The organism is Gluconobacter japonicus (assembly GCF_002723975.1).
Classification (GTDB): domain Bacteria; phylum Pseudomonadota; class Alphaproteobacteria; order Acetobacterales; family Acetobacteraceae; genus Gluconobacter; species Gluconobacter japonicus.
In genome coordinates this window covers 1-57,123 of the sequence record NZ_BEWO01000015.1, presented here as the reverse complement: position 1 = coordinate 57,123, position 57,123 = coordinate 1, and the positions used below count along the sequence as shown (strand labels likewise).

Annotated in this window: 56 protein-coding genes, 2 tRNA genes and 1 pseudogene (1 of these 59 only partly in view); 27 read left to right on the top strand and 32 right to left on the bottom strand. The window is 55.1% G+C overall.

The window, feature by feature from the left end; genetic code table 11:
• Positions 1–881, bottom strand: the 5' portion of a protein-coding gene (locus GJA01_RS10815) for a YihY/virulence factor BrkB family protein (RefSeq protein ID WP_026017465.1). Its footprint begins 241 nt before the window's first position; the window shows 881 of its 1,122 coding nt (coding positions 1–881); its start codon is at positions 879–881; the stop codon falls past the left edge of the window.
• Positions 882–1,261: 380 nt separating this feature from the next.
• Here GJA01_RS10815 and GJA01_RS10810 point away from each other — a divergent pair, with 380 nt between their 5' ends.
• Together GJA01_RS10810 and GJA01_RS10805 are read left to right on the top strand one after the other, a co-directional pair.
• Positions 1,262–2,401: a type III PLP-dependent enzyme gene (locus tag GJA01_RS10810; protein WP_062503242.1), complete on the top strand. Its 1,140-nt coding sequence runs from the start codon at positions 1,262–1,264 to the stop codon at positions 2,399–2,401.
• Positions 2,402–2,506: 105 nt separating this feature from the next.
• The gene (locus GJA01_RS10805) at positions 2,507–2,713 is read left to right on the top strand and encodes a TOBE domain-containing protein (RefSeq protein ID WP_023943315.1); all 207 of its coding nucleotides are present in this window, start codon (positions 2,507–2,509) and stop codon (positions 2,711–2,713) included.
• A gap of 4 nt (positions 2,714–2,717) precedes the next feature.
• Here the strand turns inward: GJA01_RS10805 and GJA01_RS10800 are convergent, their stop codons facing one another.
• From GJA01_RS10800 to GJA01_RS10770, 7 genes are all read right to left on the bottom strand, one after another.
• On the bottom strand, positions 2,718–2,897 hold the full coding sequence (locus GJA01_RS10800; RefSeq protein WP_062023331.1) for a hypothetical protein: 180 nt from the start codon (positions 2,895–2,897) through the stop codon (positions 2,718–2,720).
• A gap of 16 nt (positions 2,898–2,913) precedes the next feature.
• Positions 2,914–3,474: a hypothetical protein gene (locus GJA01_RS10795; protein WP_172794454.1), complete on the bottom strand. Its 561-nt coding sequence runs from the start codon at positions 3,472–3,474 to the stop codon at positions 2,914–2,916.
• A gap of 176 nt (positions 3,475–3,650) precedes the next feature.
• Positions 3,651–4,151, bottom strand: coding sequence for a molybdenum cofactor biosynthesis protein MoaE (locus tag GJA01_RS10790; RefSeq protein ID WP_061932246.1), 501 nt, complete (start codon positions 4,149–4,151; stop codon positions 3,651–3,653).
• On the bottom strand, positions 4,148–4,975 hold the full coding sequence (locus GJA01_RS10785; protein ID WP_062503218.1) for an NTP transferase domain-containing protein: 828 nt from the start codon (positions 4,973–4,975) through the stop codon (positions 4,148–4,150). Before GJA01_RS10785 ends, GJA01_RS10790 begins: the two co-directional genes overlap by 4 nt.
• On the bottom strand, positions 4,972–5,454 hold the full coding sequence (moaC, locus tag GJA01_RS10780) for a cyclic pyranopterin monophosphate synthase MoaC (protein WP_061932241.1): 483 nt from the start codon (positions 5,452–5,454) through the stop codon (positions 4,972–4,974). Before moaC ends, GJA01_RS10785 begins: the two co-directional genes overlap by 4 nt.
• Positions 5,455–5,472: 18 nt before the next feature.
• Complete coding sequence (gene moaA, locus GJA01_RS10775; protein ID WP_082785245.1) at positions 5,473–6,510, bottom strand: GTP 3',8-cyclase MoaA; 1,038 nt, start codon at positions 6,508–6,510, stop codon at positions 5,473–5,475.
• Positions 6,500–7,708 (bottom strand): molybdopterin molybdotransferase MoeA, encoded by a 1,209-nt coding sequence (locus GJA01_RS10770; RefSeq protein WP_062503215.1) that lies wholly within the window; start codon positions 7,706–7,708, stop codon positions 6,500–6,502. Before GJA01_RS10770 ends, moaA begins: the two co-directional genes overlap by 11 nt.
• 117 nt (positions 7,709–7,825) lie before the next feature.
• On the opposite strand from GJA01_RS10770, the gene GJA01_RS10765 reads away from it, so the two are divergent.
• Together GJA01_RS10765 and GJA01_RS10760 are read left to right on the top strand one after the other, a co-directional pair.
• Positions 7,826–8,794 (top strand): XdhC family protein, encoded by a 969-nt coding sequence (locus tag GJA01_RS10765; protein ID WP_062503213.1) that lies wholly within the window; start codon positions 7,826–7,828, stop codon positions 8,792–8,794.
• Positions 8,794–9,381 (top strand): nucleotidyltransferase family protein, encoded by a 588-nt coding sequence (locus GJA01_RS10760; protein WP_062503211.1) that lies wholly within the window; start codon positions 8,794–8,796, stop codon positions 9,379–9,381. Before GJA01_RS10765 ends, GJA01_RS10760 begins: the two co-directional genes overlap by 1 nt.
• Before the next feature lie 12 nt (positions 9,382–9,393).
• Here GJA01_RS10760 and GJA01_RS10755 read toward each other — a convergent pair whose 3' ends face one another.
• The 4 genes from GJA01_RS10755 to rplM form a co-directional block, all read right to left on the bottom strand.
• Positions 9,394–10,815 carry a mannose-1-phosphate guanylyltransferase/mannose-6-phosphate isomerase gene (locus tag GJA01_RS10755; protein WP_062023347.1) on the bottom strand — a complete coding sequence of 474 codons (1,422 nt, stop codon included), beginning with the start codon at positions 10,813–10,815 and terminating at the stop codon, positions 9,394–9,396.
• A 231-nt stretch (positions 10,816–11,046) separates the two neighbouring features.
• Positions 11,047–12,126, bottom strand: a complete 1,080-nt coding sequence (locus GJA01_RS10750) for a branched-chain amino acid aminotransferase (RefSeq protein WP_062503238.1) — start codon at positions 12,124–12,126, stop codon at positions 11,047–11,049.
• Positions 12,127–12,315: 189 nt separating this feature from the next.
• Entirely contained in the window at positions 12,316–12,807 is a 492-nt protein-coding gene (gene rpsI / locus GJA01_RS10745; RefSeq protein WP_010502298.1) for a 30S ribosomal protein S9, read from the bottom strand.
• Between the two features lie 9 nt (positions 12,808–12,816).
• Positions 12,817–13,290: a 50S ribosomal protein L13 gene (rplM, locus tag GJA01_RS10740; RefSeq protein WP_010502300.1), complete on the bottom strand. Its 474-nt coding sequence runs from the start codon at positions 13,288–13,290 to the stop codon at positions 12,817–12,819.
• A 326-nt stretch (positions 13,291–13,616) separates the two neighbouring features.
• On the opposite strand from rplM, the gene GJA01_RS10735 reads away from it, so the two are divergent.
• The 3 genes from GJA01_RS10735 to GJA01_RS10725 all read left to right on the top strand — a co-directional run bounded on the left by GJA01_RS10735 (position 13,617) and on the right by GJA01_RS10725 (position 16,960).
• Positions 13,617–15,032 carry a hypothetical protein gene (locus GJA01_RS10735; RefSeq protein WP_062503209.1) on the top strand — a complete coding sequence of 472 codons (1,416 nt, stop codon included), beginning with the start codon at positions 13,617–13,619 and terminating at the stop codon, positions 15,030–15,032.
• Positions 15,029–15,928, top strand: coding sequence for an SDR family oxidoreductase (locus GJA01_RS10730; protein ID WP_062503208.1), 900 nt, complete (start codon positions 15,029–15,031; stop codon positions 15,926–15,928). Before GJA01_RS10735 ends, GJA01_RS10730 begins: the two co-directional genes overlap by 4 nt.
• Before the next feature lie 99 nt (positions 15,929–16,027).
• Complete coding sequence (locus tag GJA01_RS10725; RefSeq protein WP_062503206.1) at positions 16,028–16,960, top strand: DMT family transporter; 933 nt, start codon at positions 16,028–16,030, stop codon at positions 16,958–16,960.
• Between the two features lie 30 nt (positions 16,961–16,990).
• Here GJA01_RS10725 and GJA01_RS10720 read toward each other — a convergent pair whose 3' ends face one another.
• The 3 genes from GJA01_RS10720 to GJA01_RS10710 all read right to left on the bottom strand — a co-directional run bounded on the left by GJA01_RS10720 (position 16,991) and on the right by GJA01_RS10710 (position 18,988).
• A complete protein-coding gene (locus GJA01_RS10720; RefSeq protein ID WP_062503204.1) occupies positions 16,991–17,242 on the bottom strand; it encodes a hypothetical protein in 252 nt (83 codons plus the stop codon).
• 728 nt (positions 17,243–17,970) lie between these two features.
• Positions 17,971–18,046 (bottom strand) — tRNA-His (locus tag GJA01_RS10715).
• A 78-nt stretch (positions 18,047–18,124) separates the two neighbouring features.
• Positions 18,125–18,988 (bottom strand): SDR family oxidoreductase, encoded by an 864-nt coding sequence (locus tag GJA01_RS10710; protein ID WP_062503202.1) that lies wholly within the window; start codon positions 18,986–18,988, stop codon positions 18,125–18,127.
• Positions 18,989–19,174: 186 nt separating this feature from the next.
• On the opposite strand from GJA01_RS10710, the gene GJA01_RS10705 reads away from it, so the two are divergent.
• The 4 genes from GJA01_RS10705 (at position 19,175) to GJA01_RS10690 (ending at position 23,112) form a co-directional block, all read left to right on the top strand.
• Positions 19,175–20,629, top strand: a complete 1,455-nt coding sequence (locus GJA01_RS10705; RefSeq protein WP_062503200.1) for a SulP family inorganic anion transporter — start codon at positions 19,175–19,177, stop codon at positions 20,627–20,629.
• 85 nt (positions 20,630–20,714) lie between these two features.
• Entirely contained in the window at positions 20,715–21,341 is a 627-nt protein-coding gene (locus GJA01_RS10700; protein WP_062503198.1) for a cupin domain-containing protein, read from the top strand.
• Positions 21,338–21,763, top strand: a complete 426-nt coding sequence (locus tag GJA01_RS10695; RefSeq protein WP_062503196.1) for a cupin domain-containing protein — start codon at positions 21,338–21,340, stop codon at positions 21,761–21,763. The genes GJA01_RS10700 and GJA01_RS10695 overlap by 4 nt, the downstream gene beginning before the upstream one ends.
• A gap of 182 nt (positions 21,764–21,945) precedes the next feature.
• Positions 21,946–23,112 carry an OpgC family protein gene (locus GJA01_RS10690; RefSeq protein ID WP_062503193.1) on the top strand — a complete coding sequence of 389 codons (1,167 nt, stop codon included), beginning with the start codon at positions 21,946–21,948 and terminating at the stop codon, positions 23,110–23,112.
• Here the strand turns inward: GJA01_RS10690 and hflX are convergent.
• The 6 genes from hflX to dusB are packed head-to-tail and all read right to left on the bottom strand — an operon-like array spanning position 23,085 to position 30,325.
• Positions 23,085–24,392, bottom strand: coding sequence for a GTPase HflX (hflX, locus tag GJA01_RS10685; RefSeq protein WP_010502313.1), 1,308 nt, complete (start codon positions 24,390–24,392; stop codon positions 23,085–23,087). The two genes, GJA01_RS10690 and hflX, sit on opposite strands and share 28 nt — an antisense overlap.
• Positions 24,389–24,646, bottom strand: coding sequence for an RNA chaperone Hfq (gene hfq / locus GJA01_RS10680; protein ID WP_010502314.1), 258 nt, complete (start codon positions 24,644–24,646; stop codon positions 24,389–24,391). The genes hflX and hfq overlap by 4 nt, the downstream gene beginning before the upstream one ends.
• A 54-nt stretch (positions 24,647–24,700) precedes the next feature.
• The gene (gene ntrX, locus GJA01_RS10675) at positions 24,701–26,107 is read right to left on the bottom strand and encodes a nitrogen assimilation response regulator NtrX (RefSeq protein WP_010502315.1); all 1,407 of its coding nucleotides are present in this window, start codon (positions 26,105–26,107) and stop codon (positions 24,701–24,703) included.
• Positions 26,097–28,463, bottom strand: coding sequence for a sensor histidine kinase NtrY-like (locus tag GJA01_RS10670; protein ID WP_062503192.1), 2,367 nt, complete (start codon positions 28,461–28,463; stop codon positions 26,097–26,099). Before GJA01_RS10670 ends, ntrX begins: the two co-directional genes overlap by 11 nt.
• Entirely contained in the window at positions 28,460–29,188 is a 729-nt protein-coding gene (locus GJA01_RS10665; RefSeq protein WP_062503190.1) for a sigma 54-interacting transcriptional regulator, read from the bottom strand. The genes GJA01_RS10670 and GJA01_RS10665 overlap by 4 nt, the downstream gene beginning before the upstream one ends.
• A gap of 45 nt (positions 29,189–29,233) precedes the next feature.
• Positions 29,234–30,325, bottom strand: coding sequence for a tRNA dihydrouridine synthase DusB (gene dusB / locus GJA01_RS10660; RefSeq protein WP_010502322.1), 1,092 nt, complete (start codon positions 30,323–30,325; stop codon positions 29,234–29,236).
• 128 nt (positions 30,326–30,453) lie between these two features.
• Here dusB and GJA01_RS10655 point away from each other — a divergent pair, with 128 nt between their 5' ends.
• Positions 30,454–31,263, top strand: coding sequence for an alpha/beta fold hydrolase (locus GJA01_RS10655; RefSeq protein ID WP_062503188.1), 810 nt, complete (start codon positions 30,454–30,456; stop codon positions 31,261–31,263).
• 4 nt (positions 31,264–31,267) lie between these two features.
• Positions 31,268–32,116 (top strand): sugar phosphate isomerase/epimerase family protein, encoded by an 849-nt coding sequence (locus GJA01_RS10650; RefSeq protein WP_062503186.1) that lies wholly within the window; start codon positions 31,268–31,270, stop codon positions 32,114–32,116.
• A 2-nt stretch (positions 32,117–32,118) separates the two neighbouring features.
• Here the strand turns inward: GJA01_RS10650 and GJA01_RS10645 are convergent, their stop codons facing one another.
• A complete protein-coding gene (locus tag GJA01_RS10645; RefSeq protein WP_062503236.1) occupies positions 32,119–32,334 on the bottom strand; it encodes a hypothetical protein in 216 nt (71 codons plus the stop codon).
• 103 nt (positions 32,335–32,437) lie between these two features.
• Here GJA01_RS10645 and GJA01_RS10640 point away from each other — a divergent pair, with 103 nt between their 5' ends.
• The 3 genes from GJA01_RS10640 to GJA01_RS10630 all read left to right on the top strand — a co-directional run bounded on the left by GJA01_RS10640 (position 32,438) and on the right by GJA01_RS10630 (position 36,637).
• Positions 32,438–33,511 (top strand): quinone-dependent dihydroorotate dehydrogenase, encoded by a 1,074-nt coding sequence (locus GJA01_RS10640; protein ID WP_062503184.1) that lies wholly within the window; start codon positions 32,438–32,440, stop codon positions 33,509–33,511.
• A gap of 175 nt (positions 33,512–33,686) precedes the next feature.
• The gene (locus GJA01_RS10635; RefSeq protein ID WP_172794453.1) at positions 33,687–36,065 is read left to right on the top strand and encodes a DUF3772 domain-containing protein; all 2,379 of its coding nucleotides are present in this window, start codon (positions 33,687–33,689) and stop codon (positions 36,063–36,065) included.
• An 86-nt stretch (positions 36,066–36,151) separates the two neighbouring features.
• Entirely contained in the window at positions 36,152–36,637 is a 486-nt protein-coding gene (locus GJA01_RS10630) for a hypothetical protein (protein WP_062503182.1), read from the top strand.
• 56 nt (positions 36,638–36,693) lie between these two features.
• Here GJA01_RS10630 and GJA01_RS10625 read toward each other — a convergent pair whose 3' ends face one another.
• Genes GJA01_RS10625 through GJA01_RS10615 form a run of 3 tightly spaced genes read right to left on the bottom strand, consistent with a single transcriptional unit; the run spans position 36,694 to position 39,615 of the window.
• Positions 36,694–37,704 (bottom strand): zinc-binding alcohol dehydrogenase family protein, encoded by a 1,011-nt coding sequence (locus GJA01_RS10625; RefSeq protein ID WP_062503180.1) that lies wholly within the window; start codon positions 37,702–37,704, stop codon positions 36,694–36,696.
• A gap of 19 nt (positions 37,705–37,723) precedes the next feature.
• Positions 37,724–38,908 (bottom strand): 5-demethoxyubiquinol-8 5-hydroxylase UbiM, encoded by a 1,185-nt coding sequence (ubiM, locus tag GJA01_RS10620; protein WP_062503178.1) that lies wholly within the window; start codon positions 38,906–38,908, stop codon positions 37,724–37,726.
• A 5-nt stretch (positions 38,909–38,913) separates the two neighbouring features.
• On the bottom strand, positions 38,914–39,615 hold the full coding sequence (locus tag GJA01_RS10615; RefSeq protein ID WP_062503232.1) for a nitroreductase family protein: 702 nt from the start codon (positions 39,613–39,615) through the stop codon (positions 38,914–38,916).
• Positions 39,616–39,692: 77 nt separating this feature from the next.
• On the opposite strand from GJA01_RS10615, the gene hisB reads away from it, so the two are divergent.
• The 9 genes from hisB to GJA01_RS15410 all read left to right on the top strand — a co-directional run bounded on the left by hisB (position 39,693) and on the right by GJA01_RS15410 (position 44,785).
• Complete coding sequence (gene hisB / locus GJA01_RS10610) at positions 39,693–40,289, top strand: imidazoleglycerol-phosphate dehydratase HisB (RefSeq protein WP_007284035.1); 597 nt, start codon at positions 39,693–39,695, stop codon at positions 40,287–40,289.
• Entirely contained in the window at positions 40,286–40,678 is a 393-nt protein-coding gene (locus GJA01_RS10605) for a hypothetical protein (RefSeq protein WP_062503176.1), read from the top strand. Before hisB ends, GJA01_RS10605 begins: the two co-directional genes overlap by 4 nt.
• Complete coding sequence (hisH, locus tag GJA01_RS10600; protein WP_062503174.1) at positions 40,663–41,301, top strand: imidazole glycerol phosphate synthase subunit HisH; 639 nt, start codon at positions 40,663–40,665, stop codon at positions 41,299–41,301. Before GJA01_RS10605 ends, hisH begins: the two co-directional genes overlap by 16 nt.
• Complete coding sequence (hisA, locus tag GJA01_RS10595; RefSeq protein WP_062503230.1) at positions 41,298–42,647, top strand: 1-(5-phosphoribosyl)-5-[(5-phosphoribosylamino)methylideneamino]imidazole-4-carboxamide isomerase; 1,350 nt, start codon at positions 41,298–41,300, stop codon at positions 42,645–42,647. Before hisH ends, hisA begins: the two co-directional genes overlap by 4 nt.
• Complete coding sequence (gene hisF / locus GJA01_RS10590; RefSeq protein WP_061932192.1) at positions 42,641–43,402, top strand: imidazole glycerol phosphate synthase subunit HisF; 762 nt, start codon at positions 42,641–42,643, stop codon at positions 43,400–43,402. Before hisA ends, hisF begins: the two co-directional genes overlap by 7 nt.
• 4 nt (positions 43,403–43,406) lie before the next feature.
• Positions 43,407–43,781, top strand: coding sequence for a phosphoribosyl-ATP diphosphatase (locus GJA01_RS10585; RefSeq protein WP_062503172.1), 375 nt, complete (start codon positions 43,407–43,409; stop codon positions 43,779–43,781).
• A 13-nt stretch (positions 43,782–43,794) separates the two neighbouring features.
• Complete coding sequence (locus GJA01_RS10580) at positions 43,795–44,160, top strand: histidine triad nucleotide-binding protein (RefSeq protein ID WP_061932188.1); 366 nt, start codon at positions 43,795–43,797, stop codon at positions 44,158–44,160.
• A gap of 50 nt (positions 44,161–44,210) precedes the next feature.
• Positions 44,211–44,286, top strand: a tRNA-Glu gene (locus GJA01_RS10575).
• 241 nt (positions 44,287–44,527) lie between these two features.
• Positions 44,528–44,785 carry a hypothetical protein gene (locus GJA01_RS15410; RefSeq protein ID WP_218017417.1) on the top strand — a complete coding sequence of 86 codons (258 nt, stop codon included), beginning with the start codon at positions 44,528–44,530 and terminating at the stop codon, positions 44,783–44,785.
• Here GJA01_RS15410 and GJA01_RS15555 read toward each other — a convergent pair.
• Positions 44,696–45,277, bottom strand: a pseudogene (locus tag GJA01_RS15555) (transposase); the annotation flags it as partial. The gene GJA01_RS15410 and the pseudogene GJA01_RS15555 sit on opposite strands and share 90 nt — an antisense overlap.
• A gap of 516 nt (positions 45,278–45,793) precedes the next feature.
• On the opposite strand from GJA01_RS15555, the gene GJA01_RS10565 reads away from it, so the two are divergent.
• On the top strand, positions 45,794–48,193 hold the full coding sequence (locus GJA01_RS10565; RefSeq protein ID WP_255312275.1) for a TonB-dependent siderophore receptor: 2,400 nt from the start codon (positions 45,794–45,796) through the stop codon (positions 48,191–48,193).
• A gap of 199 nt (positions 48,194–48,392) precedes the next feature.
• On the opposite strand, the gene fdhD is transcribed toward GJA01_RS10565, so the two are convergent.
• The 6 genes from fdhD to GJA01_RS10535 form a co-directional block, all read right to left on the bottom strand.
• Positions 48,393–49,199: a formate dehydrogenase accessory sulfurtransferase FdhD gene (gene fdhD / locus GJA01_RS10560; RefSeq protein WP_062502546.1), complete on the bottom strand. Its 807-nt coding sequence runs from the start codon at positions 49,197–49,199 to the stop codon at positions 48,393–48,395.
• Between the two features lie 106 nt (positions 49,200–49,305).
• A complete protein-coding gene (locus tag GJA01_RS10555; protein WP_062502545.1) occupies positions 49,306–51,609 on the bottom strand; it encodes an FdhF/YdeP family oxidoreductase in 2,304 nt (767 codons plus the stop codon).
• 4 nt (positions 51,610–51,613) lie between these two features.
• Positions 51,614–52,075, bottom strand: coding sequence for a nitrate reductase associated protein (locus tag GJA01_RS10550; RefSeq protein ID WP_062502547.1), 462 nt, complete (start codon positions 52,073–52,075; stop codon positions 51,614–51,616).
• A gap of 252 nt (positions 52,076–52,327) precedes the next feature.
• Positions 52,328–52,570 (bottom strand): acyl carrier protein, encoded by a 243-nt coding sequence (locus tag GJA01_RS10545; RefSeq protein ID WP_010505482.1) that lies wholly within the window; start codon positions 52,568–52,570, stop codon positions 52,328–52,330.
• Between the two features lie 3 nt (positions 52,571–52,573).
• Complete coding sequence (locus GJA01_RS10540; RefSeq protein ID WP_062502544.1) at positions 52,574–54,487, bottom strand: HAD-IIIC family phosphatase; 1,914 nt, start codon at positions 54,485–54,487, stop codon at positions 52,574–52,576.
• A complete protein-coding gene (locus GJA01_RS10535) occupies positions 54,487–56,196 on the bottom strand; it encodes a hypothetical protein (RefSeq protein WP_062502543.1) in 1,710 nt (569 codons plus the stop codon). Before GJA01_RS10535 ends, GJA01_RS10540 begins: the two co-directional genes overlap by 1 nt.
• 440 nt (positions 56,197–56,636) lie before the next feature.
• On the opposite strand from GJA01_RS10535, the gene GJA01_RS10530 reads away from it, so the two are divergent.
• On the top strand, positions 56,637–57,047 hold the full coding sequence (locus GJA01_RS10530) for an ATP-binding cassette domain-containing protein (protein WP_216634286.1): 411 nt from the start codon (positions 56,637–56,639) through the stop codon (positions 57,045–57,047).
• Positions 57,048–57,123: the final 76 nt, after the last annotated feature.

The following is a 57,123-nucleotide window of genomic DNA, read 5'->3' as shown; positions in this document are numbered from 1 at the left end:
AGCAGAACCCACAGGACTGTCGCAATCGCAGAACCGGGCACGATCCAACGCCATTTCACAGCATCACGACACGGTGCAAAACGGTAGAGCATCGTCACAGCCACAAACACGAACAGCAACATCAGAAGCGGCGCGAGCGTATGCACCACCAGCGGTGCCCCATAGGAAACCAGCAGGTCAAAGGGTGGTGGTGGTTTCCGGAAACCCAAAATGCGCGGCAGATAATCAACAAGCGCAGGAGCCGCAACCATCAGAGCCAGTGTAAGCGCTGCGCCAAACACAGCCATGAATGTCGTCGCCAGTGCTGTTGCCTGAAAGCGCAGGAAACTCCGGGTCTCGGTCGCATTATAAGCCATGTTCAGAGCAGACAGAATCGACTTTGTACTGGCCGACGCAGACCAGAGCGCCACAGACAGGGAAAAAATCAGTCCTATCGTCAGAGAGGTATGCGGCTGAGAAACCAGTTCATGAATGCGGTTCCCAATCAACGAATAAGCCGTTGGTGGCAGCAGATGACGCAACACTTCAAGCTGTGGCTCAACAGTCTGAAGGTCAAACGCCAACCCATAAAGCGAAATCAGACTGGAGATGGCCGGGAAAAGCGACAACGTCGCGTAAAAAGCGCAGCCTGCTGCTGACAGGGAGGTCTGGGAAGACCCCACTTCAGAAAAGACCTGGCGAAAGACAATCTTCCAGCCCGCTTTTGGCATAGCGAGAGGAGACGCAGCTCCGGTTCCCGGCGCATCTGGCCCAAGTTTGCGAGCCTGACGAATATCCTCCTCATCCGGCTCCGGCGTCAGTTGTCTGACACGCTCCATATCGTTCTGGATTGTTTTCCGGTCAGGTTCCGAAGATGATGCAGAATCGGGGAATAGGCTCACGCAGGGGTCCTCGGCAGTTCCTGTTATGGGCAGACTGTAAAGTGAGCTGCTCTTCAAACTTAAAGATCAGCCCTGCTCATACGCAGAAATAGCCTTCTACGTTCCGAATTTGCCCTGATTTCGCAGCCATCATTATTTCCTAAATGCAGATAATGCAAAAATACCCCTTGCAACGATAAGGCTTTGGTCTCATACGCCCCGTCACGCAGCAACGCACGTGCCACTGGCCCTCTCGAGGTTACGCAACGACGTCAAGCGTTCTGGCCTTCCGGGTCCCGCTTGTTTGGGTCCCCGCTATTCGCTGGTCCGTTCGACCGTTTCGCAACACACTCGCAGGGTGTCATTCTTCCCTGACGAGTCCGGTTCTGGGAATGAGTGTCATGACTCCCAAAATCACCCGTTTTCTTGCCGAGCAGCAGCCGGCAACTCCTTGCCTCGTCGTTGATCTCGATGTTGTAGAAAACAACTATCGTGCTCTTCATGACGCGCTGCCGTCGGGCAAGATCTATTACGCCATCAAGGCCAATCCGGCCCCGGATATTCTGAAGCGCTTGGTCGCACTTGGTTCCTCTTTCGACGCCGCCTCCCTAGAAGAGATCCGTATGTGCCTCGATGCAGGCGCAACGGCGGACCGCATTTCCTACGGCAATACGCTGAAGAAGGTCAGTGCGATCCGCGAGGCCCGTGCGATGGGCATTGATCTCTTCGTGCTGGACAGCATGGAAGAGCTTGAGAAAATCGCCGCTAATGCGCCCGGAGCCCGTGTCTTCTGCCGTCTGGCCGTTGAAAACGAAGGTGCTGACTGGCCTCTCTCACGTAAATTCGGCACGACAATCGCCCATGCTGGCGATCTCATGCGACGCGCGAAAAAGCTTGGCCTGCACCCTTACGGCCTATCCTTTCATGTCGGCAGCCAGCAGACGGGCATCGCAGCCTATCAGCACGCCATCGCCAAAGCCGCAGCACTTTATCATGAGCTGCGCGCGGAGGGTCTCGATCTTCAGATGATCAATCTGGGCGGTGGCTTCCCAACGCATTATCGGGAAAACATTCCGTCCGTGCAGGAGTTCGGTACGGCTATCCGCGGTGCACTCGCCGAACACTTTCCGGATGGAGAGCCAGAGGTTCTGCTTGAGCCAGGCCGTTATATGGTAGGTCAGGCTGGCGTGGTCTCCAGCGAAGTCATTCTCGTCAGCCGCCGCGGTGGTGCCGAGAAAGATCCACGCTGGGTCTATCTGGATATTGGTCGTTTTGGTGGACTTGCAGAAACAGAAGGCGAAGCCATTCGCTACACGTTCCGCACCCCCCATGACGAAACGGACAGTTCGCGCTCCCCTTGCGTCGTAGCCGGACCAAGCTGCGATGGTGTGGATATTCTTTATGAGAAGAACCGCATTCCACTGCCCAACAGTCTGAAGTCGGGTGACCGGATCGAGATTCTGGCAACGGGAGCCTATGTCTCGACTTATTGCTCCGTTGGGTTCAACGGCTTTCCACCACTGAGTGAACATTACATCTGAAAGATTCCGCACCGAGAGACCTGGCTTTGCCAACTCTCGGGCCAATCTTGTGCCTGACTGGATCGTTATCCACCTTGAGGAAACCCCATCAGCAAGGACAGACCCATGAAACTCAGTGCACGTAATCAGCTCAAAGGCCGCATCACCAGTATTGTGAAAGGTGCAACCACCTCTCACATCACGATCGACGTGAATGGCACGATCATTACAAGCGCCATCACAAACGAAGCCGTTGATGAACTTGGTCTTGCCGTTGGTAAAGATGCCTATGCCGTGATCAAGGCCTCCAGCGTGATGGTCGGGGTAGACTGATCCCCTACTCCCTGAACATCGACCAGACCTGCCCCTGTCCCCAGAAAGCATTCAGAATTTCTTCCAGGGTCAGGTCAAAACCTATCCATGCAATCCAACTGAAACTCAGAATCCCAAGACTGAGAAGCAAAAGCGAAACCGCTGCTGTTTCAAGCTCTCCGCGTGTGTAAGAAGTGTTTCTCATCTTCACACCTGCCAGTTTAATGCAGCGTTCTTCCCGCCCATGACGGAGGCACATCACGCGGCCAGAGAACGCGCATGTCTGCGGGATGAATCTTCTTCCAGCGGGCCAGAGACGACAATGCGCCTGCCCCAGCCGTTTTCCGTTCATGCCGTGGAAGCCAGTGGCCAATCCCAGCCATACAATCCGAAATCAGCGCAAGGGCTGTCACGACGTAGCCCTGCATGAGGCGTTCGGGAAACAGATCAGCCAAAAGAGCAAAAACTTCTTTCTGCCCTTCGTTCTGAACAGTCTGAATGCCTTGAAGAAAACGCTCTTCCATAGCGCTCAAGCCCTGCGATCCTGGCGGATTGATATCGAGAGGTGGTACGCCCATCGCTTTCAGATGCTGACTGGCATCCTCAAACGCCCGCTCTGCCGCATCCAGCACAGGCCGAAATGACGCTGGGAACATGCCATCCGTCGTGCGCGTCTCATGGCAGTAAGGCAGTCGATAACGACTGACCAGACACCGGATACTCCAAAGCGCCAAGCGCTCGCAGCAGCACAGGTCAGACAGGAAAAGTGGTGTCCGTGTCATGATCAATCTCCGAATCAGCAGAACCGGAGACACATTAGTTGAGAATGATTTGCAATATCAATCTAAAAATACAATCTGTCCTGCCCATTCCTCAGTAGAGAGGGCGCACATTCATCTCCGAAGAAAGAGCACAACAGTGCCCGATGACGTTTGAGAAATTGTCATCGGGCAAACACTCAATGCTGATGACCGCAGGAACCGTGATCGTGATGATGTCCATGATCATGCGATTCATCACTGGCCCGAGGAGCCGTCTGACAGTGATGGCAGGCAACCCATTCGGCATCACCATCAAGGTAATGCTCTTTCTTCCAAACCGGAACGCGATGCTTGATCTCATCAATAATGTACCGACAGGCCCGGAAAGCCGCATCCCGGTGCGGCGCAGATACACCGATCCAGACAGCCACATCCCCGATCCGAAGTGTTCCCGTGCGATGCATCGCCACAGCGTGGCTGATCTCGAAACGGGCCAAAGCTTCCTCGATGATCCGTTCGCCTTCCTTTACGGCCAGCGCGGCATAAGCCTCATATTCAAGACCATCCACAGCGCGGCCCTCATTGCTGTTCCGCACCCATCCCTCAAACGTGCAGAACCCTCCGGCTTCCGCCAGATGCAAACCATCCCGCAACGCATTCAGATCGACTGGCGCATCCGCCATCAGAAAGTGCGTCATCCGCCCGTCACCGGGGGAATGAACACAACATGATCTCCGGTCATCAAGGGTTGTGTCCAAGATGCAAAATCCCCGTTCAGAGCAACCCGGAGGCGAGAAGCCTCAAAGGGAAAGCCATATTTTTCCTTCAGCTGCTCATAGAGCGGCCCAACAGTCCCAAAAGCGGTCTCTACCGTTTCGGTCTTCTGCCCCGCTAACTCTCTCATCTGAGCAAAATATTCCACTTCGAGGCGGATCATCTGGCCTCCCAACCGTCGGGTCACGCTTTCGCGTTCCTCAGGGGTGTTAATGTTATCCAATGCCCCCTGCGTCTGCGGAGACAGAAGCAGGGTATCGCTATTGATCAGAAGTTTTCGCGGACAGTTCCGACCGCCCGCCACCTGCCGCACCAAAGCCTCCAGAGCCGCAGGCTCCCAGATTGCACAGAGCGGCTCAGGCAAACCATCATGCTCACTGCGATAAGCCACCGCCGTATGCTGATGCTGACAAGCACCGATCAGGGTCTCCAACGTGACACGATCCAGTAAGGGCAGGTCACAGGCCAAAACCAGCCATGCGGCCTCAGGGTAGGCCTGATGGGCAGATAGAAGACCCGCAGCCGGACCATCTATATCGACCGCATCAACGATCTGAGGAAACCCCGCACGAAGAGGCTCGTTTTTCTGTGCAGGCCGAACCGATACGAAACACCGCTCGACCATCGGGGATAATACTTCAAAAGCATACCGAAGCTGCGGCTCCCCATGATAGGTCAGCGCAGCCTTGTCCTGCCCCATGCGGGAACTGACCCCGCCAGCCAGAACCAGCCCGTAAAGCGGTCTCATGCTTCGATCCGCTGGAAATCGCGTTTTCCTCCGGCCTTTCCCATCAGTCGAACATCCCGGATGACCATATCGTGCGAAAGTGCCTTGCACATGTCATAGATCGTCAGTGCAGCGACAGAGGCCCCGGTCAGGGCTTCCATCTCCACGCCGGTCTTCCCCTGGCAGGAGACACGACAATCAATCACGGCTTCGTCCCCTTCCATTGTAATCTCAACGCGACATCCATTGAGAGACAGCGGGTGGCAAAGCGGGATCAACTGGGACGTCGCCTTCACGCCCATCACGCCCGCAATCTGCGCGACAGTCAGAACAGCGCCCTTCTTTGTCATGAACCCCGCATCGCTCAGGGTCTTCGCCACATCCGTCGGAAACAGAACACGCGCCTGCGCATGAGCCGTGCGCTCCGTCACGGTCTTGCCGCTGACGTCCACCATCCGCGGATCTTCTCCACGCTCATTGACATGGGTAAGCGTTTTCATCTGTCCCGGCCTCCCGATCTAACCACCGATATAATTCATCTCGATCCGGCGTGACGCCGAATTGGTCTCACCTGCAACACGTTCTTCACTATATCTGTCCGTCCGCGCCCGCCACACGGACGCCAACCGCTCCCGGAGTGCCTCATCCCTAACATCGCTCCGCAAAAGACTGCGCAGATCCGTACCTTCAGAGGCAAACAGACACGTATAGATTTTCCCATCCGAAGACAGACGGGCACGGGAACAGTCCCCACAGAAGGGCGCCGTCACAGATGAAATAAACCCGATTTCGCCACCACCATCCTGATAACGGTAGCGACGGGCCACCTCACCCTGATACTGGGCGCCCAGCGGCTCCAGGGGCCACAATTTATTCAATCGCGTCACAAGGTCACGGGAAGGAACAACTTCTTTCAGTTCCCAATGATTACGCGTTCCAACGTCCATATATTCGATGAAACGCACGATAACGCCAGTATGCCGAAATCGGGCAGCAAGATCCTCTACGCCCGTATCGTTCATACCGCGTTGCACAACAGTATTCACTTTCACGCCCCCCGGGAACGAAAGTGCATTTGCCTGTTCAATCGCAGCCAGCACCGGCTCAAGCTGCGCGCGTCCACCGCTCATGCGGGAAAAGATTGCAGGATCCAGGCTATCGAGACTGACTGTAACCCGCCCTAACCCTGCATTTTTGAGAGCGGCAGCATGACGATCCAGAAGAACGCCATTCGTCGTCAGAGCCACATCCTCAACGCCAGGAATCTCTACCAGACGACGGACCAGAAACGGCAGGTCAGGACGCAGCAGCGGCTCACCACCCGTCAGACGCAACTTTGTCACGCCCAACGAAACCGCCGCCTGAGCGACCCGCACGATTTCGTCGAAACTCAGCCTTTCCTTAGGCTCAAGAAAGCGAAAATGCTCATGATACGTTGCTTCCGGCATGCAGTACGGACACCGGAAATTACACCGGTCCATGACGGAGATCCGAAGATCATGCAAAGGCCGCTGGAAACGATCCCGAACAGATGTCAAAGGCGTGCTACCAGCCATGAAAAACAGCGTGGGATCCAGCAGGAGCCAAGCCTTCGCCGGGCGCCAACTCTACAAAGCCATCAGTTGCAGCCAGAAAACTGAAATCGCCTGAAGTCGACATCGGATGCGGCATCGCCATCGCGCGCCCGGATTCATCATGCGTTACCCGAACAGGCAGATACCGGGTCAACGTTGGAACGCGGGAGGCTTGTGCCGCCAGTTGTACGGAATATGTCTCAGGACGCACAACGCCCTGCCCCGCCAGAAGCATGGGAATGACATAGCGCGTCGCACAGCATGTCGCGGAAACGGGATTACCGGGCAGCCCGAAAACACGTTGACCTTCAGGGCCAACACCGAACCAGAGTGGCTTACCGGGGCGCTGCGCGACCTTATGAAAAACACGCTCCACCCCGAGTTTCATCAAGGCTTTCGGCACATGATCGAACTGTCCCATGGAAACACCCCCACTGAGGACAAGAACGTCGTGCCTGGCGAGTTGTTTTTCCAGTGCCAGAATCGTCCTGGCAAGATCATCAGGCACAACCGATCGTTCAAGACAGGTGAACCCTCGAGACACTAGAGCCCCTGTCAAAGCGTATTCATTCGAACGCCGGATTTCCCAGTCTCGCACCGAAGCATCGACGTCAACCAGTTCATCGCCCGTCGCGATGATTCCGATGGAGGGACGAGCAGCTACTTCAACAGTCGCATGTCCATTCCCGGCCAGAACGGCCAAGGCCGGCCCATTCAGCCGTAGCCCCCGGGATAGCAGCTCATGCCCCGCCGCACAGTCAGAGCCTTTACGATGAATAAACTGGCCCTTCTCGGGAGTGTAGCCCTCTTCGAACTGAACCTGCTTTCCATTCCGAAGCAGACGCTCAACCGGAACAACAGTATCTGCCCCTTGAGGCAAAACTGCACCTGTCATGACGTCGAGGCAGACAGCCCCTTCCGCAAGCTCCTGCCCCGGCACGCCAGCACGCTGAACACCCCGGCACTCAAGAACAGAACCAGTTCCATAGCGATAGGCAATGCCATCCATCATGACACGATCATAAGGAGGTTGGGCACGCTCCGCACTGATGGTCTGCTGGAGAATACGCCCTGAGGCCTCAGCCAGAGGAACCTGTTCAGTCCCAAAGTGACCTGCATACCCCAGAACCAGATCCACCGCCTGTGCGACACTCAGGAGTTCGACCAATTTCTGCTCCAATGATTATCCCTGCCGATATAAACCTACTACGGGGCGGATCAACTCCTGTTCATGACAGGCTATGTCATAATCGTATTTGGGATTAGTCTCTCGCGCTCGTAAAGGAAAGGATATTTCATGATGGGGCCGGACAGGCTTGCACCCCTTCCCCAATGGCCGGAATACGGCCTGACAGATGATCTCCTTCCCATACTGGAAACATGGCTTGCACAGGGCAAGCAGGCTGCCCTCGCCACACTCGTGTCCATTACCGGATCTTCACCCCGCCCCCTCGGCAGTGAAATGGCCATCTCCAGCAGCGGAGACGTTCAGGGATATGTTTCTGGGGGCTGTGTTGAAGCCGCAGTTGCGGCCGAAGCCCTGCAATGCCTGCAAGACCGTATCCCTCGCCTTCTGGATTATGGCGCAGGCAGTCCTGTGCTGGATATCCAACTCACCTGCGGAGGACGGATCAGTATTTTTGTGCGGCCAATTGCAAACTTGGCAACGCATGTCGAAGCCTTACGGAACGCCCGCGCTGGCCGTCAGGCCATCGCCCTCGTAACGGACCTGCAAACAGGAATAATGCATTTCGCGCACACCCAGCCCTTATCCGAAGAGGGAAAAATATTTGTGCGGCATTATTCCCCACCACTGAGGATTGTCGTAGCCGGGGGAGACCCCGTTACGCTTGCACTTCTGAAACTGGCCCCACAGTTCAATATCGAGACTGTCCTGCTCCGTCCGCTGGGACCCGCCGTCCCTCCCAGCATGGTCGATGCAGAGCATTATGATCGCAGACGCCTGACAGAGGCTCTCTCCGATCTCACCCTTGATCGCTGGACAGCCGTTTATACTCTGACCCACGATGCCCATACCGATCTGACCATTGCCACCAACGCTCTGAACTCCGATGCTTTCTGCGTCGGTATTCTCGGAAGCCGCCGCAAAATAGCTGGCCGCCTTGCCACTCTCAAAGCTGCGGGCATTGCGACTGACACTCTTGAAAAACTTCACTTACCTGCTGGTCTGGACATCAATGCTCGCAACCCGATGGAAATTGCCCTGTCCATTCTCTCTCAAGTCACAGCATATCGACCGTCGTGATGTCTCATAATGCCGTTCTTCTGGCCGCAGGCGGCAGCAGACGCCTTGGGCAACCCAAACAACTGCTTCTCAAACACCGCGTGCCGCTTGTGCGCTATATCGCTGATCTACTGCTACAGACCCGCCCCAATCGTCTGATCATTGTCACTGGCGGAAGCGCTGAAGCTGTTGAAACGACACTCACTGATCTACCTATAGACATCTGCCGCAATCCAGATTGGGAAACCGGCCTCGCCAGTTCCCTTCAAGTGGCAGCGCAAGCATTGCGAGGACACCCCGAGCCTGTCCTGATCGCAGGAACAGATCAGCCGTGCCTGACGCTTGTACACCTGAAGCAACTGCTTGCGAATGACGCACGCAATAATATCGTCTCACAATATCGGCCAGGCGCATTGGGTATTCCTGTACGCCTGACGGCGGACACACTTGCAAAAGCATCAGAACTTCAGGGAGACAAGGGGTTTCGGGATCTCTGGAAGAACAATCCCCCTTTGAAAATAACTGCTCCAGAACTTCTGGACGATCTCGATACACCCGAGCAACTGACAGAAGCGATCAGAGCGGGCTGGATAGACCAACCTACCTGATCGCAAGACCACTCAGCTCCGGGCGTAGACGTCCTCGATACGCACAATATCGTCTTCCCCAAGATACGGGCCAGACTGCACCTCAATCAGCGTCAACGGAATTTTCCCAGGATTTTCCAGACGGTGAACGCACCCAAGAGGCAAATAAACGCTCTCGTTTTCCCGTACCAGAACCAGATCATCATCACGGGTCACAAGCGCCGTGCCACCGACAACAACCCAATGCTCTGCCCGATGAAAATGTTTCTGAAGGGAAAGCTTCGCTCCGGACTCCACCACAATCCGTTTGACCTGAAAACGATCCGCCTGAATGAGACTTTCGTAGAAACCCCACGGACGATAACAGCGGTTATGAGAGGTCGCTTCCTTACGCCCGGCCTGCGTCAGACGGGACACCATGTGCTTGATGTCCTGTGCCCGGTCCCGATGTGAGACCATGACCGCATCCGGCGTAACAACCACGATCAGATTCTCGACACCCGTCACTGTAGCGACAATTCCGTCAGATCGAACGTAGCAGTTCTTTGCCCCGTCCAGAAAGACATCACCAATAGCCGCATTACCATCTGCGTCCTTGATACTCAGATCCCAGAGCGCATCCCAGCTTCCAATGTCAGACCATCCGAAACTACCCGGCACAACAGCTGCAAGTTCAGTCCGTTCAGCAATCGCGTAATCAACCGAGATATCCGGTGCCGCAGCGAAGCTCTTTTCTTCAAGTCGCTCGAAATCCATGTCCGTGTGACGGCTGCGAACTGCCTGACCAACGGCTTCATAAATGCGCGGCTCGTAGCGCTCGGTCTCCTGGAGAAAGACACGGGCCTTCACGACAAACATACCAGAATTCCAGAGATACTTCTCGGAGCTGCAAAGCGTAAGAGCCTTCTCGGCATCTGGCTTCTCAACAAACCGGGAAACATCGTAGACCCCCCGAACAGTTTTCAGTTCAGCACCGACTTCAATATAACCGTAACCGGTTTCGGGTCGCGTCGGCGTCATGCCAAATGTGACAATCCGCCCGCTCTCTGCTGCATCAATCGCTTTTACAAGCGCACCACGCAGCGCGCCTTCATCCGTAATCGCCGCATCGGCTGCCATGATCCAGAGGATCGCTTCCGGGTCCTGCTCCGCAACCATGAAGGCTGCCGCTGCAATAGCAGGTGCAGAGTTCCGCCCGACAGGCTCCAGAACGATCCGGCTTTTCTGGATTCCAGCATCCCGCAACTGTTCAGCCACGATAAAACGGTGTTCTGAATTACAGATAATAATCGGGTCTGAAAAACCAGCGCCCTGCCCCCGTAGCGCAGTTTCCTGAATGAGTGTTTTTTCATTCAAAAGAGGCCAGAACTGCTTGGGATAGCTCTTGCGCGAAACAGGCCAGAGACGGCTTCCTGATCCACCTGACAGGATTACCGGGACGACATGCTGAACCATAGAGCAGATATTCTTTCAACCGCACGAAAGGATTTCACGGGAACGTCGAAACCATTTCCGGGTCTTGTGGTCACAAAGTATCGGTAGGATGTGCCAGCTTACACTTACGCAAGGCAAGTCGGATCTGTGCAGAAATACGAAGCGAAAAGAGCCGGGCAAACTCTGTCACATTCCGCGACATGCCCGGCCCCTCAAGTTAAAACCTCGCCAAAAGCAGGATCTTGCTACCCCTTAGACGATACGATGCACCCAACCATGCACATCGTTTGTCCGCCCCCCCTGAATATCAGTCAGAAGCGTTTTGAGCTTCATCGCAACAGGGCCTGGCGTCTTGCCATCACCGAAAACCGCTTCCCCTGAAGGACGGATCAGCTTGCCAATAGGCGACAGGACTGCGGCCGTCCCGCAGGCAAATGCCTCCGTATACTTTCCAGACGCCGCTCCAGCGAACAGTTCATCAATTTCCACTGGCTCCTGAAGAACTTCAATGCCGTGGTCCGAAGCAAGCTTGATCAGACTGTCCCGGGTAATGCCACGAAGAATAGTGCCACCCAGCGGAGGCGTAACAATCTTGCCGTCATTTCGGACGAACATGACGTTCATGCCACCCATTTCCTCGACAAAGCGACGCTCACGGGCATCAAGAAACAGAACCTGATCGCAGCCCTTTTCCTTGGCTTCAGCCTGAGCCACCAGACTACCGGCATAATTACCACCACACTTGGCTTCGCCCGTACCGCCAATCGCAGCGCGCGTGTAGAATTCGGAGACCCAGACAGACACACAACCGGAACTGAAATACGCACCGACCGGACAGGCAATGACAATGAACAGATATTCCGTCGCGGGCTTCACACCGAGGAAGACTTCATTCGAAATCATGAATGGGCGCAGGTAGAGGCTTTGCCCATCGCCAGAGGGGACCCAATCCTGATCCACACGAACCAGTTCATCCACAGCCTGAATGAACAGATCTTCCGGCAGAACAGCCATGCCCATTCGTTTTGCGGATGCAGCAAAGCGCGATGCATTGGCCTGCGGACGGAAGGTCGCCACATGCCCATCAGCTTCCCGATAGGCTTTCATGCCCTCGAAGATTTCCTGACCATAATGCAGCACCGTAGAAGCCGGGTCGATACTAAGCGGGCGACGTGCCGTCACCTTGGCATCATGCCAGCCTCTTTCTTCAGTATAGCGAATGACCGCCATGTGATCGGTGAAGACACGACCGAACGCAGGGTTGGCCAGCAGTTCCGCACGGCGAGCGGGATCGGTGGGCGTATCGGTTTTTTCAATGGTAAAGGTCGTCATGGAAAAGAACTTCCGCAAGCTGGTCTGATAAACGTGCGGGCACTCTGCCACAGGAGTTCCGGAGTGGCGATAGGGAAATATTATTTCTGAAACGAGGTATTTTTAGACACTAAATTCAGTCTCCAGATGTGAAAAAACCCCGGCCACAAAATGACCGGGGTTTCTCCGAAGCTTCGAAAAGCTGAAAAATCAGCGCTTCGAGAACTGGAAGGAACGACGTGCCTTCGCACGGCCGTACTTCTTACGCTCGACAATACGGCTGTCACGCGTCAGGAAGCCAGCAGCCTTCAGAATGCCACGCAGGCTCGGCTCGTAATGCGTCAGTGCACGGGAGATACCGTGACGAACTGCACCAGCCTGACCGGACAGACCGCCACCAGCAACCGTGCAATACACGTCGAACTGGTTGTAACGATCAGCGATCAGGAACGGCTGCGTGAGGAGCATACGCAGAACCGGACGGGCAAAATACGTCGTGACCGGCCGGCCGTTGACGATGATGTCGCCCTTGCCAGGCTTGATCCATACGCGGGCCACGGCGTCCTTACGACGACCGGTTGCGTAGGAACGGCCCTGTGCATCACGCTTTACTTCGTGAACCGGGGCGGCATTGGTGGCAACTGCAGGAGCAACGCTCGCAAGGTCCTGCAGCGTGCCGGTGCGCTCTTGGGTCTCGGACATGGTCAGGCCTTACGACTCGTGTGAGATGGTGTTCTTGCGGTTCAGGGCAGCCACGTCCAGCTTGACAGGCTTCTGGCCGTCATGCGGGTGCTCGGAACCAGCGTAAACATAAAGGTGCTTCATCTGAGCGCGCTGCAGCGGACCACGTGTGATCATGCGCTCGACAGCCTTCTCGACAACGTGACCCGGGTTCTTGCCCGTGAGACGCTGCGTGATGGTGCGCTCCTTGATGCCACCCGGATGACCCGTGTGGTAATGGAACAGCTTCTGGCCAACCTTGTTACCCGTCAGCACGACCTTTTCTGCGTTGATGACAACAATGTTGTCACCGCAGTCGACGTGCGGGGTGAACTGTGGCTTGTGCTTGCCGCGGAGACGGGTAGCGATGATGGTGGCGAGACGGCCGAGAACGAGCCCTTCGGCGTCGATCAGCACCCAGTTCTTCGTCACCTCCGCCGGCTTCAGCGAACGTGTGGTCTTCATCAGTGACATTCCAGCTTGGGGCGCGGCAGAACCGCGCCGTGGATGGCGCTCCCAGCAGCGATGGCTTGTCCCGAAGGAAGACCATTGCCCCTGAAAGCGGATCAGGTGCGGCCTTATTGCGGTCCTGCGCCTTTCCGTCAAGTCATCTTTTCGAATCATGATGGATGATTCGGCGCAGTTTCCCGCCATTTTTATCAATGAGGTATTATGATACCACATTTTTTCTAACCCTGATTTGCCCCTGACGTCTGGAGTGGTATCGTGCGGCCACCTTTTGGGACCATGACGTCCGGTCCCTGTGCTGACGAAAAACGGGATCAAAGAACGTGAAACGCCCCTGGCTCACAGCGAGCCTGCTCGCGGTCATCGCAGGAATGAGCGCCATTGGCATCAATCATGCCGCCACCGTCGCGCTAGACCGCGGAATTTCGCGGTTTCGTGCCGCCCTCCCTGCTGGCGCCACCTTGACTTACGCCTCTGCTCGCCCTGCGATCCTGGCTCGTGGCGCACTCCTGACAGATGTTGTTCTACAGAATGGAAATCTGACGTTCCGGGCTCATACCATGCGTCTCGGTCATCCCATTCCGACTCCTGATGGCGGCCTGATCCTGTCTCATCTGGACATGGAAGATCCCACTTTTCAGACCCCCAACAGCATCATTCGCGCTCACAGCGCTCACATGACACATCTTGTCACACCGCCCCCTACCGCCGGGAAAAGCGGCCTTGAGGCTGTGAATTTCGGCCACATCACACTGGATCGCGGGACCGTCGATCATCTGTCTGTCCAGAATCTCTCACAAGTCCTTCAACCGAACGGAACACATTTCAACAGCCTGACCAGTGACAGCATTCAGATCGAAGGGTATGGGCCAGATCAGACGGCAACTGTTACCATTCAGAATGTCATGGGAATTGTGTCTCGCACGACACTTCAGGCAGACCGAACCTCGCACATGATCTCCCTGCAAATGTCGCTTCGGGATTTCAAAATCAAACAGCCTGAATTTTCTGCCTGGGTCGCGGCCCAGCAAACAGGCAATACCGCCTTATCCTATGCCATTCCGCCCGTTGAGAGCCTCAAACTCTCCAATGCCCAGATCATTTCTTCAGACCGATCTTTCAGACTGGATACGCTGACCGGGAAGGGGACAAGGAAAAACGGCAGGGACAACAGTACTTTCGAAGGTCAGGGATTCCATTTCCATTCCACTCAAGCGAAAACACCGGTTCATATCGATGGCCTCCACTCCACATTGACTTATACACAGGAGCGCGTAGCCGAAACCGGTGCAATCCATGCACAAGCCCTTCTGGCAGTCCCAGACTTGGCGCAGCTTCATTTCACCATGGATCTGACAGGGCCATCCGATCAGCAACTCAAACTCTCTTCGTCCCAGCCCCTTCAGGATGCGGTTCGACTGGTTCAGACAACCCTGACCATCCATGGTGATCGCCTGATACAGCTTCTCTCATCCCTCAACGCGGGCCGCCCGCTGAACGGCACCGAACAGGATCAGGCCAAAACAGTTATGGCGCAGGGGCTGGAAATGGCGCTCTCACCCTACCCTTCTCTCGCCGCCCTCCCCAACTACGTCGCCAATCCCAACAACCGGACGCTCTCCATCGTCTTTGCCCCCAAGCCTCCAATGGCTCTCACCGCCCTTTCTACGCTGGCTTCGACACCTGTTGGCGCTCTGTCCCTTCTCTCCCCTGAAGCCTTGACGGTCACTGCTCAATGACCCTGCCATCCAGCTCAATAGCGAAAATCTGCGTTATCGGAGCCAGTGGCCGCTCCGGTGCAGCTCTTTGTCGGGCACTGATTAAAAGCGGACATCAGGTCATTGCCGTTGTCCGTAATCGTGGCAAACTGGCCCCTGACCTTGCAGAAGCTTGCATCGCGGTTCGCCAAGCAGACCTGACTGACCCTGTTGCACTGCCGGTCGCGCTCGAAAATGCAGCGGTTGTCGTCAACACAGCACATGCAAGACATCTACCCGCCATTCTTGCCGCAACGAACGCCCCCATCGTTGCTCTGGGCAGTACACGCAAGTTTACCCGCTGGCTCGATGATCATGGCCGAGGCGTACTGGCTGGGGAAGCTGCATTACAAACGGATGGACGTCCTTCCATTCTGCTGCATCCAACCATGATTTACGGCGCCCAAGGCGAAGACAACGTGCAGCGCCTAGCTCTTCTTCTGGAACGGCTGCCGGTCATTCCCTTACCAGGCGGCGGCCGCTCACTGGTTCAGCCCATCAATCAGCAGGACGTCACCAGGAGCATCATTGTGGCAATCAACCTGCTTCTTGAGGGGAAAGTCAGTGAACCAGAGAGCCTCGTTATCGCTGGACCGAATGCCGTTTCATACCGAACATTCGTACGGATGATCCTGTATTTCTCAGGTCTCGGAGGTCGCCCGATCATCCCGTTACCCGGATGGTTTCTGGTGGCAGCATCTCATGTGACGCGACACCTCCCGAAACTGCCAAAAGTGGCTCCCGAGGAAGTCCGCCGACTACTGGAAGACAAGAATTTCGACATCACTCCCATGCGGACACGACTTGGCATCGATCCAATACCGCTTGAGGCCGGCTTGCAGAAGCTTTTATCAGAACCTCCTGCACACCTGACCTGAGCAGAACAGAGCTTTTCATCTTCTGAAACATTGACGGTTTGACCCATGAGGTTTTCATAGTCCCCACCTGGGCCACGCCCGAAAAGGGGGACACCTCACATGAAAGCAACGTTTCTATCATCGGGCATGATGCTGTCCTTTGTCGGCTTTGCGCTCTTCTCAATCAGCGATGCCTGCTCCAAAGGACTGGCAGGACACCTCGATCCTTTTGAAGTGGCTTTTTCTGGAGGTGTGCTGGGATTTCTCATCCTCCCCTTCATTCGGAAACCTCACGAACCCTATTCCGACATTTTTGCAACTGACCGGCCATCCATGTGGCTGCTGCGCGCGGTTTCCACTTTTGTTTCAACAGCAGCCAGCGTCATGGCCTTCATGCTTCTGCCAATGCCTGAAGCCCTGGCACTCATGTTCCTGATGCCGTTCTTCGTCACCCTGATTTCTGTTGGGCTTCTCAAAGAAAAAGTCTCAGGCTGGACATGGCTTTCCGTCGCAGTTGGATTTCTGGGCGTTCTGATTGTGCTGCGCCCCGGCGTCCGGGCTTTTCATCTTGGCCATTTATGCGCCGTTATTGCAGCCGCAGCCAATGCTACCAGCGTCATTGCCTACCGACTGGCGGGTAATAACAGCGCCCGACTTTCCCTGTTCGGATCAAGTCTTTTCGGCCCCTTGGTAGGCGATGGACTTCTGATGCTGACACACGCCAGCTGGCCACATGGCCTTGCAACCTGGGCGCTTCTGTTCGGATACGGTTTTCTGGCAGCTTTGGGCCAACTTTTCATGATGATGGCAACGGCACTCGCTCCCGCCAATCGCGTGGCCCTACCCCAGTATAGCCAGATGCTCTGGGCCGTAGCCTTCAGCTATGTGCTCTTTCATCAACCGCTGGATAGCTGGACTTTTGTAGGAATTGTTGTCGTCACGCTCTCTGGAATGCTGCACTGGATCCGGCAAAAGCTGCGCTACGAACGTATGGCCCTGGAAGAGCACTGGCGCCGCCATCATACGCCTGAACCACATCCGACGAAGCCATAAAACCCTTGGCAGAGCAAAAAGAGCGTTCGCCTAATCATCGCCCCAGCGCCATTTCCACCCGCCTTCTGTTTTCACAGAACAGATCCAAAGCAGCACAATAACGGTCACAAGATCAATAACGCAGGAAAGAACCATGATCGGGATACTCTTGGCCCACATCATGAACAGATTAGTCAAAACAATAATTCCCATGGACACGATAATCGTGACGCGCCCCTCCCAGGTAATGGCGCGCCCGGTCCCGTAGCCATATCGTTTCGCTGCGAACCACGGTCTTTCCATAACAATGCTCCGTTCCTGAACTTCCCATCCTAAACGTTACAATTTCGATATAATTTCATCAAGAATTTTCGCTTCTTTCCGGAGCTTGTAAATGCATTTCCAAACAACGCTTTAGCGTTTTGAGCTTGTACTGTTGCAGGTTCTTACTTCAACCAAGAGCCTTCAGTGACTTCGTCCGCGAGGTCAGGCAATCCGCAACCTGCTCATCCAGCTCCCTATACCCTCGTGACAGGAGAAGCCCTCAAAGGGTCGCCAGGTGCCTAACGACGCACTTTATATCTGACGACTTGCAATCTTCTCGAAGACGCATTTCGCAAAAACCAAGAAGCCATAGATGGAAACTCGAAAATACCAGTGTTGACCTGTGCCCAAGAAAGCTTCCAACCACCTTCTAAAAGGTACCGCTCCATCTCTCAAAGAACTTGAACCTGTGAACGGAGCCACATCCCGACACCTAACAGCTTCACGACTGCCTCTTGTGCCCAGCGTCCGCATATCTTCCCTGCACAAGCCACTGGAAGAGCCTTGAACTGTCCCAACGTCTGCCCAGCGATCCTTCGGATTGTGGACCTAACAACGTAACTTTGACGCCTCAGAAGCAGCTGGTACACGTCTTCAAACACCCTCGGAGTGATCCAAAAGGTGTAACGGTGAACGTGTAACGCAGCGTTAGAGTCCAGAAAAACTCTGAAGAACTAACTCATTGATTTTATTTTGGAAAAGAATGCTGGGGCGAATGACGGGGATCGAACCCGCGACAACCGGTACCACAAACCGGCGCTCTACCGACTGAGCTACATCCGCCACACAGCGATGCGTTCTTTAGAGAAAGCCGAAGCAGGCGTCTAGCCCTTTCTCAAATTTTTCTACAAATTTTTCAGTTCAGATCACAGGCACACCACCAGTCACAGCTATATTCGCCCCTGAGACATAACTTGCCTCATCACTGGCCAGAAAAACGTAAGCTGCAGCTAGTTCTGCTGGCTGGCCAGGACGCTTCATGGGACTATCCGCACCAAAGTTCCGAACATGCTCGCCATCCATTGTCGCCGGGATCAAAGGTGTCCAGATCGGACCCGGGGCAACCGTATTGGACCGAATACCCTTTTCAGCCAGAAGTTCTGCCAGTCCACCACTGAAATTCAAAATGGCACTTTTAGTCGCTGAATAGGCAAGCAGCTTCGGCTTGGGCCGATCAGCATTGACCGAGACCGTGTGGATCAGCGCGCCACCCGATGGCATATGCGGAACGACAAGACGGGACAACCGGAAGACAGCCCCCGAACTAGTATCGAACGTCAGATCCCACTCATCTTCACTGACTTCGTCCAAAGAGTCCCGCTCAATCTGAAACGCAGCATTATTGACCAACACATTGACCTCGCCAAACTCGGCGACAGTCTTGTCCACGATTTCCTTACAAACAAAACGCTCTTTGATGTCCCCCGGCAGAAGCAACGCTTTACGCCCCGCTTTTTCAATCCAAAGTGCTGTTTCCCGGGCATCTTCTGTTTCTTCCGGCAGAAATGACAGCGCGACATCAGCCCCTTCACGAGCAAACGCAATAGCGACCGCACGACCAATTCCAGAATCGCCGCCTGTAATAATGGCAACCTTCCCGCGCAGCTTCCCACTACCGACGTAGCTCTGCTCTCCGTGATCAGGCTTTGGCGTCATCTCGGACGTCTGACCGGGAATACGGTCTTGCAAAGGCGTGTCGAACGGGGGTTTCGGATAGTCACTCATAGAACGCTCCTCATAGTCAGTGAAACGCCAACGTCCTGGCAACACGGAGTGTTCAATCACAACCTGCCATTTTCTGGCAGAAACGCTTCATTCAGAAAGCAAGTCGCGTTACACTGAATGTCTCATTGCCGCGCCGGGCCCGAATACGTCGCAACCCTTTTGACCTTGCATCCTTAAAGGACTGACATGACACCCGCTCTCTACCGCCGTCAGTGGGGTGAAAACCCGCTGCGTGAGGTTCTGGCTGGCATGGTCGGCACGTTTGCCCTCATTCCAGAAGTTATTGCCTTCTCTTATATCGCAGGGGTCTCCCCGGCTGTTTCCCTCTTCGCCTCTTTCGTCATTTCGATATCGATCTCGATTTTTGGAGGCAGACCTGGCATGATCTCCGGAGCCGCGGGCTCGGTTGCTCTGGTTGCGGCTCCCCTCGTCCATGCTCATGGCGTACAGGCCATGATCCTCGCGACCCTGATCGCAGGAGCCCTGCAAATTGCTTTTGGCTTACTTAGGCTGCAAACCGTCATGCGCTTTGTCTCAGCCGAAGTCCGCACAGGCTTCGTCAATGCGCTGGCCATCATGATTTTCTCCGCGCAGGTGCCGCAGATGCTCGGTGTGAGCTGGGAAACATACGCCCTTATTGCTCTGGGACTGGTCGTTATTTATCTGCTTCCGAAAATCTCGGATGCCATTCCCTCTCCCCTGATCTGTATCGTCCTGCTGACAGCCATCACCATGCTGCATCCGATGCCGGTTCATACGGTGTCAGATCTTGGCGAGCTACCAACAGGCCTTCCTCACCTGACATTCCCCCATATCAGCTTCGACTGGGCCACCGTGTCGATCGTTTTGCCTTATGCTGTCGCCATGGCAGCGGTTGGACTGCTTGAATCCATGATGACCGCTTCAGTCGTCGACGATCTGACAGATACGCACGGCAACCAGCGCATGGAATGCACAGGGCTCGGAATTTCCAACATTCTCGTTGGCGCTTTTGGCGGCATTGCAGGTTGCGGCATGATCGGTCAGACCGTCGGCAATCTGCGCTATGGTGGCCGCGGACGTCTTTCGACCTTCACTGCCGGTGCGTTTCTTTTAGCCCTGATGGTCCTGCTGCATCACTGGGTCGGCCAGGTACCTATGGCCGCGCTCGTCGCCATCATGATCATGGTGTCCATCAGTACGTTCTCATGGTCCAGTCTGCGTGACATGGTTCGCCAGCCAAAACTCTCAACATTGATCATGTTGATCACAGTTGTTGTTGTCGTCCTGACACATGACCTCGCAGCAGGCGTTCTGGCTGGCGTCCTGCTATCAGGCGTCTTTTTCGCATGGAGAGCCGCAGCACTCCTGACCATCAGTACCCATCGCGATGGCTCGACGGAAATCTATACAGTCGCGGGACAGGTTTTCTTTGCGTCAGCCGATGGCCTCTATGAAGCCGTCGATTATCTGACAGATGCAGACACTGTTATTCTGGATCTGTCCCATGCCCGCTTCTGGGATGTGACGTCTGTTCAGGTCCTCGAAAAGACCCTAGAGAAACTACGCAACCATGAGCGAACCGTAGAAGTGATGGGTCTGAAGCAGGACCAGCACAGCATCATTGCGTCGCAGTCTGACAACGCCCTGCTCGCGATGTAATTCTACTGGCAGGCCCCATCGCATCTCTACCGGAAGCGGGGTACAAAAGACTGGCCCCGCGACCGCCAAAGGATACTCCTTCCGGATGCTACGCTTTCTGAATGCCTGCCTTCTGTGCGGCGGCCTGCTTGTCGCAGGTTTTCTTCCCGCCGCAACAGCACGTCCGGTTGCCCTGACCTCATCGAGTGCGACAACTCCAATTCCTGCTGCGGCTCAGGCGCTTATCAAACACTACAAGATGCAGCGTATCCCCGCGGAAGGGGGATGGTTTGCGCAACTCCAGCGAGCAACCGAAATCATTCCGGGGTCAGCTCTCCCAGACCGCTATGACGGCATTGCGCACCCTCTCTCAACAGCAATTCTTTTTGTCGAGACGCGGCAGGATTTTTCTGCGCTTCACAAACTCAAGACCGCCGAGATCTGGCATTTCTATTCCGGCGACCCCGTTCATCTCCTTCTCCTGCATCCAGATGGCATCGCAGAAAACGTCGTTCTGGACCACGATCATCCTGCCTATGTTGTCCCGGAGAATGTCTGGCAGGGTTCTTCTCCCGTAGGACCAGCAGGCTGGTCCTTTGTTGGAACCACAATGGCGCCTGGCTTTATTCAAGAAGATTTTAGGCTTGGCGAACGCAAGATCCTCAGTCAGCGTTATCCCGCATTCCGCAAACAGATTACGGCCTTGACCCGCACGAAAGACCAGCCCCAATGAGTCTCAGATACGGCATTTTTACGCTTCTGTTTGCACCCGGCCTTGCTGCGGCACAGGTCGTGCACCCCGAACATGTTCCTGCCATGTATCCAGCACCAGGAAGCACATTACAGGAATTTGTAGGGATCGGTTCAGTTCTGCTGTCGACCCATCAAAGCATTGCCCTGTTCACTCTAGCCCCTGGAACCGCCTACCCCGAGAGCTACAATAAAGCTTCTGAAGAGATTTATCTCATCCACTCAGGCAAAGGGATGGTCTGGCTTGGAGACGATAAATCCTCTGTTCAGGCCGGAGATATTGTTCGTATCAGCCCACGCCTCAGACACCATATCGCAGCGGCAGAAGACTCATCCCTCACCTTTTACGCAATTTCTGCTCCGCCTTTTACAGCCAATGATTATGTACAAACCCAGCGCCACTAATTTCCTTCGAAAAATTTAATAGTCCTGCTTGAACTCCAGCATTAAAAACCTTTGTCGCGCGGGTTCAGGAAACAGATGACAAGAGTGAGAGCATGTTGCCTGTTCGGTTTTCCATACAATCTTTAATGTTGCGGTAAGCAAACCTCCATACTTTGGTTAAGCGAAAACTGTATTAAACCCCTATGCAGTTGCCCGCCTCTTCATCCGATGCGCAATCTTTACCGCGCAAGCATACTCGCGATCATCGCGTGGATGCGTTGCGAGGGGCTGCCCTGCTGATGATGCTGGCAGACCATGTGCCAGATAACCTCATCAACCGCATCACGATCCGAAATTTTGGATTTGCCGATGCCGCAGAAATCTTTGTCATGCTGGCAGGATATGCGTCTTATCTGGCTTATGGCCGCCTGATTGACCGGGAAGGCTGGAGCAGCGGCATCAGGCGCATTCTCTCCCGCTGCGCCAAATTATACCTTTATCAAACAGCCATGACGCTTGTGTTCGTCTGGACCGTCCGACACTGGCGTCACTATGAACCTGTGCCTGAATATATTCTCGAACCACAACTCGCACATGGCTATGGCTGGCTCTGGCGGATCCTGACGTTCGATGCGTTACCGAGCTATCTGAATATCCTGCCTCTCTACATTGTTCTTCTGGCGCTTTTCCCGCTGATTTATGCCGTGCTTAAAAAGAGCGTCTGGCTGCTGCTGGGTGGCAGTGCTGCGATCTGGGCCGTCGCGAATATTGATCCGCGCATTACCATTCCAAACTGGCTGGACCCGAATGGGTGGTATCTCAACCCGTTCGGCTGGCAGTTTCTCTATATTCTGGGTGTATTGGGCGCCGTATGGGCCTCACGGCATCATGGCGATCTTCCCGCCAGAACCTGGGCAAAAGTGCTCTGCGGCGGCTATCTGATCGGCGCATTTGTCCTGTGCTTCCCATACGAATACTGGCATCTCGGTGGCCTGAGGCTGTTTCCTGCACCGCCGAATAATGGCAAATCCACTCTCGCCGTCTGGCGGTTGTTCGACATCATGTCGATCTTTTATCTGGTACAATCCTCCAGCCTGTTGCGGCGCTTTTCTGCAGACAAACTGGGGCAGGTTCTGGCTCTTCTGGGCCGCAACTCGCTGGAAGTGTTCTCGTTCGGTACAGTGCTTGATCTGCTGGGGCGGCTCATCCTTGGCAGCTTTGGCACGAGCCTCGGACTTCAGATCATCATTAATGTTCTAGGACTGATCCTGACATTCGCTCTGGCTGTTCCGCTGGACCGCTCCCGCCAGAAGGCGAAAGCGGCCAGAGCCAAAGCAACTCTTCAGGCGGCAACCGTACGCCCGGGATAACTGAGTTCAAAGCGTTCCCGGTCCATGGGAAACAGACGCACAAACACGTCCATTCCATTTTCATGATCCAGACGCTCTACCACCTCACCATGTTGGTAGAGCCAGGCAAGAGCTGAACCATCCTGGAGCGAAAGCTGGACACGGATATCGAGCATGGCCTGTGTCAGATACTGGTCCAGCGTCTCAAAAAGATCTGGAATGCCATCGCCAGTAATGGCGGAAATTGCAACCGCGTTTTCCCGTTTTGGAACAGCTTCAACGCCGCCCATCAGATCGGCTTTATTCAGAACCTCAATCGTCCTCTCCGGCCATTGGGCATCCAGCATGCCATCACGCACCATGCCGTCCAGAACATTCAGAACATCCGCACGCTGCGCAGCACTATCCGGATGGGCGATGTCACGCACATGCAGGATAACATCCGCCTGAGACACTTCTTCAAGTGTCGCCCGGAAAGCCGCGATAAGTTCTGTCGGCAGGTCACTAATGAAGCCTACAGTATCGGACAGAATAACATTCCGCCCGGACGGAAGGCGAAGCGCGCGCATAGTCGGATCAAGCGTTGCAAAAAGCTGATCCTGGGCATGAACCGAAGCACCAGTCAGAGCATTGAACAGCGTGGATTTACCCGCGTTCGTATATCCCACCAGAGCCACAATCGGGAAAGGAACACGCTTGCGGGCATCTCGATGCAGGCCGCGTGTCCGCCGCACCTTCTCCAGTTCCTGCTTGATCTTGCCAATCCGCTCGGCCAGCATCCGGCGATCCGCTTCCATCTGCGTTTCACCTGGGCCGCCAAGGAAGCCAAAGCCACCGCGCTGCCGCTCAAGATGGGTCCAGAGGCGGACAAGACGTGAACGCTGATATTCCAGATGCGCCAGTTCAACCTGAAGCACACCTTCCCGCGTCGCCGCGCGCGCACCGAAAATATCGAGAATGAGTCCCGTTCGGTCCATGACCTTGCAGCCAAGGGCTTTTTCAAGATTGCGCTGCTGACCCGGAGACAGGCGCGCATCGACGATGACAACATCAACCTGATCGAGCTTCACAGCCTCGGCAAGCTGCTCCACCTGCCCGCTCCCCAGCAATGTTGCCGGACGCCGAGCCCGCAGCAGGATCGCGGCCTGACGGACAATGACAAGACCAATGGAAGCAGCAAGACCGACCGCCTCTTCCAGCCGGGCATCAGCAGCCCGAATATCTTCCTGCGGTCCAGTCTTTTCCCATGGAAGAATGACCGCAGCGCGTGTTGCAGGCTTTTTGGTATCAAATCCGCTCAAAGTTCATTTTCCGCAAAGCGTGGGAGCGCTCCCACCGGCATGATTGTACTGATGGCATGTTTGTAAATGAGCTGAACGTGCCCATCACGACGCAAAAGAAGAGTCTGGCTGTCAAACTGGGCCACAACCCCCTGAAGCTTCACACCATTGACCAGAAACACCGTAACCGGCGCTTCGGTCTGATGAAGATGCTGGAGAAAAACCTCCTGCACGGTCTGTGTTCCGGCGGGAGAATTGAAAGATTCTGACGTCACGATGCGGGTGTCTCGCCGGTCCTGAAAAGAAAAGGGAATAAGGTCACAGAGTGCTCAACTTCCGACAGCAGGAGAAGTGGAGCGATCTTCCTGTGTCGTCACACCCAACTGCTTGAGTTTGCGGTGCAAGGCACTTCGTTCCATGCAGACAAAATTGGCTGTCCGACTAATATTGCCCCCGAAACGCATCAGCTGAACCTGAAGATACTGGGTCTCGAACAGATCGCGTGCTTCGCGGAGCGGAAGGCTCATGACGTCTGCCCCGGAATTCAGCCGTGTCATGGAAGGTGCCCCCTGACTGATGCTGGAGGGCAGCATATCAGCCCGAATGGGATCACTCCCCGAACCCGGCATCATGATCAGGAGACGTTCCATCAGGTTCCGCAATTCGCGAACATTGCCCGGCCATTCATAGGCCTGCAAGGCAGCCAGCGCATCTACGGACAGCTCACGGATTGGCAGTCCTGAAGACTGGGCACAGCGCTCAAGAAAGTGCTTGGCCAGACCCGGAATATCTTCCCGGCGCTCGCGTAGCGACGGAATACGCAGCGGTACGACAGCCAGACGGTAATACAGATCTTCCCGGAACCGATGCGCCATAATCTCAGACTGCAGATCCCGGTTGGTCGTCGCGATGACACGAACATCCACCTTGATGCGCGTATTCCCGCCAATCCGTTCAAATGTCTGATCCTGAAGGGCACGGACAATCTTGCCCTGCGTCTCCAGAGGCATGTCGGCCACTTCATCAAGGAGCAATGTCCCTCGATGGGAACGCTCCAGAACGCCCCGGCGCGCTGGTTGTCCATCGCTACCCTCAAGGCCGAAAAGTTCTTCCTCAAAGCGGTTCGGAGCCAGTGTGGCACAGTTCAGGGCAACGAACGGACCTTCCGCACGGCGGGACCGTGCATGGATCATGCGCGCGGCCACTTCCTTGCCAGAACCAGCCGGACCCGTAATCAGCACCCGGGAATTGGTGGGGGCTACACGCTCAATCTGAGCACGAACCGCCGAAATGGCCGCACCTTCGCCAGAAAGCGTCGTTTCCGGGCCGGCCCTCAGCTTCAGTTCTGCATTTTCTCGCTGAAGACGCGCAGCTTCGAGGGCACGCTGCACCACAACCAGCAGCCGGTCCGACTGAAACGGCTTCTCGATGAAGTCATAGGCCCCATGCTTGAGACTGGCCACAGCCGTTTCAATCGTCCCGTGGCCCGAAATCATGACTGCAGGCATTCCCGGCTCTTCGGCCCGCATGGTCTTGAGTAGTTCAAGACCATCCAGCTTTGAACCCTGCAACCAGATATCCAGAATAGCCAAAGACGGCCTGTTAGCCCTGAAAAGCTCCAGAGCCTGATCGGAGTTCGCGGCCGTACGGGTCGCGTATCCTTCGTCGTTCAGGATACCCTCGATCAGGAACCGGATGTCCGGCTCGTCATCGACGATCAGAATCTCATGTTCCATCTGTCACCCTCATGATCCGGCCTTCCTTCTCTCCCGCACTGTCCGGCTCCGCCAGAGGCAGAGACAGCGTGACGAGCGTCCCGTGCCGCCCATTGGACGGATCAGGGTCCCGATCGGTGAGTTGAAGCATCCCGGCATGGTCCTCCATGATCTTTTTGACAATCGCAAGACCGAGGCCCGTGCCCTTTGCCTTGTGTGTCACATAGGGCTCGGTCAGCCGGTGGCGTTCCCCCGCTGGCAGGCCGATCCCATTATCTTCTATCCCTAGCAGGACATGCCCGTCCCGAATGTGCAAGCCCACCACAATGTGACCAATTGGCTGCACCAGCCCCTCAGGACCATTTTCTCCCGGTTTTCCGCGGCCTGTCATGATAATGGCATCGGCAGCATTCTGTAGCAGATTTGTCAGCGCCTGCCCTATGAGTCGCCGATCACACCGCACAATCGGCCCGGAAGGCGGAAGATCAACCGTTTCAAACACAATGTTCGGATGGGCATTTCTCTGAAGAACGAGAGCTTCACGACAGATCCTTGAAAAATCCTCATTCTGCATGACAGGCTGCGGCATCCGCGCAAAAGCTGAGAACTCATCGACCATCCGGCCGATGTCGCCAACCTGCCGGACAATCGTATCCACAAGCTGGGTGTAAGTGTCCGGATCGCTCTGGATCTCCTTCAGGAACCGCCTTTTGAGCCGTTCTGCAGCAAGCTGGATCGGCGTTAAAGGGTTCTTGATTTCATGGGCGACGCGACGTGCGACATCGGCCCATGCGGCCTTACGCTGTGCGGACTGAAGGGCGGTAATATCGTCAAATGTGACAACATAGCCCGCAACATCCGTGCCACGCAGTTCTGCCACAACCCGGACCAGAAGTGTCCGGCCCGCTCCAGCACCGCCACCTTCACCCGGACCACCGGGACGCTGCGCCCCGTCCGTATCCACCTGAATTTCATCCGTGTGTACCCGATCAGGGGCTAGACGGGCCTTGTCGAGCAGAGCGGAGAACTCTGGAACACTCACAGAAAGCTTCGTGCCGATTGCAGGCTTCAGATCCCGTTGCAACACAACAGATGCCGCACGGTTTGGGAGTTCAATCACCTGCCCACGATCCAGACCAATCACACCCGCCGACACACCCGCCAGAACAGTTTCCGTAAAGCGGCGGCGCTCATTGATCTGATCGTAAGCCTGCATCAGTTCCGAACGCTGGCTCTCAAGCTGATCCGTCATCCGGTTGAAAGCACGGGACAGGCCCACAACCTCATCGTCCTTTTCCCGGCTGGATTTTGCGGGAACCGGCACGCGGACACCCAGGTCCCCCTGAGAAATCCGTGTCGCAGCAAGAATCAGAAGACCCAGCGGGTTGGCAATACGGTTCGCTAGAGCAAGACCGGTCAGCATACCAACCGCGAGAACCAGCAACCCCATCAAGCCGAAAATCACCACGACCGTGACCTGCGTCTTGCCGCGATTGGAGATCATGCGCTGGTAGTCCTGCACGAGTTCATTCGTGCGGCGCATATGCTCCAGAACTTCCGGATCGACAGGCCGGGTAATCACCAACATCAGGCCGGAATTTCCGCCCAGCGACACCACAGCACGGACAATCCGCTGATCCGGCCGATCGAGAATGGCGACGTCCCCGGCACGCGCCATCTCGACAACGGACTTCGGCGGAAGCGGTGGCCGGGCACTCATGTCCGTATTGCCCAGTAAGCCACCCACCCCCAGAACCTTGTTGGTCAACGGATCGAAAACTTCTGCGTCCGTCAGTCCACGCTCGTAGACTTCATCATCCAAAAGTTCCTGAAGACGGGCGGGATTATGGAAAAGATCTGTTCCATGCGTGAACAGTTCATCGTTCTGAATCAGGATGAGCGTGTTGGCGAGAGCGAAGGCTTCCGTCCGGATATTGTCGTTATGCTCCTGCAGATAACCAGCCGCGACAGACCGCGCTTCTGTCAGCGCATTACTGACACGATTGGAAAACCAGATTTCCACGCCATAGTGGAAAAACAGCGCCGCCACGGCTCCCACAACAATCGTTGGTGCAACTGCCACAATCCCGAACAGCGTGATGAGCCGCGCATGCAACCTCGCCCCAGCCAGCCCCAGCCGCCGCTCTGCCAGCATCCGCCCGATCTGCACCACGCCCGCTGCCGTGATGAGCATGAGCATGATGAAATCGAGCAGGAAAATGATCGCCTGCACCTGCGGGCGATGCGCTAGAGACATTCCCCCTGCAAGAACAACAAAGGTCGCAAACGCCAGAACCAGCGCCATCACGGTCAGGAGAACCACCCCGTTGGCGCTTGTCAGTCGTCTCAGCAAACGCCCCGGAGACAAAACACTCACTCGTCACTTCCCTTTGGAACCGTGATATCCAGTTCCCTGATCTTCTTGCGCAGGGTGTTGCGGTTCAGACCAAGCATGGCCGCTGCCCGAAGCTGATTACCGCTCGTGCGCCGAAGGACCATGGTGATGAGCGGCCGCTCGACTTCCCCAATCACGCTGGCATGCAGATCGCCTGCATCATTTTCAAGACCGGTTTCAAAATACTCGGTCAACGGACGCTCCAGAGCTCTGGCCAATCCCCGAGGGCGATCATTTCCAGCTCCGGGAAGTCGACAGACAGCACTGATCCGTTCTGGCCCGAGACGCTGGGATGGGTCGAATGCCGTCAGCCAACGATGCAATCCGGCCTGAAAACCACCTTGCCGCAACAACAGGGTCAGGTCATGCCGACTGGCAGCAATAATTCTGACATCCGCTTCCAGACGTTCGATTTCCTCAACAAACCGAGCCTGCAAAGCCGGGTCGAGACAATCGATCTCATCCACAAGCAGAGTGCCGCCCTGGGCTTGCGCAAACCATCCCGATTCACGCCCCCCGAACAGGGCTTCTTCCCGTAAAGCGCAGGGGGTGGCGGTCAACGCAGCGACAATGAAAGGCTTCCGGGCTCTACGGCTGTGGCTATGCAGACGGCGCGCCACATCCTGCCGATCCAGCCGAGAGGCCCCATAAAGAAAAACTGGCCGACAGGCGTCATCCGCCAGAAGGGGTTCAACCTGCGTCATCATGCCTGACGATCAGGGCAACGATCAGACAAGAGATGCCTCACGATCTCAGGCTGCCTCACTGCATCCATCACGCGGCATACTCCCCGCAGGACCATTCTCTCGATCCCTTACGACACCAGCCTCAATGTGCCGATCATAGAACTCTTCCATCATCCCGATCGCTTCCGGCGCGTTATCCACGCGATTAATGGCAGACCGGAATGTCGCAGAGCCCGGAAGCCCGGCGGAATACCAGGACACATGCTTGCGAGCGAGCCGCAGACCGGGACGTTCCCCGAAGTGATCGAGCATCATCCGGTAGTGACGCAGAGCAATGGATTTTTCCGTCGCCAGATCCGGATCAGGAACATCCTGCCCCGTTTTCAGGGACTGAGCGACCTGAGCCGTGAACCACGGCCGCCCATAACACCCGCGCCCGATCATCACGCCATCCGCCCCGGACTGATGCAACGCTTCACGCGCATCGCGGATCGAATTGATGTCCCCATTCACGATCACCGGCAAACCGACAGCGTCTTTCACGGTCTTCACATAACGCCAGTCGGCCGTCCCGTTGTAGAACATCTGACGTGTACGCCCATGTACCGTCACGAGCCTGATTCCACTCTCTTCCGCAATTTTCGCAAGCCGTGGCGCATTCAGGGAGTTGTGATCCCAGCCCATCCGCATTTTGAGCGTCACAGGAACATTGACCGCGCGTGCCGTCGCCTCAAGGATTCTTCCGGCCTGCACTTCATCACGCATCAGTGCCGAACCAGCCATCTGCCCGATCGCAACCTTCTTCACGGGGCAGCCGAAATTGATGTCGATGAGGTTAGCTCCTCCATCGACCGCAATCTTTGCAGCCTGCGCCATCGCTTCCGGATCACAGCCCGCAAGCTGTACGGCATTCGGGCCATTATCAGCAGGACGCGCCATACGCATGGTATTTTCGTTTTCCCGGATCATCGCCCAGGACGCGATCATCTCAGACACCACAAGCCCGGCGCCCAGGTCGCGCGCAAGCTGACGGAACGGCAGATCCGTCACGCCCGAAAGCGGAGCGAGGATCACCGGGTCTTCGATCACCACACCCTGGCCAAGATCAATCGGCGAAAGAACGCGGTTCGGGGGAACGGAAGGAGAGGAAGCTGTCATGACACTGCCAATTTACCGATGCGTCCACGCAAGCGCAAACGCTCCTTTACCACGAAACCGTCAATACCCTTAAAACGCTATGGCCTCACACCCCTTTCATACCCTGCAAGGCGGGGCCGGAGCCTTCCATGCCGCACATTACTGCCAGTGACGGAACCCGTATTTACTACGACGAGCAGGGGCACGGTCGGCCGCTCGTCCTCATTCACGGATGGACATTTTCCGGACGGTTCTTTCACCGCAACATAGAAGCCCTGTCAGAACATGCCCGTGTCATTACCATGGACCTGCGGGGTCATGGCCGTTCAGACAAACCGAAACATGGTTACCGTATCGCCCGTCTTGCGGCTGATCTGCGGGACCTCATCGGAGCATTGAATCTTCAGGACACCACGGTTCTGGGCTGGTCCATCGGATGCCCGATTATCTGGTCCTATCTGGAACTGTTCGGGCAGGACCGGCTCCGAAGCGCCATCTTCGTGCAGCAGACACCGAAACAGTACTATTCACCGACCTGGAAGCTCGGCCATGCCACCTGCTACGATCAGGCCGGGCTGGCATACCTTCAGCAGCAGGTTTTTCTTGATTCCAAGAATTTTGACCAGACCAATCTGGCAGACTGTCTGAGCCACGCAATCCCCCAGGATGAAAAAGCCTTCCTCCTGCGAGAAATGGCAGCAAGCCCCGATTACGCTCGTGCCGCCATGATGGCCGATCATACGACGCAGGACTGGCGGGATGTGTTGCCGCATTTGAGTCTGCGGTCCCTTATGATGGTCGCCGAGAAAGACAAGATTCTTCCTGCTGGCGGCCCTGCCTGGGTGGCAGATCACATGCCCAACTGTGAGGCCGTCTTCTTCAAGGACAGCGCCCATATGGTGTTCATTGACGAAACGGAGAAGTTCGACCGAACCGTCATCGAGTTCCTGAAAGGCTGATCCCATGTCCCTGCCTTTCCTGTTCGGAATGAACGAATTCACGACGCAGCCTTGGTCCTTCGAAGAAGACGTTGCGCACTACACAGCCGCCGGCGTTCAGGCCATCGAGATCTGTGAAGCGAAGCTGGATCCTGCGCGCATCCATGAACAGATGACACTCGCTGCCCGTAGCGGAATGGTCATCAGCGCCATCCAGCCGTCCGTGCGTACATTCTTTGAGAGCCGAATGGCTCCCAAACCCTCCGAGCCGGCCCAGAGGGTTGCACGCCTCAAGAAGAGCATTGAGACGCTCGCGCCCTATGCGCCGGGCACCGTCTTCGTCACCAACACGGGCGCACCACCAGACGGCAACATGCATCGGGTCATGGATGAAACTGTCCGATATCTGCGAGACCTCTGCCCTCTGGCAGCCGATCTTGGCGTTTCTCTATCGCTGGAGCCGTTGAATCCGACCTCTGTAAATATCGAAAGCGCTATCTGGACCATTGATCAGGCGATGGACATTATTGACGGTGTCGGTCATCCGGCCATGGGATTATGCCTCGATTACTGGAACATCTGGCAGCAGGAGGACGTCTGCTCCGCCATCTACCGTGCCGGAGACAAGATCAACGTCCTTCAGGTCAGTGATTGGCGCACACCTTTTTCCACTACGGACCGCCTGATCCCCGGTGACGGACTGATCCCGCTGCACGATCTGCTTCATGCCACGTGGGAGGCCGGTTTCCGCGGGGCCTGCACGGTCGAAATCTTCTCATCCGATGTACTACCAGACAGTCTCTACGATGGAGACCTCAATGATCTGATTGCAGCCTCTCGGGAGGGGCTGGAACAGGCATGGAAAAAAGGCTGATCTTAGCCTGTGGGGCCGATTTCCAGCCGATGCCTTGCAAGACCGGCTTCCGTGATCACGAACCGATTGTCATCACGCAACCGCACAAACCCCATGCGCTCAAGACGTTCCAGGCAGGGCTGGTCACGTAGCCCCGTTGGGCGTCCGGCATCCCCGCATAGTAGCAGGCGGTGCAGGGTCGAGCGGCAGCACGTTTCAAGATAGGGTTCTTCCCACATTGTTCCGCGTCTATCGCGTCCCCATGCTGCCGCCAACCCCTTTGCCATCACGTTCTGCCCGCCCCTGTGCACCACCCGGCAGTTTGCGGTAAGGAAAAGACCCATGATTGATCTTGGAAAACTGGCCACGCCCTTCCTGCATCGCTTTGACCCGGAAACGGCGCACGAGCTTGCCGTAAACTCCATGGCCCTCGGCCTCGGAGGGTCTGCCCCGAAAGACGTTCCGGCCCTCGCGACCCGCGCATTTGGTCTTCGCTTTCCGAACCCGATCGGTCTGGCAGCAGGCTTTGATAAAAATGCACGCGCCGTACGTCCATTGGCCAAGCTTGGATTCGGCCATGTGGAAGCCGGAACCGTGACACCACGTCCGCAGCCCGGTAATCCGCAGCCACGCCTGTTCCGCCTGCCGGAAGACGGAGCCATCATCAATCGCATGGGTTTCAATGGCTGCGGGATTGATCGGTTCTGCCGCAACCTCGCACGCCTGCACCGCCCGATGCCCAATGGTCGCACACGCGGTGCGACTGTGCCTCTGGGCGCGAATATCGGCATTAACAAGATCGGCGCAGAACCCCTGCGGGACTATCCGGAACTCGTCTCCCGCGTCAGTCCATATGTGGACTATGTGACGATGAACCTGTCGTCCCCCAACACACCGGGCCTGCGGGATCTTCAATCCGCCCAGATGCTCACGGATCTTCTGGCTGCGATCAACACCCGCAATCCAGATCGCCTGCCTCTTCTGGTCAAGCTTGCACCCGATATGGATGACAGTTCCTATGAGCCCATCCTTGAAGCGGCCATCGCGGGCGGAGCACAAGGGCTGATTCTTACAAACACAACTATCGCTCGACCCGCTGGACTTCACAGCTCTTACGCGACGGAAACAGGCGGCCTCTCCGGACGCCCGCTAGCCCCTCGCTCCCGGGAAGTTCTGAAAGTTGTTTCGCGTCTTAACAAAGGACGCATCGCCCTGATTTCCTGCGGCGGCATTGAAACAGGGGACGATATTCTCGACCGCATCTGTACAGGCGCCGATATGGTTCAAATCTATTCGTCCTTCGTGCTCCAAGGCCCCGGCATTCTGGCACGCTTGAAGACGGAGCTTCTGGAAGCCATGCGCCGCAAAGGCTTCGAGACAATTTCTGATGCACACAGCTCTTCCAGACCAATCTGATACAGCCCTTTCCTGACCGCCAATCATTTCTAGCGCCCCTGTTTTCTGTAACAGGGGCGTTTTCTGTTTTGTCGTCGAAAAACGCTGACAGATCAGAACGGATACACGCCCTTCCTGAACCTTGCCCCCTTCAGATCGTTGACATGACCATCCACACCAGGAGTGAAAGCGCCACATGAAAGAGCATAGACCCACAAGGCCCAGGAAAACCGGGCGAACCCGCCTGACCCGCAATGGTGCCTTCCTTGCCCTAACGCTCTTTTGTGGCACGCCTCTTCTGCCTTCTGCCACCCAGGCAGCGCCTCCTTCGGCAGCGCAGACCACACCACAGAAAATTCCGGCTGACACGAATGGTGGCCTTGGATGGAGTGCTGTTTCAGACACGATCAATCGGCAGCTTGAAGACAGTTCTGCAACTCTCAAACAGATCTTCGCCACACTCAACCGCGCCGACGCCAATATTGGCAGCAGTGAACTGGACGATCTGTCAGCCCGAACCCAGCGGGTTCAACAGAATACACAGGACGCCCTGAACCAGATTCAGTCCTACGACGACATAACGGATTCCTACCTCAAGATTCTTGGCCCCAAGGCGGCGGACAACGAAGACAGTTCCGTCACCGCCCAGCGTACGCGCCTTCAGCAGAATTCGCAGGCGGTCAAATCAGCATTGATGCGCGCCAAACTCTATAACCTGCAGGCTCAGCAACTGAATTCCGCTGTGGCCACACGGCGTACCCGCCTGCAACAGGCAGCCCTGTCAGAACGCACCGTTTCTCCGGCAGCACCAAAATTCTGGCACGCGCTTCTGACCGAACGCCCTGAAAACCGCTCATCCCTCCATCCCGGTGGCGTTCTGGCAGACTGGATGATGCTCCTCATCGGCGGCATCGGAAGTCTGGTTCTGATCGGGGTCATCTCGCCTTTTACGCTGAAAGCCCTTTCCCGTGCCGGAGCAAGATTCCGCACGTCCGCCGAAAACGGTGTGAAAGACGCACTGGCCAGCAGTATTCTTGCCATTACCCTCAACGGTATTCTCTGCGCGGTCTTCAGCGGGATTGTCTGGCTCATCTGGAGTGCAGCGGCCCTTGATACGGAAGGCGGTCCAATTGCCCTGACACTTGGGGAGAGCCTTCCTGTCTGCGGCTTTATCATCGGCGCTGGCCTTCCTGTCTTTGGCCGCAAGGGTGTTCTGGCAGAAGGAAACCCCGGAGAACGGAAAGCGCTTCGGGGCGTGGACTGGATGCTGGCACTCAGTATTCTGTCTCTGAACCTGCTTCGGGCTTTTCAGGCGCAGGACGTTTTCGGCCCGACCCTTCAGACGCTGCTGGAAATTGTTTTCTCCCTAGGGGTTGGTCTGTGCGCGATTGATGTTTTCAGACGCCTGGGCAATCAGGACGATACGAAAACATTCGCCCCCACCGCGCTTGGACTATCGTCTCTGGTCTTCGGTATCTCGTTGGTCGCTATTCTGCTGGGATATGTATCTTTTGCCTTCTCCCTGAACGGCTGGCTGCTCTCAATCGGTACGGGTCTGGCCGTCGTCGTTCTGCTTGGCCTGTGCTGGCGAAGCGTGCTGGATCATGTTTTTGAGTCGGAAGGGCGCTTCAGTGTTCGCCTTCATGCGCTTGGCCTTTCATCCCGGCGCCTGACCCAGATTAGTGTCATTTTATCCGGACTGGGCAACGTCCTGCTGCTTCTGCTGCTTTTCTCGATTGCACAGACCGATGGCAGCTTCAGCATGGGCGATATCGGAAACCGGCTGAAGCTTCTGTTCGTCGGTAACACGATCCATGGCGTTAAAATCTCGCTCGACACCGTTGTTCTCTGTGTCGGCCTGGTGATTGTCGCTTACTATCTGATCCGCCAGACAAAGCACTGGATCCGGGATCGCTTTCTGCCAACAACGCAGTTGGATATTGGCGCGACCACATCCATTCTCAGCATCTTCACCTACTGCTCCTGGATCCTCGTCGGCCTCGGCATTCTTTCGATTGCCGGCCTGTCCGTCCAGAATCTGACATGGGTGGTGAGCGCTCTGTCTGTCGGTATCGGTTTTGGTCTTCAGTCTATCGTCCAGAACTTCGTATCCGGCATGATCCTGATGGCAGAGCGCCCTGTTCGCGTTGGAGATCTGGTCGAGATTGCTGGTGCCAAGGGAGACGTTAAACGCATCAGCATCCGTGCAACCGATATCAGTCTGGGCGATGGCTCCACGCTTATCGTACCAAACTCCCAGTTCATCACCTCCAGCGTAAAGAACTGCACCACTTCTGGTTCAACAAGCGTACTGACACTGAACTTCAAGGTGCCCAGCACGGCCGATCTGGATAAGGTGAAGTCCCTGCTGATCGAGGTCGCGGCACAGCGTCCCGAAGTGCTGTCAAATCCGGCTCCGTCCGTAAAGGTCAGCGCCTTGTCCAACTTCAACCTGACGATGAGCCTGAGTGTCCGCATCATGTCTGCACGCGATGGCGGTGGCGTTCAGGATGCCATCCTGTTTGATGTTTTCCGCCGTTTTGGCGCAGAGAATATCACGCTCACAACAGCCTGAGGCGGTTCAATACCCTGCCGGAAAATCTCGCTTTTCCGGCAGCCATCCATTACCGTCTTTCTGTCTGCACTGTCGGGACACGGACCATGACTCCGCCGTCACATCTTTCCGGGCATTCTTCCACAGGGCAGGTCTTCCACCTGCCTTTACGCTCACGACTGCTGAATGTCCCGGAAGCTGCCGTTTATCTTGGATTGTCCCTGCGCCGCCTCAAAACTCTCGCCATTCTGGGAGCAGGCCCAGAACGGACACATACGCCGGATGGACGTCCCGCTTACAGACGGGAAGATCTGGAGACATATCTTTCCGTCCTTTATGAAAAAGCAGATATTTCAGGGACTGAAAAAGTGCGCCGCCGCGCGGAACGCGCCAACCAGCGCAACGCCGTTCTGGAGCACCTGCAAACGGACCGACGGGCAGATCTGCCCTCACCTGATCCCTTCATGATGATGGCCACGGCCGGGGAAATGTCTCACCATATGATCTTCTTCGTTCTGAAGGTCATGATCATTTTTGGTTTCATTCTGCTGTGTATTTCACCCACGCCACTTCTACGGACACACTTCAACTGAAATTTTAAGCACCGTTAGAGCACATAACCAGGCTCTAACGGTGCTTTCTCTCTTCCCTAGAACCCGCAGAGAACGGCTTTTCCAATCCCTTTGCCGCTCTCCATAAGCTCATGGGCCTTACGCAGGTTTTCCAGCGTGATCGGTCCGATCACCTGCTTCAAGGTCGTCCGCAAAAGGCCGGCATCCACCAAAGATGCCACCTGCCCCAGAATACGACCCTGTACCGCCATATCGGGCGTATCAAAAACAGGCCGCGCGAACATGTATTCCCAATGAACAGACAGGGATTTGCGCTTGAACGGCATAATGTCGAACTCGCCCGGATCATCAATCATGGCCAGCGCGCCCTGTGGAGCCAGTGCTCGAACAATGGCCTCCTTGTGCTGACCTGTCGCTGTCAGACCAGCAACATACCGTACATGCGGGATGCCAATACGGGCCAGTTCCTGATCCAGAGGCCGCCGATGATCGATCACATGATGCGCGCCCATGGCCTTGCACCACTCGACCGTCTCCGGCCGGGAAGCCGTCGCAATGACTTCAAGCCCCGTAAGACGACGGGCAATCTGCGTCAGAATAGACCCAACACCGCCCGCTCCGCCAACGATCAAGAGTGCGTCGGGACTTTCCATTTCACCTGCCCGCAATCCCAGCCGGTCAAACAACAGTTCCCAGGCCGTCAGAGCTGTCAACGGCAGAGCCGCCGCTTCCTCATCGGTCAGACTTTCAGGAGCACGCGCAATCAAACGCTCATCAACGGCCTGAAACCGCGCATTACTGCCCTGACGCAGACTACTTCCTGCATAGAACACCCGATCTCCGGCTCGAAAGCCCCGAACCTGCCCCCCTGTCGCAACGACGGTTCCAACAGCGTCATACCCTAGAACGCGGCTTTCTCCGTTCGGAGGAGCGACAGAGCGCAGCTTCGTATCAACCGGGTTAACGGAAACAGCCGAAATCTCAACGATGACGTCTCTAGGGGCCGGCTCAGGAGTAGGAATATCCAGTTCCACCAATGCATCTGCCTCGTCGAGGCGGGTGGCACGTTTATGTCCAAAGGCTTTCATGGGGAACTCCGCAAACGTCTCAGGAATGACGATCCATCAGCATATTGGTGACCGCAGATTTGAAGGGCAGCAGGCGGTTGGCCACAGCCAGCCCGAGCTTTCGAGCGGCAAGAAATGGCGCTTCGTCACGCGTATAAACTGTGGCAATCGCATTCGTGGCTGCAAAAAGGGGCGCCGTCGCCAGACGATGCGTCCGGGCAAACTTTGCCAGCACCGATGGTGTCCCTGCATCACCCGGCCCGTCATGAATAGCCCGAGCCAGCGTTTCCTGCCCCTTAAGCCCAAGATTGAACCCATGAGCGGTAATCGGATGCATCCCGACCGCAGCATCCCCGATCAACGCGAAGCGTGACGCATGAAAACGATGGGCATACACAGCCTTCAGCGGATAGGAACAGCGCGGGCTTTCAAGCGTCATCGGCCCCATACGGCCGTGCGTACGCTCCGTGATCTCCGCGTTGAATGCTTCCGGTTCAAGGGCCTTGAGCCGAGCAATGTCTTCATCAGGCAACGTCAGCACCAGAGAGGACGAAGCTCCTTCCCGCCCATCAGGCGCGATTGGCAGCAAAGCAATGGTCTGGCCTTCATCGAACCACTGAAGCGCCGTGTGGGCATGAGGCTCGGGATGATGCATGCGGCAGACCAGAATGCTCCGACCAAAATCATGAACAATCGCGCCAATTCCCGCAGCGTCCCGCAGTTTCGAGAAGCGACCATCAGCAGCGACCAGAAGGTCCGCGTCCAGCTTTGTACCATCTGTCAGGGTTACGCTCGCGGAGCGCGCATCATGCCGTGCCGTTTCAATCCCCTCGCCCGCACAAATTTCAACCCCAGGCGTGCGAGCGGCCACGCGATACAGCGCACGGCGGATCAGATGATTGGCAACCAGATGGCCCAGCGCATCAGGTCCCTCAGCCGGTGCATCGAACAGAAGCGGAGGACTCCCCACAGCCCCGGTTTCGATGCGGGCCGTATGCATCGGGCAAATGGACTCTGCCGGGATCTCGGCCCAGGCCCCAGTGTCCTTCAGCCAGTTGGACGCATGATGTGTCAGGGCAATTTCACGACCGTCGAAGGGGGGATCAGCAAGAACCGAGAGCGGAGACCGTTCAACAACGCACACTTTCCGCCCATCCCGAGCCAGAGAAATGGCGCAGGCCAGACCCACCGGGCCACCGCCCGCTACGATCACATCATACGTCATGCGTTTCAGCCCGCGTCTGCGCCAAATGTAACCGGCTCACCTTTCCAGATGGCCATGTAGTCATCAACATCGGCCCGCTTGCGACCCTCGACTGGCTTTTCCGGTGTCCCTACAAAGAGGAAGCCAGCCAGACGATGAGGCTCCTTCAGACCCAGCGTTTCCAGCAGGGCACGGTCTTCCGAGAAAGCACCCGTCACCCAGATGCCACCAAAGCCTTCCGCATGAAGCGCGTTCAGAACATTCATGGCTCCGGCGGCCACAGACATTTCCTGTTCGATGACCGGGATCTTGCCGTCCGGCTCAATATGCATGCCCAGAGCAATGATCATGGGCATGCTGGAAAAGCGGTCCCGGCGCTTGGCCTTCTTGGCGGCAGGAGCATCCGGCTCCTGACGGTCCATGGCTTCAAGCACCACCTGAGCGAATGCCTCACGGTGCTTTCCTTTGATAACCGTGTAACGCCAAGGGCGCATACGGCCATGATCCGGCGCTCGCAGCGCTGCGGACAGGATATCGCGAAGCTGATCTCCCTTGGGGGGCGGCTCCACGAGATTATCCGTCGAGGCGCGGGAGAGAAGGAATTCGAGGGATGCATGATGATGTGCCATAGGTTCAGATATGGCGCGATCGACCGCATCCGCCAAGAGGCTTGCAGAGTCTTGCCCAAACTCTTGAAGAGAGGTGACAGAAACCCTGTTCTGCGGCACTCTATGAGCCTTCTTTTCCATCACTCATTTCAGGGACAGCGTGGAAATAACCCTCACGCTGGTGTAGCAGAACCACCATGACCGAAACCCGTCACGCCCGTCTGCACCGCGCGACAAGCGAAACCGACATCACTCTGGCCCTGTCTCTCGACGGCCAGGGACGCTCCACCGTGGACAGCGGCATCGGCTTTTTCGACCATATGCTGACGGCGCTTGCCAAGCATGGCGGCTTTGATCTTGAGCTGGTGGCCAAGGGTGATCTGCATATCGACGGGCATCACACGGTTGAAGACGTGGGGATCGTTTTCGGTCAGGCGTTCCGTCAGGCCATTGGTGACAAGCGTGGCATCGAGCGCTTCGGTCATGCGCTGGTTCCGCTCGATGAAGCCCTGTGTGAAGCCGTAGTGGATATTTCCGGCCGCCCCTATCTGGCCTGGAACGTCACGTTCCCGCGTGAAAAGATCGGCACGATGGATACGGAACTGTTCGAAGAGTTCTTCCGTGCTTTCGCCATGTCCGCCCATATCGCCCTGCACCTGACATGCAAGGCTGGCACCAATGCCCACCACATCGCGGAGAGCGGCTTCAAGGCCGTAGCCCGTGCCCTGCGCGTCGCTGTTTCGATGGACCCGCGGGCGGCAGGGGCCATCCCGTCCACCAAGGGCGTCCTGTGAAGCTATTCACACCTTGCGTTGACCCGAATTCATCCCGACCGCTCGGCCTGCCCGTCATGGTGCAGGGCGGGTTTTCGTGGCGCGTTCTTTTTTTCGGGTGGCTGGGCCTCCTGACTTACGGCACCTGGATTTCCGCCATGATGGCAGCGGCTGCTTCAATCCTGCTCCATCTTCTGGTGACTGCTCGATGGGAAATGGCTCTCATCGTCAGCCTGCATGCCGCTCTGGCCGCTTTCACGTCCGATATCCGTCTGTGGGAAATGCGTCTTAACGGGCGCAAGATCGGTGCGCCGATTGCTGCCCCCAGCAAGGATATCGCGCTGCTCCGCTGGGCGGATCGGCAGCCTTCTCCCGTTTCACCCCCGGAGTTCCCATGCGCGTCGTCGTAATTGACTATAATGGTGGCAATCTTGCCTCGGCCGCTCAGGCCGCACGCAAGGCCGCCACCCTTCGTGGCATCGACGCCGACGTCACCATCACCCGCGATGCCGATGCGATCCTGAATGCCGATCGTCTTATCCTTCCGGGTCAGGGTGCTTTCGCGGATTGCGCCGAAGGACTGGGCACCGACCTTCGCAATACGCTGGAAACAGCAACCGCCAACGGCACACCCTTTCTCGGCATCTGCGTCGGCATGCAACTCATGAGCGCGTATGGTCTGGAGCATGGTCGCACCGAAGGTCTGGGCTGGATTTCCGGTAATATCCGCCGCATGGACGAAGCCGCAGATGCCGGTCTGCGCCTGCCCCATATGGGCTGGAACACTCTGGACTTCACGCCCGGCGCGCATCTGCTGACAGAAGGGCTGGAACTCGGCGTGCATGGCTATTTCGTCCATTCTTTTGCCCTACATGACGGCAACCCTGACGAACTGGTCGCAACCGCACAGTATGGTTCTTCGGTCCCAGCTATCGTCGCTCGCGGCAACCGCTGTGGGACGCAGTTTCATGTTGAAAAAAGTCAGGCTGTCGGCCTCACCATCATGGGCAACTTCCTGCGGTGGACATCATGACCATCGTTTGTGAACGCGTTGTCTCGTCCCTGTCGCCTGATGATATGGAAGCCCTGTGTGAAGCCGTAACGGCAGCTATTCTCGATGGCGGTGGCTTTGGGTGGCTGCAACCACCCGGCTCTCAGGCACTGGAACGCTACTTCGAAGGCATGCTCCTCGTTCCGGAACGCAGTCTTTATGTTGTTCGTGACAAGGGCATGATCTGTGGCGCGGGCCAGTTGGCTCGACCACCCTCCAGTTATGAAGCCCATGCCGCCACCGTCAATCTGACAGGATTTTTCGTAGCTCCCTACGCGCGTGGTCGCGGCCTTGGTCGCGCGCTGGCCAACGCCATGATCCAGGGTGCAAAAGCCATGGGCTGCAAGGTTATTAACTGCGACGTGCGTGAGACGCATGACGCTGCTATCGGGCTGTTCCGGTCGCTCGACTTCGAGCACTGGGGAACCCACCCCTATTATGCACGGATCGGAGGCCAGACGGTGCGCGGACTTTTCTTCTCCAAACTTCTCGCCGGTGAACATGAAGCTGCGCGCTGGCAGTCCAGCATTGCCGCGCCAGACGCCGGCGGCGCACCTGCACCGTCCGAAGCGCCCGCAAAAGCCACACACGGCCTGACGCTTTATCCCGCCATTGATCTAAAAGACGGCGCCTGCGTCCGTCTGCGTCGTGGCGAGATGGAAGATGCCACGCATTATTCTGATGATCCGGCCGCACAGGCACGCCTGTTTGAAGAAGCGGGCTGTCGTCACGTTCACGTTGTGGATCTGAACGGTGCTTTCGCTGGAAAATCCACGAATATTCCCGCTATTGAATCCATCGTGAAAGCCACGAGCCTACCCGTGCAGCTTGGTGGTGGCATCCGGGATATGGCTGCGATCGAACGCTGGCTGGAAGCTGGCGTGTCTCGCATCATTCTCGGGTCCGTCGCCGTCAAGGACCCGGAACTGGTTCGCCAGGCAGCGCGTGCATTCCCCGGACAGATTGTCGCCGGCATTGATGCCCGTCAGGGCCGTGTCGCGACGGAAGGTTGGGCGGAAGTGTCCGAGCTTGAAGCCAATGATCTGGCTCTCCGCATGGAAGACGCAGGCGTTGCTGCCATCATTTTCACGGAAATCACGCGTGACGGCATGCTGGCCGGTCTGGATCTGGAACAGACAGCCGATATGGCCCGCCGCCTCTCCATTCCCGTGATTGCGAGTGGTGGTGTTGGCACGCTGGATCACCTGAAGGATTTGCGTGAAATCGCTCGCACGGTTCCTGGCATTTCGGGGGCTATCGTCGGCCGTGCGCTTTATGATGGCCGCATTGCCCTTAAAGACGCCTTGGAAGTTCTCGGTTCATGCTGAAACTCCGCGTCATTCCCTGCCTGGACGTCAAGGACGGCCGCGTCGTCAAAGGGGTAAACTTCGTATCCCTTCGTGATGCAGGCGATCCGGTTGAACAGGCAAAACTCTATGACGCCGCTGGTGCCGACGAGCTGACGTTTCTGGACATCACGGCCAGCGTCGAGAACCGAGATACCATTCTCGATGTCGTTCGCCGGACGGCTGAAGCCATCTGCCTTCCTTTGACGGTGGGCGGGGGCGTTCGCACCTGTGAAGACATGCGGCGCCTGCTTTTGGCTGGTGCTGACAAATGCGCCGTAAATTCTGCGGCGATTACGCGTCCGGAACTGATCCGCGAGGCCTCGCAGCGCTTTGGTAGCCAATGCGTAGTCGTCGCCATTGACGCGCGCTCGAATGGTCGCGGCGGCTGGGAAGTCTATGCCAAGGGCGGCCGCGAACCTACCGGACTGGATGCGGTGGAATGGGCCAAGAAAATGCAGGATCTGGGTGCGGGCGAAATCCTGCTTACCAGCATGGACCGTGACGGTACGAAGTCCGGTTTCGATCTGGATCTGCTCAAAGCGGTCTGTGGTACAGTGACCATCCCTGTTGTTGCATCAGGCGGCGTTGGCGAACTCCATCACTTTGTTGAAGGCGCACAGGTTGGCGCAAGCGGTCTGCTGGCTGCCAGCGTTTTCCATTTTGGACAGTTCCGCGTTGGGGACGTCAAACAGGCACTGAATGAGGCCGGCCTTCCGGTCAGACTTGGAGAATAAGGCAATGGCAAAGGCAGCAAAACCGGAAGAGCGTAAAGCAACACCGGCAAGAGAACATGTGCTGGAACGCCTGTTCGAAACCGTTCAGTCCCGCCGTGGTACGGACCCGACGTTAAGCCATTCCGCACGTCTGATGGCGCGAGGAAGAAACAAGATTGCCCAGAAATTTGGCGAAGAGGCCGTTGAGTGCCTGATTGAAGCCGTCAATGGCAACCGCAAGGAACTTATCGGAGAAAGTGCTGACGTTCTGTACCATCTGATCGTCATGTGGGTAGACGCAGGCGTTTCCCCGGAAGACGTCTGGGCGGAATTGAAGCGTCGCGAAGGCACCAGCGGAATTGCCGAAAAAGCCGCCCGTCCCAAAGAAAAAATCGGCTGAAGGGAGCACTGGCATGACCTACGATCACAGCAATATTTTCGCCCGTATTCTTCGCAAGGAAATCCCGTCCCGCACGGTGTACGAAGACGACTACGCGCTGGCCTTTCACGACATCGCACCGCAGGCACCAATCCATGTATTGGTCATCCCTAAAGGACCGTATGTTTCCATCGCAGATTTCAGCGCTACTGCGCCTGCTGATGAAATCACCGGCTTCTGGCGTGCGGTCGCGAAGGTCGCAGAAGATGAAGGCCTGACGAAAGAAGGCTTCCGTCTCATCAGCAATTCCGGCGCCAATTCCGGGCAGGAAGTCCCGCACTTCCACGTCCATCTTTTCGGCGGCACAACGCTCGGCCCGCTACTCTCCAAAAAATCCTGAAATAACGCTTGCCAAGCCCGAGGGGGTCTTCTATTAACCCCCTCGCCCTAGTCCCATTCGTCTAGAGGCCTAGGACACCGCCCTCTCACGGCGGCAACAGGGGTTCGAATCCCCTATGGGACGCCATGACTTTAAATTATTTATTTTCCAAACAATTTTTTGCAGGCTTTTCGGCTTGTGGCACATAGTCGTGACACATGGGAAGACACGACTATGTGCCCCGCTAAAGCTCCGGTTGGTAGCCGAAAATCCGTATTCCGTCGGATATTCGCATCCTGCGTAAACACCTTCTCGAAACACTCCATCCCGGTAATAAATCCGCTGCCCTGGCGCGCGCTAAGGATGGCATCACTGGACCGTGGTGTTCATGCGCATCAAATGCCAGGTACTTGAACTGATTACTGGTGTGAAGAACGACAAGCGACCATTGATGGAACTCCTACAATTCTTGCGGGGCCATTCAAACGAACTGGCGACACAGCCGCCTTCATTCAGAGAGCCTTTCATTCACAGCCTTCGCCGTGTTGGAAAAATTGAGGCGACCGAACATGATTTCGATGCGGTTGCGCCGTTTGTATTTTATCTTGTTATATTTGACCGGCTGTCCGCGGGATCGCCGCCCTGAAATGCAAGGCCTGATCCCTCTTTCCTCTAAGGCATCCCTGAACCAACCAGAAGCCATTGTGCCATGGTCAAACTGTCCAGCAGGGCAGCGGCACCGGGATAATCACGATCTGTCCCGCAGTCATGAAAAAGCTTAGCGATCGTCCGTTCTGATCGGTGATTGGCAGGCGGCCTGGATCCCCTTTTTTAACCGCAGGCTGGAAGCCGTGCGGTGTGCCTTGAGAGAGGTCGCATCAATCGTGATGGTCCGAGGCTCGGTCTTCGCAGCAGACAGACCATCCATCATCCGCATGAAAATACCTACGTCGCCTCAATGCTTCCAACGGTTGTAGAACGTCCTGTGCGGATCGTATTCCCGAGGTGTATCACACCAACGCAGGCCATTGCCGTTCAGAAAAATGATGACGTTCAACACACGGCTGTCATCAACGCGCGATTTGCTGCGACTCTCCGGAAAGAACGGTCGCAAACACTTTATCTGTTCATCCGTCAGTCAATACAAGTCGCTCATCTTCAGTCTCCTTGCAGAGCCTGAATCAAAATTGCACAATCAAATCAATGGGGCCTGAGCCTCAAGCGCCTCGCCACTCTCATGGCTTACAATGAGGCCACTAAGTTCCAGATGATGAAATACCCACAGCAACGTTCTCTGCGTAACCCAGTCGAGCTGTTGCTGGTTCGGTGAAGATCAGTGTTCTGGTTACACCAAAAGCATTGACAATACCGAGTGACTATTTGTTGTCGGTATACGCCAAAACCTCCCTTTTCACCCGGCTGTTATGACCACTGAGCACGCTGCATTCGGTGAACCACAAAGAAAACATGGCGGATCCCCTTCACCTACTTCTCAAACGGAAAAATCCGCCCCTCAACCTTTCTCCCAAAGGCCGCCCATACCAAATTTGGAAATCTTTTGTAATTTTTGTGTTTCTTTTCATCTCATTCGATATCAGTTATTCGCATAAATGATAATGATTATCATTTGAAACATGCAATTGGAATTGCTGACGTGAATCTACGCCCTGTAACGCGTTGCGCCATAACCACTCTCTTGGCTTCCACATTTCTAGCAACAGTTGTTCCTGCCTCTGCACACGCTGGGGACACGCAAGATCAATCTTTGAGTCGTGAAAAAACCGAAAAACGTGTCGATACCAAAATAAAAAAAGCAACGCTGAAACCGCACTCGCGAAAAGACCAAGTTACGGCCACGTCAGCAGAGCAAGAAAAAGCCTCCCCTACAGCCGAAAACATCATCGTCCATTCCCAGAAATGGGAACGAGGAAGTTATACTGCGCCTTCAACCAGTGCCTCCACCGGGTTACCCCTCAGTCTGCGTGAGACCCCCCAGACCGTGACCGTCATGACCCGCCAGGTCATGGACGACCAGCAGATCAACAGCCTGGATGACGTTCTCAACACAACACCCGGTGTCACGTCTTACGCCAACGATAACGCCGGCCGCACGACCTATCGTGCCCGTGGTTTCAACATCACCAACTACAAGATTGATGGCATGCAGATTGATGCCACTACCAGTTTTGGGGGTGTTGGTTCGTCCATGAATATGGATCTGTATGAGAATGTGCAGATCGTTCGTGGTGCCAATGGTCTTCTGGGTGGGACAGGTGATCCGTCCGCAACCATCTATCTCCAGCGGAAGGCTCCAACCAAAGAGTTTTCAGCCAATGGCTTGCTTCGGTTAGGAAACTGGAATGAACACCGCGTCATGGCGGATATCAATACTCCTTTGAACCATTCCGGCACGATCCGTAGTCGATATGTTTTCACATGGGATGACACAGACACATTCCGCGTCCGTGAACACGTCAACCGTCTAGGGGCACTTGCCAATTTCGCTGCGGACCTTTCTGCGCGAGATACGCTGAATTTCGGTTTTCAATATGAACGAACCCGTAATGACGGAGCCTCATGGGGCACCAATGTTCCCATCTGGTATGCAGATGGCACCAGAACGCACCTGTCCCGCAGCACTAACCCAGCGACGGACTGGAGCCAGGCCACCCGAGACCAGTACACGGCTTTCATCAACTACGATCACGACTTTTCTGCAGGCTGGCACCTTAAGGTCGGCTACATGAGGACGCAGGGTAGTTCCTACAACAATCTTGGCGTCGCCAAAATCAACAATGCTGCAAGAAATGTCGGAGGCTATGCCGGTTTCTGGAATCAGGACGGTACAGGCGCCTACCTCAATGCCCTTCATGCAGAATATGCTGACGCGCGCGACAATGCCGATGTTCATATTTCAGGCCCAATGCATTTTCTTGGACATGAGCATCAGATTATCTTCGGCTTTAACGGCTATAATGATGAACTAACACAATACACATTTAGTAAAGCGCTTGGAAACTGTAGCATCGCAGGTGTTACGCCGTACTCCGGATGTCAATATCGTGCGGCGGGCCTCCCTATCGCCAATTGGCAGACCTGGGATGGTTCATACCCGAATTTTACTACGCACAGAACAAAGGCACGCGAAGTCGATGTTACACGCAATTACGGTGCCTACGCATCCGGGCGCTTTATTCTTGCCAAGGGCCTTTCTCTGATCCTTGGTGGTCGTGTCAGTACCTACGAGGCATATAGCGGAACCTACAATGTGCAGAATCAGTATTCTGGCGCAACCGGTACGGGACGTCAGAACGCTGTTCTGACACCTTATGCAGGTATGGTGTATGATTTTACCAAGACCATGTCCATTTACGGTAGCTACACCAATATCTACACGCCGCAATCCAATCTACGCGATGCGAACAACCAGCCCCTCAACCCCGTAATGGGAAAAAGTTATGAGACAGGTCTAAAGGGATCCTTCTTCAAACAGCGTTTGAATGCATCACTTGCCTTTTATTTGAACAGACAGAGCAATGTAGCGGAAGCAACTGGTGCCACTAATACTACAACGGGTGAATCCATTTACAGGTCCATCAATGGCGTTAAAACGGAAGGTATTGATCTCGATGCCTCTGGCGAACTTCTGCCGGGCTGGAATGTCTTCTTCGGCTACAGTTACCTGTACGAAAAAGGTCTGAGCTACCGGCAGGATCCACACCACCTCGTGCGCCTGACAACAAGTTATACATTCCCGGGCGCTCTACATCACCTGACCATAGGAGGCGGCATTTCCAGCCAGACAAGCACCGAATGGGCTACCAATCCTGGCCGTCCGCTCGGCAATGGGAAGTATGATAATTCCAACCTGCGCGTTGGTGGCTACACACTCATTAACCTGATGGCTCGATACCGCCTCACCAAATGGCTTGATGTCGCTGGCAATATCACCAATCTGACGGACAAGACCTATGTGCGGCAAGCCGGGTTCTACGATGGTATGATTTTCGGCGAACCCAGGACCTTCAGCTTCACAATCCGCGGTCATTATTGAACGCATTTCTCTGACGGAATTGTCGGTCCATGAACCGGTTAAACTCTTTACTTAAGCGACTATTTTAGAGACTCGCCCCTCCTTTTAAGCCGCGTTGACAAACAATTTTTTAAGTTTTTGGTCATGCGTTTCAAAGTTGTTTTTTACGAATGACAGCGAAAGCATGACCGCCAATCGTGGCGGACCCCAACTACAACCATTACCCGCCTGACAACCGCGCCTCACCGCAGAAAACGAACTGCCTGTCCTGTCGTGCAATTGCAATCAGTGTCTGATTCATTTTCTGGGACAACCGAAACGCGCGATCCGTTGGAGCTGAAACGGCGACCACTGTCGCCATACCAGCGCGCACAGTTTTAAGTGCCATCTCATATGAATAGCGACTGGTCAGAAGACAAAATCCGTTTTCAAAAAGACGATCATCGCACATCCATGCACCAATCAGCTTATCAAGAGCATTATGACGGCCGATATCCTCACGGATTAAAAGGATTTTCCCATTCTGGTCTGCCCAGGCTGCTCCATGAACCATGCGTGTCGTTGCATTCAGGGTTTGCCACTTTTCAAGGTCATGCAGGGCACGCAGGATTACAGTCGGCGCAATCTTGGCATTGATGGGAAAAGGCCCCTCTTCATGGGCATCAACGGACAACACAGTATCAGTCCCGCAAAGACCACAACTTGAATGGCCGGTTTGGGCACGGGGCCTGCGTCGTAGCAGGATTGAAAGACGGTCCCCTGAAATCGTAACGTCCAAGGTCAGACCATCTTCACCATCCAGAACAGAGACTGAGCGGATCTGCTTCTTATCAGTAATGATTTGTTCAGTGAGGCAATAACCATAAGCAAAGTCCGTCAGGTGATCCGGGGTCATCATCATCACCCCGTGCGGAACAATGCCATTGAAGACGAGCCTGACCGGAGCTTCATCGGCAATATTCAGAACGATCTCTTCCTCTGGACGACTAAGGAGAGTTACCGTTCGACTTTGAAATAATGGCGTCATACGCCTTTCCCACTGATGCTGCCTGCTAAGACTGCAACACCCGCTCCCGGCAAGAAAAAGCTTATATATGCTCTCATAGCTCTTTCTTACCCGATACGGCTCCCACTCAGCCCGCAATCCGGATTGGGGCTGCAGACGCCCCGCTTGGCACAACCTTAACTGGAATGGCCTTGGCCGCTGGCGTACCACTGATTTCATCGAAAAAATCAAGCGGTAGAAGAGGATTCAATTCTGGATAATAGCCCGCAATAGATCCACGAGACATTGGATAATCCAAAATGGTCAGCCCATCGACATAGCGCCGATATCCATCATCACTATAGGTTTCCAGCCCCACGACAGCCCCATTTTCCAATCCTCGCGCTTCACGATCTTCCTTGTTCATGAAGATAACCATGCGCGTATTATAGACCCCCCGATAGCGGTCGTTGTTGCTGTAGATTGTCGTGTTGTACTGATCGTGCGAACGGATTGTGGCCAGCCGAAGCATTGCCGGATCATCAATCACGTCGTCCACCGTCAGCCCCGGCAAAACAAGAAAATTCGCTTTTCCATTCGGGGTCATCCAGACACGACGACGAGGCGGAATATCGAGATGAAACCCGTGAGGGTCTTTCATTCTTTCCGAAAACCCCGTGTAAATCGCCGGATAAACCTCAGCAATCTTGTCCCTGATTAAAGTATAATCTTCGATATAGTCTGCCCACGGAATTTTTGACTCTGGGAGAGTGGCCATAGCCACCCGACAGACGATTTCCGTCTCAGGCCGCAAATCGGAGCTAACCGGCTCGAAAACGCCACGCGAAGGCGTAACGTTCGACATTGCATCCTCAATGGTCACGAACTGTTCACCCGCTGACGTACGGATAATCTCAGAACGGGCCACAACAGGCAGAATAAGGGCTTCCTTGCCATGGATCAGGTGCCCGCGATTGAGCTTTGTTGCGATCCCCACCGTAAGATCGAGCTTTGCCATGGCAGCATAAGACCGTTCGGTATCAGGAATTGCGCGGACAAAATTCCCGCCCATCCCGAAGAAAACCTTGGCGGTCCCGGCTTCCATCGCTTCAACAGCCTCAATCACATGATGGCCGTGCTCGCGTGGCGGCTCGAAACCGAAAACATCCCTTACGCGATCAAGATAAGCCTGTGTTGGCTTTTCATCGATGCCGACCGTGCGGTCCCCCTGGACGTTGGAATGTCCCCGGATCGGCGCAATGCCCGCACCTTTTTTACCGAAATTCCCCTTGAGCAACAGAAGGTTCGCAACCTGCTGGACAAGTTGGGATCCTTCCTGATGCTGAGTTATTCCCATTCCGTAACAAATTACTGTCGCGTTGGATTTGGCATAAATCCCGGCAATCCGACGGATCTGCTCTTCCGATATGCCAGAAATACGGGTGATATCTGCCCAGGAAACTGACATGACGTCAGCGCGTAGAGCCTCCAGCCCCACTGTATGCTCAGCAATAAAAGCGTGATCCAGCACTGGCTCGCCGCAATCTTCTGCTTCGAACAGCGCGCGCATCATCCCCTTGAAGACTGCCAGATCACCACCAATGCGTACATGAACGAATTCACTGGAAATGGCTGTCGAACCAAATGTGCCCATCTGCAGGATATCCTGCGGTTCCGTAAAACGGATCAGCGCCCGTTCTGGCATCGGATTGATCAGAACGATGGGAATGCCGCGTTTACGAGCCTCCACAAGGTTCGTCATCATACGGGGGGAATTGGTTCCGGTATTCTGCCCAATGACAAAGATGGCTTCGGCATGGTCAAAGTCAGCCATGACGATCGTGCCTTTTCCAATCCCGATCGACGAAGGCAGCCCGCGGGATGTTGGCTCATGACACATGTTCGAACAATCGGGGAAATTGTTGGTCCCGAACTCGCGCACAAAGATGGAATAAAGAAAAGCGGTTTCGTTAGCCGTTCTGCCGGACGTATAAAACTCTGCCTGATTAGGGCTTTCCAGCGCCCGAAGGTGCTTTCCAATCAGGGCATAGGCATCATCCCAGGCAATCGGCACATATTTATCACTCGCAGGATCATAGCGCATCGGCTCGGTCAAGCGTCCCTGCATTTCCAGCCAGTAATCGCTACACTCCCTGAGTTCCGTAACGGTATGCTGGGCAAAAAACTCTCGTGTCACGCGGGCTTTGGTCGCCTCATGCGCGAGGGCCTTTGCGCCATTCTCGCAAAATTCAAGTTTCTTACGATGATCCGGGTCGGGAAACGCACAACTGGGGCATTTGAAACCACCCGGCTGATTCATGGCAAGCAGACCGCGTGATCCTTTGACCAGAACGCTCTGCTCCATCAGCACCTTCGCGGTTGCACCGGCCGCTCCCCAGCCGCCTGCAGGGTGATGATAAGGCCTAAACTCGGACTCTCTGTCTTTGCTCACGATATCAACCCTCCCCTTGAAGGACGCCAAACTCCTTCAACGCAGGTACAAAATTTTCGTTCTCATGTTTCGATCTGGCGAGCTTGATCAATGCGAAACGCTGAAGCGGAGTTAACGCGGCCCATTGTGCGGGTGTGAGTAATGGAACGCCGTCTGCCTCAGCCTGAGACGAAACTGCCTCCGGCATCCGATCATTCTCTCGCCAGTCTTCAAATGTCTGCGGCGGGAGGAAACTGACAGGCTCATCTGCTCGGACGTCAATCAGATCTTCGACAAGAGTGCGATAGACGGTCTGTTCCTGGGGCGTCTCACACGGCGCCTCTACCAGACGACTCCTTTCCTCGCGCAACAGACGGCTCCACTGACGGAGCGTCATTTTGATTCCCACAAGGTCGAGCTTCTGCCGTGCAATCATTGGAATACATCGCAAAGAGCCTGCAAAATCCCGCTCGAATTCAAAAATCATAGGATTTTCAGACATTGCATTTACCTTTGCGATCATCATGAAAGCTGTATTCACAGCTTAACATCAGAAGATGATGCAAGAAGACTGCAAGAGAGACGCTGGCAGTATCAGCCGTTCAAATCTTGGATACTTTCTTTACCTGACACCAAGCAGGCAATCAGGGAAAAGTGTAGATCCTGGCCTGCCAGCCATAAAGATCTATAAACTTTCCCCTTCAACGCGCGAATATATTTACCAGCTCTGAAATAACTGTCAGGCCGTCTTTTCAGCAATCAGCGCAATCAGATCACCGACCGTTTTAAGGCCATCCACCTCACGCGTTCGCAAACGAATCTGAAACCGTTCTTCAACACCCACAATGATATTGATCATCGCTACGGAATCCCATCCAGCGATATCGCTTGCTGTCATGGCATCATGGAGTTCCAGTTTTGGGTCATCAAAAACCTCACGGAATATTCCTGTCAGCCGATCTGTAATTTCAGTATTATTCAATTTTCAGGTCTCCTTTAAATATTCGATATGAACAGATTTTTTATGCCACGTCTCAAGGGGCAAGGTATAAATTTTCTCGCCATTATCCTTTTGCTCAGCCAGGCTAAAACCAAGCCGGTCATAGAGATCCGCTACCATATTGTTTTTCGCAGACGGCCTGTAAACACCCCGTAAAGACGTTTTCCCACGCTTCTGAGCCTCGGCAACAATCACTTCAAGAGTAGCTTCTTCTACTCCACGCCCCAGAACACGACAGCTCATGAGCCAGGTATCAATTTCCAGCGCAGTGTCTGGCAGGTCACGAACAATGACAACGGCAATCAGGCCATTATCCCCGAAGCGATCAGTCAGTCGGAACCAGATCCCGGCCGATGCATCATCCTGCATGATGGCCGCCAGCTCTTCCTGTGCATAACGCCGAGTCGTCAGATTGAACTGATTGCTCTTGTTAACGAGTTGCGTAATGCGCTGAAGATTGGCCGCGTTAAATGGGCCATAGGCCAATTTCATATCCAGATTTGCAAGATAGCTATCAAGATCCGTTGCGCTTTCCTGCAGGACCTGTCGATGCAAATTAGCCTGACATTGACCGCTACGGGCAAAGTCTTCCGCGCTTAATGTCGTCAGATCAAAATACCCTGCAGCGGCCAATGTTTCTGGAATAAGAGCAGGTTCGCCCGGTAATTCCGGCACGTTAACCATGGGCAATGCCTCACGAACACGCGCACGCTCAAACGGATTATCGTCAGCAAAAACCAGAGAGTCAAGACCGATTTTCAGGCTTTCCGCAATAGTCCGGATATTTTCTGCCTTGTCGTTCCAGTTCGCGACAAAACAGGCAATGTCTTTTTCACGCAAAAGCATTTCCGGGTGATCACGGAAAGGCTCACGCGCATTGGCCTCATCATTTTTGGAGCAGACGGCAAGAATAACACCACGCTTACTCAGGCGCAGAGCATAATCCTGAATGGCAAGATAAGCTTCTTCGACAGCGCTTCCCTGACCGAGCTCGATCCCGCTTAAACCATCATCTCCGATAACGCCGCCCCAAAGCGTATTATCAAGATCAAGAACCAGACATTTAGACGTCCTGCCCGTCATACCCGCGAGGCTTCGTCCAACCAATTCTCCAAATGCCGGAGCTGCACGGGGAGCAACTTCCTGTTTGGCGCGGAACCAGAGAGAAGGATCGTACCAAGCCGCTACACCGGCCTGGGAGGCGGCACCCGCAAGATCAACTGGGATTGCACCATATGTCGCGCACAACGCAGGCAGTGTCGCATTCAGTTTCTGAATGAAACCTGCCGGCGACGACGGCAGAAGACGTTCCGTACTTCCCATCAATTGCGGCAGAACAGGAAGGAAAGATGTCTGTAAAATCGGACACCCATAGCGCTCTTTTACCGCCTGCCAGCAGCGCGGCAACAGCCCTTCCGCGACTTCGGAAAGAGCTCTTTCGGCTGTCGCTTGATCAGCGTCCCGCGGAAGATAACCCACAATGTGATGGGAATCGAGCACGAGAAGAAATGCTGTTGGCGCGAATGTCTCAAGCGCGTCGTTTGCCTCGCTAAGGTCCTGCAGGTAACTGCCATACTCCCCGACATGGACCGTAGCCCATATCCCACGGCGGAGCGCAGCCACGCGAATGGAAGCCGTCAGATGATCGAGAGTGGAAGAACCAAGAACAGCAAGGCGTACGGGTTTGACAGCAAGACCGGACGGTGGTTCAGGAAACTTACGCGCGAGAAGACGATCCAGACGCATGGTGCGTACGAAATCAAGATCATGATTGGCAAGAGCCATAAGCCCTTCCCAGTCGGACTGCTTATCCGCGACCTGTGCAAAGCGCTCGTTCCATTGCTCTCGCGCCAGATCCTCACCGAGGCTCGGCAGCCAGAAAAGATTGGGGGCGTGCATCAGTTCAATCCCTTTTCTTCCAGTTGAGCAATCATCGCGCAGCAGATCTGCCGCCAGTCTTCAACTGAACCGCCCCCGGCATTTTCGTACGGTGCCAATCGACGGATGGTTCCATGGAAAAGTCCATTGCCCAAGGCTCTGACTGTGTTGATAGCCTCATTGTCAGTAGCTTCACTCACGATGAACAGCGGACAATCACCATAACGTCGCACTTCTTGCAGCAGAGAATGCATTTCATCGACCGTAATCCCCCGATTGGACTTACGGACAATAATCTTCTCGCCGTCTTCCAGGTCTTCCAGAAGTTTACGCGCCAGATATTTTAGTTTGGTTTGTTCGCTCGCCTGCACATCTTCACGTGCTGTATCCTTCACATGCCGATGCGTATGGAAAGTCACGCCATATCGCTGGCTTCCCGATATCCACTCCCCGCCCACTTCATAAATGTGAACGTCTTCCAGTGAACCAAAAGCTCGAAAATCCTCCTGCAAAGCTCTCAGAAGACCTTCCTGGTTATCTCCGGTTCCACCAAAACGCAGAAGATCAAGAGTTTCCAGCCCTATTTTCCGTTGGACCAAGCCAAACTCACAGTTGTCACCGAAACTGATAAAACGTGAAAAAAGTATTTTATCTTCTGGCGGATTTAGCAAAGGGAAAGAGTTCTCTCCGGGCAAGGAGACAGATAGAATCGTAGACTGAATCTCATTACGCCACTCAGAACTTAGAGTACTCCAGCGTTCCTTTATTCCACCAGATACATCAAGAGAGGCCGTCCCTAATGAGCGAAGACTTTCACTAAAAGCATAAACTTCTGAAACAGCTCCCTCATCCTGAGACGTCGCCCCAAAGGCCCGCGTCCGCATCTGTGGCAGACCATAATAATCAATATCGGTTCGACTAAAGGCCAGACAGCACGTCATAACAGAAGGCGCGACACGATATGGACGCCACCATGCGCCATCTGCTCCTGACTGGCTCTGCGCGTTTTCTGTTTCAGTATGCACAACAGACCCGAAGCTCAGAGCACCCAAAATCCAATTCTGATCCCAGTTTTGACTCTGTGGCAAACCACGATCAAGAAGAAGAATGATGTCACTATCCATGACATGACGCAGATAAAATGTTGCGAGCACGCCTGCAGAAACAACACCGTCATTTCTTTTGGGAATGTAAGGCGAGTTGTACTTGTGAGCTATCTTTTCCAAGACATCGTGTGGCCCCTCGCCCACGACCACCCCCGCCCGTGCCCAAAGAGACAAATCAGCAATGCTGGCAAGCTGTTGTTCCAACTCTTCTGGGTCAGAAGCCAGAACGGCGACCCTGGCCTTGAAGCTTGCGAAATCACCGCGCGGAACTGCCCAAGACCATGGTGTAGGACCGCCCAGGTTGGCTTCAACAGAGGTACCATCCGAGCGCATAACTCTGAGCACCGCACGAGAAAAAGCTCCAAGGTGAGGGAAACCTTGTGTTTCAATCACTTCTTCGAAGCGACAGTTTCCCGCCTTAGCCCCAAAGATACTCCCGACGTCTGGACTAGCCTGACCAAAGGAGGCAATCGGATAGTTTTCACCAGCACAGGAAAACATAACCTTCTCAATCGTCGCAGCAGGATCATAAATCCAGCCCGCAAGATGAAGACATACCCCAGAATTCTCACCTTCCTTTCTCTGAAAATCGATTCTATCAATACAATATTGGAGAGTACTCATACAGATTCCAGAAAATGTGAGTCCGAAAATAAATAGGATTATGCAGACACAGGCCGGAAGAAACAAGAGGACAATATTAGCGAGACGATAAGTCCTAAAATTCTACAAATATCTTTCTAGAAAATCCCAAAGATTGGTTTTTTAAAATATTAAGTAAGATCTTAGGTTTAGAGATTATTTCAAAAATCTTGATCAAGTCGCGTAAAAGGCATTCAATGATACTGACAGATTTTTAAGAACTTCCCTACTATCCACTCCCCCAGCAACAGGAAACTCTGAAACCTAGGATACGACACAATAGGTAGTACAAAACTATCAACTGCACGCAATGCCTGCGGACTTTGAAACTGGAAAAAACACGAATAAGATGTTTTCAGCACAATCTTCATACATCGCGAAAACCAATACATTCACCAACAAGGTAAAAAGACCCGGAAGCGATTGATGCGGCTATTCGCCTTGTCGGTCTAGAAGAATTTGCCGCTGCATGGCCACACCAACTTTCAGGCGGCATGGCTCAACGCGTCGCACTCGCTCGCGCACTGATCAACAATCCGCGCCTTCTTCTTCTGGACGAGCCCCTCGGTAAGCTGGACAGCCTAACACGTCTGGCCATGCAGGCGGAGCTTTACCGCCTTTGGAAGTCTCAAGGCTTTACTGCGCTCATGGTCACTCACGATGTGGAAGAAGCCCTTCTTCTGGCTACACGCGTCATTATCTTCAGTCCTCGTCCAGCACGCGCGATTGCCGACCTTCGGATTGAAGAAGCCCAACCTCGCCACCGAGATAGTCCTGCTATTCAGGGTTTGAGGTTGGAGATTTTAACTGAATTGGAGAGAGGGCTGTCGTGATTTCAGCTTACTAGAGCGGCTGAAAAAGAAACACTCCCGGAGCTGTGCTCACGAGAGTGTTGGTTCAATTGGTTGC

Excerpts from the sequence above, each read along its gene's own strand:
- GJA01_RS10810 (WP_062503242.1), top strand. The coding sequence starts at position 1,262 with ATGACTCCCAAAATCACCCGTTTTCTTGCCGAGCAGCAGCCGGCAACT.
- GJA01_RS10805 (WP_023943315.1), top strand. The coding sequence starts at position 2,507 with ATGAAACTCAGTGCACGTAATCAGCTCAAAGGCCGCATCACCAGTATT.
- GJA01_RS10800 (WP_062023331.1), bottom strand. The coding sequence starts at position 2,897 with ATGAGAAACACTTCTTACACACGCGGAGAGCTTGAAACAGCAGCGGTT.
- GJA01_RS10795 (WP_172794454.1), bottom strand. The coding sequence starts at position 3,474 with ATGACACGGACACCACTTTTCCTGTCTGACCTGTGCTGCTGCGAGCGC.
- GJA01_RS10790 (WP_061932246.1), bottom strand. The coding sequence starts at position 4,151 with ATGACGCACTTTCTGATGGCGGATGCGCCAGTCGATCTGAATGCGTTG.
- GJA01_RS10785 (WP_062503218.1), bottom strand. The coding sequence starts at position 4,975 with ATGAGACCGCTTTACGGGCTGGTTCTGGCTGGCGGGGTCAGTTCCCGC.
- moaC (WP_061932241.1), bottom strand. The coding sequence starts at position 5,454 with ATGAAAACGCTTACCCATGTCAATGAGCGTGGAGAAGATCCGCGGATG.
- moaA (WP_082785245.1), bottom strand. The coding sequence starts at position 6,510 with ATGGCTGGTAGCACGCCTTTGACATCTGTTCGGGATCGTTTCCAGCGG.
- GJA01_RS10765 (WP_062503213.1), top strand. The coding sequence starts at position 7,826 with ATGATGGGGCCGGACAGGCTTGCACCCCTTCCCCAATGGCCGGAATAC.
- GJA01_RS10760 (WP_062503211.1), top strand. The coding sequence starts at position 8,794 with ATGTCTCATAATGCCGTTCTTCTGGCCGCAGGCGGCAGCAGACGCCTT.
- GJA01_RS10755 (WP_062023347.1), bottom strand. The coding sequence starts at position 10,815 with ATGGTTCAGCATGTCGTCCCGGTAATCCTGTCAGGTGGATCAGGAAGC.
- GJA01_RS10750 (WP_062503238.1), bottom strand. The coding sequence starts at position 12,126 with ATGACGACCTTTACCATTGAAAAAACCGATACGCCCACCGATCCCGCT.
- rpsI (WP_010502298.1), bottom strand. The coding sequence starts at position 12,807 with ATGTCCGAGACCCAAGAGCGCACCGGCACGCTGCAGGACCTTGCGAGC.
- rplM (WP_010502300.1), bottom strand. The coding sequence starts at position 13,290 with ATGAAGACCACACGTTCGCTGAAGCCGGCGGAGGTGACGAAGAACTGG.
- GJA01_RS10730 (WP_062503208.1), top strand. The coding sequence starts at position 15,029 with ATGACCCTGCCATCCAGCTCAATAGCGAAAATCTGCGTTATCGGAGCC.
- GJA01_RS10725 (WP_062503206.1), top strand. The coding sequence starts at position 16,028 with ATGAAAGCAACGTTTCTATCATCGGGCATGATGCTGTCCTTTGTCGGC.
- GJA01_RS10720 (WP_062503204.1), bottom strand. The coding sequence starts at position 17,242 with ATGGAAAGACCGTGGTTCGCAGCGAAACGATATGGCTACGGGACCGGG.
- GJA01_RS10710 (WP_062503202.1), bottom strand. The coding sequence starts at position 18,988 with ATGAGTGACTATCCGAAACCCCCGTTCGACACGCCTTTGCAAGACCGT.
- GJA01_RS10705 (WP_062503200.1), top strand. The coding sequence starts at position 19,175 with ATGACACCCGCTCTCTACCGCCGTCAGTGGGGTGAAAACCCGCTGCGT.
- GJA01_RS10700 (WP_062503198.1), top strand. The coding sequence starts at position 20,715 with ATGCTACGCTTTCTGAATGCCTGCCTTCTGTGCGGCGGCCTGCTTGTC.
- GJA01_RS10695 (WP_062503196.1), top strand. The coding sequence starts at position 21,338 with ATGAGTCTCAGATACGGCATTTTTACGCTTCTGTTTGCACCCGGCCTT.
- GJA01_RS10690 (WP_062503193.1), top strand. The coding sequence starts at position 21,946 with ATGCAGTTGCCCGCCTCTTCATCCGATGCGCAATCTTTACCGCGCAAG.
- ntrX (WP_010502315.1), bottom strand. The coding sequence starts at position 26,107 with ATGGAACATGAGATTCTGATCGTCGATGACGAGCCGGACATCCGGTTC.
- GJA01_RS10665 (WP_062503190.1), bottom strand. The coding sequence starts at position 29,188 with ATGATGACGCAGGTTGAACCCCTTCTGGCGGATGACGCCTGTCGGCCA.
- dusB (WP_010502322.1), bottom strand. The coding sequence starts at position 30,325 with ATGACAGCTTCCTCTCCTTCCGTTCCCCCGAACCGCGTTCTTTCGCCG.
- GJA01_RS10655 (WP_062503188.1), top strand. The coding sequence starts at position 30,454 with ATGCCGCACATTACTGCCAGTGACGGAACCCGTATTTACTACGACGAG.
- GJA01_RS10650 (WP_062503186.1), top strand. The coding sequence starts at position 31,268 with ATGTCCCTGCCTTTCCTGTTCGGAATGAACGAATTCACGACGCAGCCT.
- GJA01_RS10645 (WP_062503236.1), bottom strand. The coding sequence starts at position 32,334 with ATGTGGGAAGAACCCTATCTTGAAACGTGCTGCCGCTCGACCCTGCAC.
- GJA01_RS10640 (WP_062503184.1), top strand. The coding sequence starts at position 32,438 with ATGATTGATCTTGGAAAACTGGCCACGCCCTTCCTGCATCGCTTTGAC.
- GJA01_RS10635 (WP_172794453.1), top strand. The coding sequence starts at position 33,687 with ATGAAAGAGCATAGACCCACAAGGCCCAGGAAAACCGGGCGAACCCGC.
- GJA01_RS10630 (WP_062503182.1), top strand. The coding sequence starts at position 36,152 with ATGACTCCGCCGTCACATCTTTCCGGGCATTCTTCCACAGGGCAGGTC.
- GJA01_RS10625 (WP_062503180.1), bottom strand. The coding sequence starts at position 37,704 with ATGAAAGCCTTTGGACATAAACGTGCCACCCGCCTCGACGAGGCAGAT.
- ubiM (WP_062503178.1), bottom strand. The coding sequence starts at position 38,908 with ATGACGTATGATGTGATCGTAGCGGGCGGTGGCCCGGTGGGTCTGGCC.
- hisB (WP_007284035.1), top strand. The coding sequence starts at position 39,693 with ATGACCGAAACCCGTCACGCCCGTCTGCACCGCGCGACAAGCGAAACC.
- hisH (WP_062503174.1), top strand. The coding sequence starts at position 40,663 with ATGCGCGTCGTCGTAATTGACTATAATGGTGGCAATCTTGCCTCGGCC.
- hisA (WP_062503230.1), top strand. The coding sequence starts at position 41,298 with ATGACCATCGTTTGTGAACGCGTTGTCTCGTCCCTGTCGCCTGATGAT.
- hisF (WP_061932192.1), top strand. The coding sequence starts at position 42,641 with ATGCTGAAACTCCGCGTCATTCCCTGCCTGGACGTCAAGGACGGCCGC.
- GJA01_RS10585 (WP_062503172.1), top strand. The coding sequence starts at position 43,407 with ATGGCAAAGGCAGCAAAACCGGAAGAGCGTAAAGCAACACCGGCAAGA.
- GJA01_RS10580 (WP_061932188.1), top strand. The coding sequence starts at position 43,795 with ATGACCTACGATCACAGCAATATTTTCGCCCGTATTCTTCGCAAGGAA.
- GJA01_RS15410 (WP_218017417.1), top strand. The coding sequence starts at position 44,528 with ATGCGCATCAAATGCCAGGTACTTGAACTGATTACTGGTGTGAAGAAC.
- fdhD (WP_062502546.1), bottom strand. The coding sequence starts at position 49,199 with ATGACGCCATTATTTCAAAGTCGAACGGTAACTCTCCTTAGTCGTCCA.
- GJA01_RS10550 (WP_062502547.1), bottom strand. The coding sequence starts at position 52,075 with ATGATTTTTGAATTCGAGCGGGATTTTGCAGGCTCTTTGCGATGTATT.
- GJA01_RS10540 (WP_062502544.1), bottom strand. The coding sequence starts at position 54,487 with ATGCACGCCCCCAATCTTTTCTGGCTGCCGAGCCTCGGTGAGGATCTG.
- GJA01_RS10535 (WP_062502543.1), bottom strand. The coding sequence starts at position 56,196 with ATGAGTACTCTCCAATATTGTATTGATAGAATCGATTTTCAGAGAAAG.